This is a genomic window from Polyangium sp. y55x31 (assembly GCF_029946505.1).
GTDB lineage: Bacteria > Myxococcota_A > Polyangia > Polyangiales > Polyangiaceae > Polyangium.
Window position 1 is genome coordinate 172,638 of sequence record NZ_JARZHG010000007.1, and the last position, 57,218, is coordinate 229,855.

48 protein-coding genes and 2 tRNA genes (2 of these 50 cut by a window edge) are annotated in these 57,218 nt (G+C 69.1%); 20 read left to right on the top strand and 30 right to left on the bottom strand.

Annotated features, from left to right (window positions below):
* The 4 genes in view from QHF84_RS15875 to QHF84_RS15890 are tightly spaced (at most 15 nt apart) and all read left to right on the top strand, a layout consistent with a single transcriptional unit that may run on beyond the window.
* Positions 1-1,617, top strand: the 3' portion of a protein-coding gene (locus QHF84_RS15875) for a DUF2169 domain-containing protein (protein ID WP_281314145.1). Its footprint begins 1,038 nt before the window's first position; only the last 1,617 of its 2,655 coding nucleotides appear in the window; its start codon lies off the left edge, out of view; the stop codon is at positions 1,615-1,617.
* Positions 1,598-2,680 (top strand): pentapeptide repeat-containing protein, encoded by a 1,083-nt coding sequence (locus QHF84_RS15880; protein ID WP_281314146.1) that lies wholly within the window; start codon positions 1,598-1,600, stop codon positions 2,678-2,680. Before QHF84_RS15875 ends, QHF84_RS15880 begins: the two co-directional genes overlap by 20 nt.
* Positions 2,673-3,323 carry a DUF3540 domain-containing protein gene (locus QHF84_RS15885; protein ID WP_281314147.1) on the top strand — a complete coding sequence of 217 codons (651 nt, stop codon included), beginning with the start codon at positions 2,673-2,675 and terminating at the stop codon, positions 3,321-3,323. The genes QHF84_RS15880 and QHF84_RS15885 overlap by 8 nt, the downstream gene beginning before the upstream one ends.
* A 15-nt stretch (positions 3,324-3,338) precedes the next feature.
* The gene (locus QHF84_RS15890; protein WP_281314148.1) at positions 3,339-3,740 is read left to right on the top strand and encodes a DUF4150 domain-containing protein; all 402 of its coding nucleotides are present in this window, start codon (positions 3,339-3,341) and stop codon (positions 3,738-3,740) included.
* Between the two features lie 18 nt (positions 3,741-3,758).
* Here QHF84_RS15890 and QHF84_RS15895 read toward each other — a convergent pair whose 3' ends face one another.
* On the bottom strand, positions 3,759-4,229 hold the full coding sequence (locus tag QHF84_RS15895) for a hypothetical protein (RefSeq protein ID WP_281314149.1): 471 nt from the start codon (positions 4,227-4,229) through the stop codon (positions 3,759-3,761).
* 188 nt (positions 4,230-4,417) lie between these two features.
* Between QHF84_RS15895 and QHF84_RS15900 the strand changes: the two genes are divergently transcribed.
* Positions 4,418-5,293, top strand: a complete 876-nt coding sequence (locus tag QHF84_RS15900; protein WP_281314150.1) for an LD-carboxypeptidase — start codon at positions 4,418-4,420, stop codon at positions 5,291-5,293.
* Positions 5,294-5,375: 82 nt separating this feature from the next.
* On the opposite strand, the gene QHF84_RS15905 is transcribed toward QHF84_RS15900, so the two are convergent.
* The 4 genes from QHF84_RS15905 to QHF84_RS15920 all read right to left on the bottom strand — a co-directional run bounded on the left by QHF84_RS15905 (position 5,376) and on the right by QHF84_RS15920 (position 9,880).
* Positions 5,376-5,452 (bottom strand) — tRNA-Met (locus QHF84_RS15905).
* Between the two features lie 69 nt (positions 5,453-5,521).
* Positions 5,522-5,598 (bottom strand) — tRNA-Met (locus QHF84_RS15910).
* A gap of 121 nt (positions 5,599-5,719) precedes the next feature.
* The gene (locus tag QHF84_RS15915; protein ID WP_281314151.1) at positions 5,720-7,975 is read right to left on the bottom strand and encodes an ATP-binding domain-containing protein; all 2,256 of its coding nucleotides are present in this window, start codon (positions 7,973-7,975) and stop codon (positions 5,720-5,722) included.
* Between the two features lie 273 nt (positions 7,976-8,248).
* On the bottom strand, positions 8,249-9,880 hold the full coding sequence (locus QHF84_RS15920) for a SulP family inorganic anion transporter (protein ID WP_281314152.1): 1,632 nt from the start codon (positions 9,878-9,880) through the stop codon (positions 8,249-8,251).
* 245 nt (positions 9,881-10,125) lie between these two features.
* On the opposite strand from QHF84_RS15920, the gene QHF84_RS15925 reads away from it, so the two are divergent.
* Together QHF84_RS15925 and QHF84_RS15930 are read left to right on the top strand one after the other, a co-directional pair.
* Positions 10,126-10,527, top strand: coding sequence for a hypothetical protein (locus QHF84_RS15925; RefSeq protein ID WP_281314153.1), 402 nt, complete (start codon positions 10,126-10,128; stop codon positions 10,525-10,527).
* A 216-nt stretch (positions 10,528-10,743) separates the two neighbouring features.
* Positions 10,744-11,700, top strand: a complete 957-nt coding sequence (locus tag QHF84_RS15930) for a hypothetical protein (RefSeq protein WP_281314154.1) — start codon at positions 10,744-10,746, stop codon at positions 11,698-11,700.
* Here the strand turns inward: QHF84_RS15930 and QHF84_RS15935 are convergent.
* From QHF84_RS15935 to QHF84_RS15950, 4 genes are all read right to left on the bottom strand, one after another.
* Positions 11,697-12,731 (bottom strand): zinc-binding dehydrogenase, encoded by a 1,035-nt coding sequence (locus QHF84_RS15935; protein ID WP_281314155.1) that lies wholly within the window; start codon positions 12,729-12,731, stop codon positions 11,697-11,699. The genes QHF84_RS15930 and QHF84_RS15935 overlap by 4 nt on opposite strands.
* Before the next feature lie 2 nt (positions 12,732-12,733).
* Complete coding sequence (locus QHF84_RS15940) at positions 12,734-13,852, bottom strand: D-alanine--D-alanine ligase family protein (protein WP_281314156.1); 1,119 nt, start codon at positions 13,850-13,852, stop codon at positions 12,734-12,736.
* A gap of 101 nt (positions 13,853-13,953) precedes the next feature.
* On the bottom strand, positions 13,954-14,292 hold the full coding sequence (locus QHF84_RS15945; protein WP_281314157.1) for a hypothetical protein: 339 nt from the start codon (positions 14,290-14,292) through the stop codon (positions 13,954-13,956).
* A gap of 62 nt (positions 14,293-14,354) precedes the next feature.
* Positions 14,355-14,963 (bottom strand): 2-hydroxychromene-2-carboxylate isomerase, encoded by a 609-nt coding sequence (locus QHF84_RS15950; RefSeq protein WP_281314158.1) that lies wholly within the window; start codon positions 14,961-14,963, stop codon positions 14,355-14,357.
* A 125-nt stretch (positions 14,964-15,088) separates the two neighbouring features.
* Between QHF84_RS15950 and QHF84_RS15955 the strand changes: the two genes are divergently transcribed.
* The gene (locus QHF84_RS15955) at positions 15,089-15,340 is read left to right on the top strand and encodes a hypothetical protein (protein WP_281314159.1); all 252 of its coding nucleotides are present in this window, start codon (positions 15,089-15,091) and stop codon (positions 15,338-15,340) included.
* A gap of 117 nt (positions 15,341-15,457) precedes the next feature.
* Here the strand turns inward: QHF84_RS15955 and QHF84_RS15960 are convergent, their stop codons facing one another.
* From QHF84_RS15960 to QHF84_RS16030, 15 genes are all read right to left on the bottom strand, one after another.
* A complete protein-coding gene (locus QHF84_RS15960) occupies positions 15,458-18,739 on the bottom strand; it encodes a GAF domain-containing protein (RefSeq protein ID WP_281314160.1) in 3,282 nt (1,093 codons plus the stop codon).
* Positions 18,740-18,808: 69 nt separating this feature from the next.
* A complete protein-coding gene (locus QHF84_RS15965) occupies positions 18,809-19,624 on the bottom strand; it encodes a lysophospholipid acyltransferase family protein (RefSeq protein WP_281314161.1) in 816 nt (271 codons plus the stop codon).
* A complete protein-coding gene (gatB, locus tag QHF84_RS15970) occupies positions 19,621-21,069 on the bottom strand; it encodes an Asp-tRNA(Asn)/Glu-tRNA(Gln) amidotransferase subunit GatB (RefSeq protein WP_281314162.1) in 1,449 nt (482 codons plus the stop codon). Before gatB ends, QHF84_RS15965 begins: the two co-directional genes overlap by 4 nt.
* Before the next feature lie 109 nt (positions 21,070-21,178).
* Positions 21,179-21,853 carry an NADH-quinone oxidoreductase subunit I gene (locus QHF84_RS15975; RefSeq protein ID WP_281314163.1) on the bottom strand — a complete coding sequence of 225 codons (675 nt, stop codon included), beginning with the start codon at positions 21,851-21,853 and terminating at the stop codon, positions 21,179-21,181.
* A 12-nt stretch (positions 21,854-21,865) separates the two neighbouring features.
* Positions 21,866-23,635 (bottom strand): complex I subunit 1 family protein, encoded by a 1,770-nt coding sequence (locus QHF84_RS15980; protein WP_281314164.1) that lies wholly within the window; start codon positions 23,633-23,635, stop codon positions 21,866-21,868.
* On the bottom strand, positions 23,632-25,257 hold the full coding sequence (locus QHF84_RS15985) for a molybdopterin-dependent oxidoreductase (RefSeq protein WP_281314165.1): 1,626 nt from the start codon (positions 25,255-25,257) through the stop codon (positions 23,632-23,634). Before QHF84_RS15985 ends, QHF84_RS15980 begins: the two co-directional genes overlap by 4 nt.
* Before the next feature lies 1 nt (position 25,258).
* A complete protein-coding gene (locus tag QHF84_RS15990; RefSeq protein ID WP_281314166.1) occupies positions 25,259-26,473 on the bottom strand; it encodes an NADH-quinone oxidoreductase subunit D in 1,215 nt (404 codons plus the stop codon).
* Between the two features lie 3 nt (positions 26,474-26,476).
* Positions 26,477-27,058, bottom strand: coding sequence for an NADH-quinone oxidoreductase subunit C (locus QHF84_RS15995; RefSeq protein ID WP_281314167.1), 582 nt, complete (start codon positions 27,056-27,058; stop codon positions 26,477-26,479).
* Positions 27,055-27,639 carry an NADH-quinone oxidoreductase subunit NuoB gene (nuoB, locus tag QHF84_RS16000; protein ID WP_281314168.1) on the bottom strand — a complete coding sequence of 195 codons (585 nt, stop codon included), beginning with the start codon at positions 27,637-27,639 and terminating at the stop codon, positions 27,055-27,057. Before nuoB ends, QHF84_RS15995 begins: the two co-directional genes overlap by 4 nt.
* Entirely contained in the window at positions 27,627-27,983 is a 357-nt protein-coding gene (ndhC, locus tag QHF84_RS16005; protein WP_272417158.1) for an NADH-quinone oxidoreductase subunit A, read from the bottom strand. The genes nuoB and ndhC overlap by 13 nt, the downstream gene beginning before the upstream one ends.
* 233 nt (positions 27,984-28,216) lie before the next feature.
* Entirely contained in the window at positions 28,217-29,335 is a 1,119-nt protein-coding gene (locus QHF84_RS16010; RefSeq protein WP_281314169.1) for a hypothetical protein, read from the bottom strand.
* Between the two features lie 205 nt (positions 29,336-29,540).
* Positions 29,541-30,530, bottom strand: coding sequence for a hypothetical protein (locus QHF84_RS16015; protein WP_281314170.1), 990 nt, complete (start codon positions 30,528-30,530; stop codon positions 29,541-29,543).
* Between the two features lie 148 nt (positions 30,531-30,678).
* Positions 30,679-31,674, bottom strand: coding sequence for an FAD binding domain-containing protein (locus QHF84_RS16020; RefSeq protein ID WP_281314171.1), 996 nt, complete (start codon positions 31,672-31,674; stop codon positions 30,679-30,681).
* A gap of 7 nt (positions 31,675-31,681) precedes the next feature.
* Positions 31,682-34,066 (bottom strand): molybdopterin cofactor-binding domain-containing protein, encoded by a 2,385-nt coding sequence (locus QHF84_RS16025; RefSeq protein ID WP_281314172.1) that lies wholly within the window; start codon positions 34,064-34,066, stop codon positions 31,682-31,684.
* Positions 34,067-34,068: 2 nt separating this feature from the next.
* Positions 34,069-35,688, bottom strand: coding sequence for a 2Fe-2S iron-sulfur cluster-binding protein (locus QHF84_RS16030; RefSeq protein ID WP_281314173.1), 1,620 nt, complete (start codon positions 35,686-35,688; stop codon positions 34,069-34,071).
* 636 nt (positions 35,689-36,324) lie between these two features.
* Between QHF84_RS16030 and QHF84_RS16035 the strand changes: the two genes are divergently transcribed.
* Complete coding sequence (locus tag QHF84_RS16035; RefSeq protein ID WP_281314174.1) at positions 36,325-37,089, top strand: hypothetical protein; 765 nt, start codon at positions 36,325-36,327, stop codon at positions 37,087-37,089.
* Positions 37,090-37,170: 81 nt separating this feature from the next.
* Complete coding sequence (locus QHF84_RS16040; protein WP_281314175.1) at positions 37,171-37,722, top strand: hypothetical protein; 552 nt, start codon at positions 37,171-37,173, stop codon at positions 37,720-37,722.
* Here QHF84_RS16040 and QHF84_RS16045 read toward each other — a convergent pair.
* The 3 genes from QHF84_RS16045 to QHF84_RS16055 all read right to left on the bottom strand — a co-directional run bounded on the left by QHF84_RS16045 (position 37,719) and on the right by QHF84_RS16055 (position 40,954).
* Positions 37,719-38,846 carry a hypothetical protein gene (locus QHF84_RS16045; protein WP_281314176.1) on the bottom strand — a complete coding sequence of 376 codons (1,128 nt, stop codon included), beginning with the start codon at positions 38,844-38,846 and terminating at the stop codon, positions 37,719-37,721. The genes QHF84_RS16040 and QHF84_RS16045 overlap by 4 nt on opposite strands.
* Positions 38,847-38,918: 72 nt before the next feature.
* Complete coding sequence (locus QHF84_RS16050) at positions 38,919-39,956, bottom strand: hypothetical protein (RefSeq protein ID WP_281314177.1); 1,038 nt, start codon at positions 39,954-39,956, stop codon at positions 38,919-38,921.
* A complete protein-coding gene (locus tag QHF84_RS16055) occupies positions 39,953-40,954 on the bottom strand; it encodes a tetratricopeptide repeat protein (RefSeq protein WP_281314178.1) in 1,002 nt (333 codons plus the stop codon). Before QHF84_RS16055 ends, QHF84_RS16050 begins: the two co-directional genes overlap by 4 nt.
* Positions 40,955-41,120: 166 nt before the next feature.
* Here QHF84_RS16055 and QHF84_RS16060 point away from each other — a divergent pair, with 166 nt between their 5' ends.
* Together QHF84_RS16060 and QHF84_RS16065 are read left to right on the top strand one after the other, a co-directional pair.
* Positions 41,121-44,828, top strand: a complete 3,708-nt coding sequence (locus QHF84_RS16060) for a serine/threonine-protein kinase (protein WP_281314296.1) — start codon at positions 41,121-41,123, stop codon at positions 44,826-44,828.
* A 50-nt stretch (positions 44,829-44,878) separates the two neighbouring features.
* On the top strand, positions 44,879-45,928 hold the full coding sequence (locus QHF84_RS16065) for an NAD(P)-dependent alcohol dehydrogenase (protein ID WP_281314179.1): 1,050 nt from the start codon (positions 44,879-44,881) through the stop codon (positions 45,926-45,928).
* Positions 45,929-45,931: 3 nt separating this feature from the next.
* Here the strand turns inward: QHF84_RS16065 and QHF84_RS16070 are convergent, their stop codons facing one another.
* Positions 45,932-47,215, bottom strand: coding sequence for an adenylosuccinate synthase (locus tag QHF84_RS16070; protein WP_281314180.1), 1,284 nt, complete (start codon positions 47,213-47,215; stop codon positions 45,932-45,934).
* A gap of 72 nt (positions 47,216-47,287) precedes the next feature.
* On the opposite strand from QHF84_RS16070, the gene QHF84_RS16075 reads away from it, so the two are divergent.
* From QHF84_RS16075 to QHF84_RS16090, 4 genes are all read left to right on the top strand, one after another.
* A complete protein-coding gene (locus QHF84_RS16075) occupies positions 47,288-48,310 on the top strand; it encodes a hypothetical protein (protein ID WP_281314181.1) in 1,023 nt (340 codons plus the stop codon).
* A gap of 147 nt (positions 48,311-48,457) precedes the next feature.
* Complete coding sequence (tatA, locus tag QHF84_RS16080; protein WP_136930433.1) at positions 48,458-48,661, top strand: twin-arginine translocase TatA/TatE family subunit; 204 nt, start codon at positions 48,458-48,460, stop codon at positions 48,659-48,661.
* Positions 48,662-48,757: 96 nt separating this feature from the next.
* Entirely contained in the window at positions 48,758-51,907 is a 3,150-nt protein-coding gene (locus QHF84_RS16085) for an MXAN_5808 family serine peptidase (protein WP_281314182.1), read from the top strand.
* Between the two features lie 34 nt (positions 51,908-51,941).
* The gene (locus QHF84_RS16090; protein ID WP_281314183.1) at positions 51,942-52,430 is read left to right on the top strand and encodes a TerB family tellurite resistance protein; all 489 of its coding nucleotides are present in this window, start codon (positions 51,942-51,944) and stop codon (positions 52,428-52,430) included.
* A 56-nt stretch (positions 52,431-52,486) separates the two neighbouring features.
* On the opposite strand, the gene QHF84_RS16095 is transcribed toward QHF84_RS16090, so the two are convergent.
* Positions 52,487-52,768, bottom strand: a complete 282-nt coding sequence (locus QHF84_RS16095; RefSeq protein WP_281314184.1) for a hypothetical protein — start codon at positions 52,766-52,768, stop codon at positions 52,487-52,489.
* An 83-nt stretch (positions 52,769-52,851) separates the two neighbouring features.
* Here QHF84_RS16095 and QHF84_RS16100 point away from each other — a divergent pair, with 83 nt between their 5' ends.
* On the top strand, positions 52,852-53,709 hold the full coding sequence (locus tag QHF84_RS16100; protein ID WP_281314185.1) for a uroporphyrinogen-III synthase: 858 nt from the start codon (positions 52,852-52,854) through the stop codon (positions 53,707-53,709).
* A 21-nt stretch (positions 53,710-53,730) separates the two neighbouring features.
* On the opposite strand, the gene QHF84_RS16105 is transcribed toward QHF84_RS16100, so the two are convergent.
* Complete coding sequence (locus QHF84_RS16105) at positions 53,731-54,477, bottom strand: hypothetical protein (RefSeq protein WP_281314186.1); 747 nt, start codon at positions 54,475-54,477, stop codon at positions 53,731-53,733.
* 273 nt (positions 54,478-54,750) lie between these two features.
* Between QHF84_RS16105 and QHF84_RS16110 the strand changes: the two genes are divergently transcribed.
* The 3 genes in view from QHF84_RS16110 to QHF84_RS16120 are tightly spaced (at most 28 nt apart) and all read left to right on the top strand, a layout consistent with a single transcriptional unit that may run on beyond the window.
* On the top strand, positions 54,751-55,953 hold the full coding sequence (locus QHF84_RS16110) for a hypothetical protein (protein ID WP_281314187.1): 1,203 nt from the start codon (positions 54,751-54,753) through the stop codon (positions 55,951-55,953).
* A 23-nt stretch (positions 55,954-55,976) separates the two neighbouring features.
* Positions 55,977-57,188 (top strand): DUF1549 domain-containing protein, encoded by a 1,212-nt coding sequence (locus QHF84_RS16115; protein ID WP_281314188.1) that lies wholly within the window; start codon positions 55,977-55,979, stop codon positions 57,186-57,188.
* Positions 57,189-57,216: 28 nt separating this feature from the next.
* Positions 57,217-57,218, top strand: a 2-nt sliver of a protein-coding gene (locus QHF84_RS16120; protein ID WP_281314189.1) for a hypothetical protein. It continues 745 nt past the right edge of the window; a 2-nt sliver of its 747-nt coding sequence is all that appears in the window; the start codon is cut by the window's right edge — 2 of its three bases fall inside, at positions 57,217-57,218; the stop codon falls past the right edge of the window.

A 57,218-nucleotide genomic window follows, 5' to 3' on the forward strand; every position in this document is an offset into this window, starting at 1 on the left:
CTGCTGCCCGAGGGCGTCGGCGTGCTCAAGCCGAGCGGAAACGACGATACGAAGGTCCTGCTCGAACGCGAGGGCTCCTTCGAAGAAAACATGCGGCGGCGCGCGGAGCTCGAATTGCAGCGCGCCCGCGAGCAGATCCGCGCCGCAGGCCTCGATCCGGGGTCGAGGCTCCCCGAAAAGCTCCCGCCGCGGGAGGAAATGCCGAAAGGCGACGTCCTCGCCTTCATGGAGTCCGTCGACGAGAAGGTCGAGGTCGCCAAAAAAGAGGGCGAGGCGCTCAAGCAGCAGGCGATGGAGCAGTTTCGGCAATCGTGCAAGGACGCGAAGCTCGATCCGGACGAGGTCCTCGCGCGGCAGAAGCGGCGCTCGCTCGGTCCGCCCAAGTTCAGCGCGCAAAAGGAGCTCGAGACGCTCCGCGGGCTCGCGACGCTCAGCGAGGCGACGGGCGTGCCGATGCCGGACGAGGTGTATCAGAAGCTGAATGATCCCTCGATCGAGGAGAAGCTCGTCTTAGCCGAACAGAAGACGAAAGAAGCCTATCGCTTGTCGGTGCACCGGGCCGAAGCGATGCCGCCGCTCGACGAGGAGGACGGGCGGAAGGTCCGGGCCGAGGTGGAGCAAGCGCTGCGCAATGGCGAGAGCCTCGCGGGGCGCGATTTTTCGGGCGTGGACCTCTCGGGGATCGATTTCCGCAAGGCGGATCTGTCGGAATCGTTCTTCGAGTCGGCGAACGTGGAGGGGTGTCGTTTCGACGAGGCGAACCTCTACCGCGCCGTCCTCGCGCACGCGCGGGCGAAAGGCGCGGTCTTCCGTGGGGCGCGACTCGAAGAAGCGAACCTCGGATGCGCGGACCTCACGGAGGCCGATCTCGCGGGGAACACGAACATCAAGCGCGTGCAGTTTTTCCGGGCGAACCTCACGCGGGCGAACCTCGAAAACACGACGCTCGACGGGACCGATTTCACGGAGGCGAAGCTCGAAGGGACGAAGCTCAAAGGCTGCAAGGCCGAGGAGCTCATGTTCTCCAAGGTCTCGCTCGCAGGGGCGGACCTCTCCGGCTCGGTGCTGGAGAAATGCAATTTCCTGGACGTCGATTGTACGAAGGCGAACTTCACGGTCGCGAAGCTCGATCAATCGGTGTTCCTCGACGTGGAGGGCGACGGCGCGATCTTCCGGCGCGCGAGCCTCCAGAACCTGCGCGTCGTGCGGGTCGAGAAGGGCACGCGGTTCACGAATGCGGATTTCCGCGACGCCGACATGACCCGGGCGAACCTGCGCGGGGCGCGGCTCGCCGGGAGCACGTTCGTGGCCGCGACCCTGCACACGGCCGATTTCTCGGAGACGGACCTCACGGGCGCCAAGCTCATGGGCGTGCGCGCGGCGGAGTCGCGCTTCGAGCGAGCGAACCTCACGAATGCGGATCTGCGCGGGGCCGATCTCTTGTCGGCGATGCTGGCGCGGGCGATGGTGGCGGGCGCGAATTTCGAGGAGGCGAACCTGTTCCGGGCCGACGGGGCGCGGATGGTGGGGGATACGAAGACGAGCTTCAAGGGCGCGAATTTGAAGCATTTCCGATATCTGCAGAGCCGAGGGGACGATGGACAAGGCAACGCTTGAGAACCTCGTCCGGAGCGGCGAGCTTTTCGACGGCGCGGACCTCGGCGGCAAGGACCTCGCGGGCGCGGACCTGCGCGGCGCGGTCTTCGCGAATACGTCGTTCCGCGGCGCGAACCTCGCAGGCGCGAACCTGCGCGAGGCCACGTTCACGCAATGCGATTTCGCGAACGCGGTGCTCGAAGGGGCGAGCTTCAAGCACGCGACCGTGATGACCACGCGGTTCGTCATGGCGAAGCTCGGCGGCGCCGAACTCGTGAACGTGACCTCGAACGGGTGTGATTTCACGGCGGCCGAGCTCGCGTCGGCGTCGCTCTTGCTCGCGAATTTCTCGAAAGGCTGCTTCGACGAGGCGTCCCTCGCAGGGGCGAACCTCGAACGGGCGTCGCTGCTCGAATCGAGCTTCAAGGGCGCGAACCTCGCGGGGGCGAACCTGAAAAGGACGGCTCTTTTCCGCGCGGACCTCGTGGGCGTGAAGCTCGCCGGCGCGAAGCTCGAAATGACGGTGCTCACGGAGGCGAAGCTCGCGGGGCATTCGTTCGCGGGGGTGGACCTTCACCTGACGCAGCTCAACGACGCGAACCTCGAAGGGTGCAATTTCGAGAAGGCGAAGATCACGCAGGTCAATTTCAAGGGCGCGAACCTGACGGGCGCGAAGCTCACGCGGGCCGACGCGAAAAATGCGATCTTTTTCGAGGCGCGGCTCGAAGGGGTGGATGCGCGCGGCGCGAACCTGAAAGAGGCGCTCTTTCCGAAGGTGATCGCGCCGGCCGTGCCATTCGACGATGCGATCCTGGAGATGTCGATCTGGCACGAGGCGAAGGCCCCGGGCGCGAGCTTCAAGCATTGCGACCTCACGTATGCGGATTTTTCGCACGCGTCGATCGAGGGGGCCGATTTCTCGGGCGCGAAGATGTACCGGACGAAGCTCCACCGGGTGAAGGACGGGGGCGCCAGGTATCCGCTCGGCCGGGCCGGCGCGCTCGGCGACGAGGCGGACCTCGTGGAAGCAGAACTTTGGCGGGACAAGCACCAGCGGATCTGGAAAGGAGACGGCGATGCATAACGCGGCGCGGAAGCTCGCGGCGAAGACCGTGTGGCAGGAGTTCGGCGAGGTCGTGGAAGCACGTCCGGACGGGTTTTGCGTGCGGACGGCGCTCGCCGAGGTGAATGCGAAACGCGCCGCGAGTTGTCTCGTCGCGCCGGCCCTCGGAGACCGCGTCCTCGTGGCGACGGAGGAAGAAGGCGATTCGTTCGTGCTCGCCGTGCTGGAGCGAAAAGATTCGCAAAAGACGACGATCGCCGTGGAGGGTGATCTCGAGCTGCGCACGCCGAGCGGAAAGGTCGAAATCGCGGCGCAGGAGGGCGTCGACGTGACGGCCGCGGCGCCCGTGAACGTGACGGGCTCCGAGGTGACCGTGAAGGCGCTGCGGGCGCGTTTGTCGGCGGAGTGGATCGACGTGGTGGGCGCCGCGGTGAAGGCGGAGTTCGGAAAAGTGAAGATGCTGGCGTCGACGTTCGACGCGGCGCTCGATCGATTCAGCCAGCGGGTGAAACGCTCGTATCGCACGGTGGAGGAGATCGATCAGGTGCGCGCGCAGCACATCGACTGGGCGGCGCAGGGCAACGCGCATCTCCGGGGCGAAAACACGCTCGTGACGGCGACGGACCTCGTGAAGGTGAACGCCGATCAGGTGCACCTCGGCTGAAAGGAGCGACGGCCGATGTTCGTCAATACGCAGATGATGGGCATGAACATGGGCTTTCCGGACGTGTGCCTCACGCCCGTGCCGCCCGCGCCCGCCCCGGTGCCGATTCCGTATCCGAACATGGGATTCGGGCCGATGGGATGTCCGCCGGTGTGGAACGTGCTCACGATGTGCACACCGACGCACAACATGGCGACGCCGATCACGTTGAGCGTCGGCGATAACCCCGGCATCGCGACGGGCGTGGCATCCGGAATGGTGATGGGGCCGGTGCGTCACGTGACCGGTTCGTTCACCGTGCTCGTCGGCGGAATGCCCGTCACGAAGATGACCAGCATGTCGATCCAGAACAGCACGAATTGCCCCGGCATGCGTATCGTGCCGAGCCAGCCGACGGTGCTGAGCCTCGGGCCCTGAAAAAGGCGGCGCCCGCGCTCAGGCGGGCGCGACGTGCATCCGATCCTTCGGGCTCACCTTCACGTTCACGTATTTGCCCGGAATGAGGCGCAGGCCGTCGTACGGGCCCATCAGCCATTTGATGGAGACGTCGTACGGCGGCTGGCCGGGCAGGTGCACGCGCAGGCCCACTTTGCAGACGACCTGCTGGCGATCGACGACCTCGCCCGTGTGATCGACGCGGAGGACCTCGGCCTGGGCATCGAGGCCGTTCTTGGCGAGCCAGCGGGCGCCCATCTCGCGGATGAGGAAGCGCGCGCCGACGAGCGCGAGGATGAGCCCCATGGGCAGGACGATGGGCTCGATCGTGAGCCCGCGCGGCGTCCCGTTCCAGAAAAAGAGGAGCTGCGCGAGGCCGGCGAGCAAGAGGAGCGCGCCGAGGCCGGTGAAAACAGCGCCGAGGACGAGCTGCGTCGTCTTGCCAGGGTTCGGCGGAGTGGGAAGGTCCACGGGCGAGAGTGTATCAGGACCATGGGCGCCGCCGCTAGCCACGTGTATCGTCGCTCGCGCGATGAAGGAGCCCGCTTCCGGATCGAGCGCATGGCCGCACATTATGCGGCGCGGCAGAAAGAAATTCGCGTGTCGATCGATTTAGCATTTTTCTTGGCTGAAGAATCACGCCGTCGCATGATGCGCTCGTGCTGAAACCCCACGCGACCATCGCCGTCGTCGCCCCCGCAGGTATCCCGCAGCTCGCCGGCGTCGCCGCCGGCGTGAAGCTCGTCGAGAGCTGGGGCTACGAGGTCGTCCTCGCGCCGAATCTGGAAAAACGGCACCATTTCACCGCAGGCACGGCCGAGGTGCGGACGCAGGATCTGCGGTGGGCGCTGACCGCCGAAGGGATCGACGCGGTGTGGCTCGCGCGAGGCGGTTACGGGTGCATGCATTGCCTGCCGAACCTGCCGAGCGAGGGGCTCGACGGGAGGCCGGTGATCGGCTGCTCGGACGCGACGGCGCTCTTCGCGGCGCTCGTGAAGTCACGCGGGGGCAAACTCGTGCACGGGCCGATGCTGGAGACGATCGCGACGAAGGTGGACGACGCGACACGCGCGCGAATCCAGGCAATGCTGGCCGGCGAGGAGGTTGCGCCCATTGCCGCGGAGCATTTCGTGGGGCCGAAGGAAGAGGTGCGCGGGCGGGTCGTCGGGGGAAACCTGTGCGTGCTCGCGAGCCTTTCAGGCACGCCGTGGGCGCTCGATGCGCGGGGCGCGATCGTGGTGCTGGAAGAGGTGACCGAGGTGCCCTACCGGGTCGATCGGCTGATCACGCAGCTCCGCCTGAGCGGGGCGCTCGACGGGGCGGTGGGGATCGCGCTCGGCGATTTCGTGAAATGCGACCCGCCGGAGGGCGCAGGTTACGAGCTCACGGACGTGCTGCGCGAGGCGCTCGCGCCGCTCGGGCTGCCCGTATGGTCGCGGCTGACCCTCGGCCACGACAAACGCAATCTGGCGTTTTGCATCGGCGAAGAAGGGTCGCTCGGGGCCGGCGGGCTCGCGCAAGCGCGCGCGGCCTGAAGGCCTCCGGGACATCCGAGCGCGCAAAAGCAAAGGGGCCGACCCATTTCGAGTCGACCCCTTGCTTTCCGGTCTACGGACTTGGTTGCGCGGGCAGGATTTGAACCTACGACCTTCGGGTTATGAGCCCGACGAGCTACCAGGCTGCTCCACCGCGCGTCAGTGTGTTTCCCCTACAAAAACAACCGAGCGTGGAGGACAGCGCCTACGGCTGGCCCCACGCTCCGCTGGTTGCGCGGGTAGGATTTGAACCTACGACCTTCGGGTTATGAGCCCGACGAGCTACCAGGCTGCTCCACCGCGCGTCCTGTTCGCCAAACGAAGCGGCGACGACGGGTCGGAACCTACTCCTGTCCGTGCAGGAGTCAAGCCCCTCGTGATCGTTCGATCACGCTTCTCGCGGGGAGGCCGTTTTTCCGGGGTTTCTCAGGCATTCAGGAGCCACGCCGGCACGAGCGCGCTCGGCTTGGCCGTCGAGACCACCCAGAGCTGATGCGCGGCGCGCGTCGCCCCGATGTGCAGGAGGTGCCGCGACTCGTCGTCCGCCGCGTAGGTGGATTCGTTCACGTCGACGAGCACGACATAGTCGTACTCGAGGCCCTTCACCTGCCGGATCTCGGTGACGTCCACGCCCGGTCGGAAGAGGAAGTCGAACGAGCGCACGCGGCGGAGGCTCGGGATCTCCGCCATCTTGAGCGCCTCGTAATACGCGTCCGCCTGCTCGGGATGACGCGCGAGGATCGCCAGCGTGGCGCGCGGCTCACGCGTGAAGAGCGGGCGGATCGAGTCCGCGAGGAACGCGACCGCCGCGCCCTGGCTCGGGAAGTGATGATGCTCGACCGGCGCGCCCGTGCGCGGCGCGACGGGCGGCGTGGGATCGGCGAGCGGACCGAGGATGTCACGCGCGACCGCGAGGACTTCACGCGTCGAGCGATACGCGATGCGCAGCGGCTCGATGTTGACCGAGGAGAGGCCGAGGTCGTCGAGGACGCGGCTCCAGTCGCGGAAGCCCGAGTCCATGAAGAGGCGCTGCGCGGTGTCACCCGCGAGCGTCACGGACTTCTGCTTGGAGACGACGCCGAGCAGGACCGCGAGATCCACGGGCGCGAGGTCCTGCGCCTCGTCGACGAAGAGGTGCTCGACGACGTAGGGCTGTTTGCCCTTCTTGAGGTCGCCCTTGATGAGCTGGTAGGCGCGCAAGAGGAGCGCGTCGTCCTCGGGATCGAGCAGCGCGCGCTCGTCCTCTTCGATGGGTTTGTCGTCGGCGCCGAGGCGCTCCTCTTCGGGATCGTCGTCCACGGGTTCGTCGGCGAGCGCCGCTTTGCGCTCGGCGCGATCACCGGGATCACGATCGAGGACCGCGGGGCAACGCTCGGCGCACCAGCGCCACGCCTGGCGGGCCTTGTCGATGCCGAACTCGGGGTCGTTCGCGTCGAGGAACGCCTTCTCGATGCTGTCCTTGTCCGTGAGCAGGTCGGCCCAGAACCAGAGGATGCCGCGCGAATCCTTTCGGGTCGTAGGATCTTGCGCGTACGCCCTCGCGCGCTCCTCGAGCAGGCGCAGGAGCGCCGGGTGCGTCTTGTACCGCGTGACCGCGCTCGGGGTGTTCTCTTCGACCGGGACGTCGAGCCACGGGTAGGCGCGGATCCGCACGGCGCGGGCCCACTCGGCGAAGGTCTCGACCTGAACCTGGCCGATGCCGAGCGCAGGCAGGACCTCGCTGATGTACGCCCGGAGCGCGGGGCTTCCGACGATGACGAGCATCTTGTCGCCGGAGAAACGAACGCGGTTGTTGAACGCGAGGAAGGCCATGCGGTGGACGCCGATGGTCGTCTTGCCGCTGCCCGCGCCGCCCTGGATGACCACGATGCCCGCGTCGGGCCGCGAGATGAGCTCGAACTGGCGCGGGTCGAGGAGCGCGGCGATCTCGGGCAGGTGCCGATCCTCCTTCGCCGCGAAGCTCGCGCCGGTGCCGAGCGAGCCGCGCATGTCCTCGGGGCGAACGGCCTTGCCCTGCCCACCCGCGAGCACGACGGCGCGGCTGTCGAGCCGGCGATAGCCGCTCTCGACCCGCACGAAGACACCCTGCGGCGCGGCGATGCGATAGAGCTCGCCTTCCTCGATGGTGACGGTGCGCCGGACGAGGACCTTGCCCTCGACCTCGCGGTCGCCGAAGGTCTCTTCGTACTCCGCGCCTTCTTCGTAGCGGTAATAAAGCTGGCTCACGGGCGCGTGGCGCCAGTCGACGATGCGCACGCCGGCCTTGGCGTCGACGTGCGTCGTGCGGCCGATGAGGACGTCGCGGTCCTGCTTGCCGCGCTCGCGGAGGCGAAGGTGGCCGAAGTAGGGCGAGCGCGGATCGACGGGCTCGGTGACGACCTCGGCGCGGCGCGCGGCGACGCCCGCGATGCGCTCCATCTGCTGCACGAGCGCGGGGACGTCTTCGAGGCGGCTCACCGCGATCTGATCGCGCAGCGAGATCATCTGCGCCTCGTAGTCCTCCGTGGGCGGCGGGCGCGAAGGCTTCACCGTCGCGAGGTGCTCGCGGACGCGAGCGAGCAGCGCTTGCTCCTCGCGAACGATCGCGAGCTCGTCCGCGCCATTCGTCTGCGGCGTGCTTTGAGGGTTGCCCGAGCTCGACTCGGGACGAAGCGGCTGCGCGGTCGTCTGCTTGGCGGTCACGGTGGATTACGTAGCGCGCGGAGCGGGGTTGGGAGGGACCAGGCCCCTCGTTTTCCGTTTCCATCCGTCGCGGCCCGGAGGACCGGTGGACGGACGGCAGAGCTCGCGGATGTTCCGGAAAAAGGTCATCGGCCGCGAGGCGACCGCGCGTTTTGACCCATCCTCCCGGGGCGCGCAAGGGTTTGTCGGGGGAGAGTCGTGCCCTCGGGCGGACCGGTTCGGCCGCCCGGGCAGGAGGCGATGACGGGAAGAAAAAGGTGGTGGCGACGCGCGTCAGGTGCGCGCTTCGGCGGGCGCCCCGCTCGACTCGGAGACCGAAGCCATCGTCGGCCTTCGCGCGTTCTCTTTCGTGCGGACGTCACGCACCTCGACGTGGACGCCGCGCAGCGCCGCGGAGATCTGGAAGTCCTCGATCACCTCGAGGATGTCCTGATCGATGAACTCGGCGCGCGTGCCGTCGATGATGACCGACGAGCCGTCGGGGATGCGCTTGAGGACGCCGATGAACGTCGCCTTGTTGAGGAAGGAGACGTCCTTCTTGAACGTGATCACGCGCTTCTTGCCCTCCTTCGCGACCGTGAACGCCGCGCGCATGTGGCTGCGCAGGACGAAGCCGACGCCGACGACGATGCCCGCGAGGATGCCGCGGAGAAGGTCGGTGAGGAGGATGGCGGAGATGGTGAAGACGAACGGGATGAACTGATCCCAGCCGAGCTTGTACATCTTCTTGAAGAGCTCGGGCTTGGCCAGCTTGTAGCCGGTCATGAGCAGGATCGACGCGAGGCACGCGAGCGGGATCATGTTGAGGAGCCGGCCGATGAAGAGCACGGCGAGCAAGAGGAAGAGGCCGTGGAAGGCCGTCGCGGCCCGCGTCCGGCCGCCCGCGTTGATGTTCGCGCTCGAGCGGACGATCACGCTCGTCACGGGCAGACCGCCGAGCAGGCCGCTCGCCGCGTTGCCGATGCCCTGCGCGATGAGCTCACGGTCGAGCGGGGTGTTGCGCTTCCACGGATCGAGTTTGTCCACGGCCTCGATGCTGAGGAGCGTTTCGAGGCTCGCGACGATGCCGATCGTGAGAGCGACGACGTAGACCTGCGGGTTCGAGAGCGCGGAGAAGGTCGGCACGCGGAGCTGCCCGAGCGCGCCGCTCACGCCGTCGTACGAGGGGAGCGTGACGAGGTGCGTCTGTTCGAGCGCGATGGGCAAGTCGGCCTTGCGGAAGAGGAGGTTCAGGCCGGTGCCGACGAGGACGACGACGAGCGCGCCCGGGAGCCACGAGAGCTTGCGCAGCCGCTCGGTCTTCTCCCAGAGGACGAGGATGCCCATGGAGACCGCGCTGATCACGAGCGCGCCGCGTTCGAGACGGCCGAAGGCGTGGAGGATCATTGTGAACGTGTTCTCCTCGTCGGAGACCACGAACTGCTCGGAGCCCTCCTGATCGAGGTCGTACCCGACGGCATGCGGGAACTGCTTGAGGATCAGGATGAGCCCAATCGCGGCGAGCATCCCTTTGATGACGGACGAAGGGATGAGGTAGACGGCCGTGCCGAGGCGCGCGAGGCCGAGGATCACCTGCAAAACGCCGCCGAGGACCACGGCGACGAGGAAGTTCTCGAAGGTGCCGAGCTTGTCGATGCCCGCGAGGACGATCGCCGTGAGGCCCGCGGCCGGTCCGCACACGCTGAGCGGCGAGCGGCTGAGGAGCGGGATCAAGAGCCCGCCGATCACGCCCGCCGTGAGGCCCGCGAAGAGCGGGGCATTCGAGGCGAGCGCGACGCCGAGGCACAGCGGCAGCGCCACGAGGAACACGACGAGGCCCGCGGGCAGGTCGTACTTGAAGTTCGCGAGCGGGCTGAGGTTCGGCCGGGTCACACCCGCGCCGCCGCTCGTGTTGGCGTTGGCCATCGCTTCCTTGCTCCGTTGTTCGGCTTGTTTTCCCCACCGCCGAAGGGCTGGCAGGGGGCTAGCGCACGCGGCAAACCCCAGCAATCACCGAGGTGCGACGCGATCAAATTCATCCGAACTCGAAGGATCGCACAGAACACGGCCAGGGGCGAATCGCGGCGGTTCCGTGTTCCAAAGTACGCAGTCTGCCCGGGGTCCACGGCGGTCTTGAGACCGAGGCGCACTGGGCTTATGGGTTTTCATGCATGGAACGCTCCTTTCCGGATGACGCGCTTCCCCTCCACGACCTGATTCTGCGCTCCTTCCGGCAACGGGACGCGCTCTGGAACTTGGTGCTCGCAACGTATCGGGTGGAGCTCACGGGCGTGCTCAGTCGTGCCGCGAAGACCGGATTCGAATTCGGGGACGCGAACACGGTGATCGATCTGGCCGAGCTGATCGCCTCGGCTGCCCGCGCGGCGGATCTCACGACGATCCGCAAGGACGCGCTGTCGCTCCGGGCGTTCGCATCCGCTGCCCAGGACGGCGGCGAGCAGGAGGAGGGCAAGGTGCTGCTCGCAGGGCTCCGGCTGATCGATCGGATCCTCGACGAGGCCAAAGAGCGCGCGAAGGCGGCCGAGCCGTCCACACCGCCGGTCTTGAACTAGCGAGGCGCGAGGGCTCGCCGTGTCACCCCGGTGCGCACGCGTCCTCGAAGCCCCCTGGCGCGGTCCGTGCTGCACCGCGCGCCGCGGACGTCCGTGCCGGCGTGATACGCCGAGGGGCGGCACCTCCGCGCGCACCCCATGAGCACCTGCGCCGTCTCCATGCCCGAAGCACGCTCCGCACGTAGCCCGCAAAGGCGCGCCGTCGCGAGCGCACCGATGCGCGTGTCGTTCGCCGGAGGCGGCAGCGACCTGCCGCCCTTCGTCGAGGGCCTACCCGGGCGCGTCGTGGGCAGCGCGATCGGCCTGCGCGTGAGGGCGCTCGTGGAGCCGTTCGATCGAGGCTGGGTGCGGCTCGAAGTGCCCGTGGCAGACGAGACGACCACGCGGCGAAGCCACGAGCCGCCGTCGAACGAGCTCGCGTTCCGACTGCTCGAAGCAGCGCTCGCGTACACGGGCGTGACGGACGGCGTGAAGCTCCGGATCGACACCGACGTCGCGCCGGGCGCGGGGCTCGGCGGGAGCGCGTCGACCGCGGTGGCCACGTTGTCGGCGCTGCGGTGGAGCGTGGGTGAGGTGATGGCGGAAGAGGAGGTCGCGCGCGAGGCGACGACGATGGAGCGCGAAGGGCTCTCGATCGTGTGCGGCGCGCAGGACGCGATCTTCGCGGCGTGCGGGGGGATGCTCGACCTCGCGTTCGGCGAAGCGGGGTGCACGCGGATCGAGCGGATCACGCCGGAAAAAGGGCTCGCGGCGGAGCTCGAAGCAGGGCTCTTGCTGGTCGATACGCACGTGCGGCGCGTGTCGGGCGAGGTGCTCGGGCAGGTCGACGCGGCGGCGGCGCTCGCGAACGTGGCGGAGCTCGTGGAGTCCGCGACGGAGGTGGCCGCGGCGCTACGCGAGGGAGCCCTCGCGCGCGCGCTCGCGGGGATGCGCAGGAGCGCGATGGCCAAGGTGCGGCGCGCACCCGAGGCGAGCGCGCTGGCGACGGAGCTCGGCGAGAAGCTCGCGGGGTTCGGCGTGGAGGTGATCCGCGCGTGCGGCGCAGGCGGAGGCGGACACGTGCTCGTGTGGGCGCCCGAGGCGCGGCACGCGGAGATCTTTCGCGCGCTCGGTCCTGCCACCGTGCGAAGGCCCGCGCTCTCCGCCCCCGGCGTGCGGATCGAGCCGGCCTAAGGGATCAGCACGACGCGGCCGAAGACGGCGCGCGCTTCGAGCAGGGAGTGCGCCTCGGCCGCGTAGCGGAGCGGGAGTTTGCGATCGATCACGGCGCGCAGCGCGCCCGAGGCCGCGAGATCGAGCACGTGTTCGAGGTCCTGACGCGTGCAGGAGGCCGATCCGGAGATCGTATGACTCCAAAGGATCAAGGCGCCGAGCTTGATGGAGACTTTGGCCTGGTCGATGTTGCCGACGACGACCAGGCGTCCGCCGCGGCGAAGCGTCTTCATGGCGGAGGCGAAGGTGGCGCTTCCCGTCAGCTCGAGCGCGACGTCGGCGGGTCCGCCGAGGCGCGCTTTGACGTCGTCCTCGAACTTGCCGTCGGGGCTCACGACGACCTCGTGCGCGCCGAGATCGGCGAGGGCAGCGGCCTTCGCGGGGCTGCCGGTCACGGCGACGACACGGGCGCCGAGGTGCCGCGCGACCTGGATCGCCGCAGTGCCGACGCCGCCGCTCGCTCCCGTGATGACCACGGTCTCGCCCGCGGCGAGGCGCGCGCGGGCGGCGAGCGCCTGGTAGGCGACGCCCGCCGTGCACATGAGCGTCGAGGCGTCCTCGAACGGGACGGGCGCAGGGATTTTTACGAGGGCGCGATGGTGCGCGACGACGAGCTCGGCGTAACCGCCGTCGACGGTGTGTCCAAAGCTCTGATAGGCGCGCTCGCAGAGCAGCTCCTCGCCGCCCACGCAACGCGGGCATTCGCCGCAGCTCGGCCGGTGCAGGTTGACCACGCGATCGCCCGGGGCAAACCCGGCGCGCGCGGCCTCCTCGCCCACGGCTTCCACCTCGCCGGCGAACTCGTGGCCGAGGATGGTCGGCAGCTTCATCAGCGGAAAGCCGCCGCGCCGATCGATGAGATCACGGCCGCAGACGGCCACGGCGCGGACGCGGACGAGGACCTCGTCGGCCGCGGGGACGGGGTCGGGCGTGTTCGGGGACGGGACGAGTTTGTCAGGTCCGCCGGTCTCGCGAAGGACGACGGCGCGCATGCTCAGGTCGAGGTCCGGAGCTTGCGACGGCGCTCGGCCCGCGCGAGCGCGAGGTCGATGAGGCGCGCGACGAGCTCACGCGGCGGGATGCCGGTCGCCTCCCAGAGCTTCGGGTACATCGAGATCGAGGTGAAGCCGGGCAGCGTGTTGATCTCGTTCACGTACACCTCGCCGCTCTTCGACATGAAGAGGTCGATCCGCGCGAGGCCGGAGGCTTCGAGGACGCGGAAGGTGCGCAGCGCGAGGAGCTGCACCGCGCGCGTCTCGGCGTCGGTGAGGTCGGCCGGGACGCGCGTGGTCACGCCGCGCTCGTCGATGTACTTGGCGGCGTACGAGTAAAACCCGTCCGGGTGATCGACCACGATCTCGCCCGGGATGCTCACGATGGGCTCCTCGTCGCCGAGGACCGCGCACTCGATCTCGCGCGCGCCCTCGACGCCCTGCTCGACGACGATCTTCGTGTCGTACTCGAACGCGACGCTGATCGCCTCGGCGAGCGCCTCGTACGTCTTCACCTTCGTCACGCCGACCGACGAGCCGAGGTTCGCAGGTTTGACGAAGAGCGGGAGCGCGAGCCTCTCGCAACGCGCGAGGACCTCGCTCGGATCACGCTCCCACGCGAGGCGACGCACGGTCTCGTACGGGACGAGGGGAAGCTCGTCCTGCGCGAGCAGGCGCTTCATCACGTCCTTGTCCATGCCCACGGCCGAGCCGAGCACGCCCGAGCCGACATACGGCACGCCCGCGAGCTCGAGCAGGCCCTGCACGGAGCCGTCCTCGCCCATGGGCCCGTGCAGCACGGGAAAGACGACGTCGATCGCCTGGGAGGTGCCGCCGACGGTGAGCGCCGCCTCGCCGGCCGGGCTCGGGTGCGCGAGGAGCGCGACGTCCGGCGCCGATTGGTTGAGCCGCGCGAGGCGCGGATCACGCGAGGCGCCGAGGAGGAGCGCCTCTTCCTGCAAGAGCCACCGGCCCGCCTTGTCGATGCCGATGAGGACGGGCTCGAAGCGATCCCGATCGAGGGCCTCGACGACGTTGCGGGCCGAAAGGAGGGAGATCTCGTGCTCGGCAGAGCGACCGCCGAAGAGCACGGCGACACGGAGCTTGCGCGGGGCGCTCATGAAGCCCGCACCCTAGCAGGGTGCTCGTGCCCGGTGAAACATCCGGCCGAGGCGCCGTGATCCACGCAGGATCCAGCGTGCGTCCCGCAGCCCTCGCTCGGCTACTCCTTGGACTCGTCGGCGACGACGAACGCCTTGCGGATCGCGTCGACCGCGACGCGCTTCAAGACGTGCCCATCCGCGAGCTCCACGTCCACCGTGGCCACGCGGCCCTTCTGCAGGCCGACGCGCGTGACGTGGATACGCGCGCCTTTGCTGAGCGCGGCGTCGCGCAGGGTCACGTCTTCCATGGCGACGAGGTACATCCCCACGCCGAACTCGCGCGGCTCGCCGGCGGAAGGCGCATCGGGCGTGTCTGCGCGGGCGACGCTCGACGTGGCCACGAGGCCCGCGGAAGCGGCGACCAGGGTCAGGAGCGATGACAAAAGCCGCGCACGCATGGCCGCCATCCTACAAGATTCCCGCGATCCAGGCTCGGTTTTTCAGCGGACGGCCGCGGCTTTCAGGATTCCTTGGGACGCCAACCATCGAGCGCTTTCTCCACGAAGAGCAGGCGGTCCTGACCCCAGAACAAAAGGTCGCCGACGAGGAAGCTCGGCGCGCCGCAGACCCCGATCCGCTCGGCCTGCTCGGTAACGTCCTTGAGGCGTTTCTTCATCCGCTCGTCCGCTGTCGACGCGACGAGCGCCGCGCCGTCGAGCCCCACGGAGGCCGCGACGTCGGCGAGGACGTCGTCCGCGGAGATGTCCCGGTCGAGGGCCCAATAAGCGCGATAGACGGCGTTCACGAGCACGGCGACGTGGTCCTCCGGCGCCGCGAGCACCATCCGCAGCGGCTTGACCGTGTTCATGGGGAAGCGCGAGGCGAAGCGAAACGGGACGCCCCAGTGATCCGCCCAGCGATGAAGGTCGGCTCGCACGAGCCTTTGCTTTGGCTCGGGCATGGCGAAGAGCGGGACGTTGGGGGTGCCGATCGCCTTGAAGAGAGCGCCGAGCAGGAAGGGCCGATACACGAGCGAGGCGCCCTTGCGCGCCGCGAGGTCCTCGATCTGCGTGGATGCGAGGTACGCGAAGGGGCTCGAGAAATCGAAGAAGAACTCGACGCGCTTCATAGAGGCTCGAGCGCGAGATTCGACCGAGCTTCACGCGAGGCTCAACCGAAAAATCTTCCGTCCGCGATCGGGGCCCAAAGCCGTGCGAGGGGGCCGTGTCGGAAGGAGCGAACGGAGGAACGACGATGCGAAAGACGACGATGATCCTGCTCGCGACCCTCGGCACGACCCTCTTCACGAGCGCGGCGTACGCGGAGCCCAAGAAGGAAAAGACCGAGAACTACGGCTACACGTTCGATGACGACGACCTTCTCGGGGGCGACCTCGGCGTCCAGACCGGCATGATCAAGGTCCGTCAGAAGGGGACGCGCGACAGGCTGATCCGCCCGCGCGTGCAGTTCGTGAACGAGCTCCTGAAGTCCGTCGAAGCGCTCTGAGCCGCGACCTTCCGGCCGACGCCCCACCCCGCCTCTCCCCCCGCAAATCCCCTCGCATCGTCACGCAAGCGCCTCCGCGCAGGCCCACGTGCGCCCGCCCGCGCGGAGGCTCGTCCCTCACGTCGCCATGGACGGCGGCACGGACTCGCGTGACGTGGTGCGTGGAGACAAACTCGCCACCGTCGCCGCGAGCTCGGCCGCGTCCACGGGCTTCGGGACGTGCATCTGAAAGCCCGCCGCGAGCACACGCACGCGATCCTCGGCGCTCGCATACGCGGTGAGCGCGACCGCAGGCAAGGCGCCCCAGCGCGCAGGTTTCAACGCGCGAATCTGTCGGATGAGCGCGTAGCCATCCTCGCCGGGCATGCCGATGTCGGAGACGAGGACGTCGGGGCGGAACTCGTCGAGCGCGGACAAGGCCGCGGCCGCCGAGGAAACGCACCGTACGACGGCGCCACACTGCTGGAGCATCGCGGCCAGCATCTCGCGGCTGTCCTGTTCGTCGTCGACGAGCAAGAGGCGCAGGCCTTCGAGCGACGGGAGCTCTTCGAGGCCCGCCGGCTGCGGCGTGAGGCGGTCGAGGCTCGCGAGCAGATCCGGGTTCGGGCTGAGCGGCAAGAGCACCGAGAAGATCGCGCCCTTGCCCTCGCCCGCGCTGTCGGCGCGCACGACGCCGCCATGCAGCTCGACGAGGTGTCGGACGATCGCGAGCCCGAGACCAAGGCCGCCGTGCTTGCGCGTCGTGGTGCTGTCGCCCTGGCGGAACCGATCGAAGACGTACGGAAGGAACTCCGGTCGGATCCCCTCGCCCGTGTCGCGGACCGTGATGCGCGCGTGCTGGCCCGATCGGCCGAGCGTGAGCTCGACGCGGCCGCCGTGCGGGGTGAACTTGATCGCGTTCGTCAGGAGGTTCCAGACGATCTGCTGCACGCGGCTCGGGTCCCCTTCGACCAGGCAAGCGCCGCGCTCCAGGCTGCTGTCGAGGCGAACCGACTTCGCCGTGGCCGCAGGACGAACGGCCTCGATGGCCGCGTTGATCGGGCCGACGAGATCGAGCGTGCGCAGCTCGAGGCGCAGCTTGCCCATGACGATGCGCGAGGCGTCGAGCAGGTCCTCGACGAGCCGCGCTTGCAGCATGGCGTTGCGCTCGATCGTCGCGAGGGCGCGCTCCTGCGAGGTGCCGTTGAGCGACGCGGTGCGGAGCATGCGCGTCCAGCCGAGGACCGCGTTGAGCGGCGTGCGCAGCTCGTGCGAGACGGTGCCGAGGAACTCGTCGCGCATGCGCGTGGCCTCCTGCGCGTTCTGGTAGAGGCGCGCGTTCTCCAGGGCCATCGCGGCGCGATGCGCGAGCTCCTCGGCGAACGGAAGATCCTTCGTCGAGTACCGATCGCCGACGCGGAAGAGCGAGAGCGTGGCCGAGGCCGTGTCGCCCACGGTGAGCGGGACGATGATGGCCGAGCGCGCCCGGAGCTTCGCAAATCGCGAGGCCTGCTCGGACGAACCCATGATGCGTTCGAGCGACGAAGCGCTGAGGTCGCCGTAGATCTCCGAGGTGCGTGTGCGGAGCACGCGCGCGACGGGTCCTTCGCTCCAGCCGTCGGGCGTGCTTCCGTCGCGGAGATCCTGGACGTCGCGCTCCAGGGTCGGATCCTCGTGGGCCACGGCGACGGTGACCGTGGTGCCGTCCTCGGAGGCGACGTCGAGCATCGCGTACGTCGCCATCGTGGGCACGACGAGGCGCACGATCTTTTCGAGCGTGGCCTCGTAGTCGAGCGAGGCGGAGAGCAGCGCGCTCGCCTCGGCGAGGAACGAGGAGCGCCGGGCCGCTTCCTCGGCCTCGGCGCGCGCGATCTGCTCGCGGATGAGACGTGTCCTCTCCTCCTCGGCGCGCTTGCGCTCGCTGATGTCGCGACAAACGCCGACCAGGAAACGTGCGCGGCCCTCCTTGTCGAAGACGGGCTTGGCCGTGGTCTCGATCGGGACCGTCGTGCCATCCTTTCGAACACAAACGAGCTCGCCGAGGAACGCGCCCTGATCGCGGATGCCGCGCAGGATGCGAGGACCGAGGCGCTCGACCGTGTCGGGGTGCGCGAGGATCGTGACCGGGCGGCCGATGGCCTCGGTCTCGGTGAAGCCGAAGATCTGCGTGGCCTTGCCCATCCAGCGCAGGATCGTGCCCTGGAGGTCGGTCATGAGGATCGCCTCGGGCATCTGCTTCAAGATCTCGTGCGAGAGGTGGACCGCCTCCTCGGCGGCGCCGGCGGAGAGCGAGGCGCGATCGAGGGCGTCGGCGCAATGCTGGGCGAGCGAGAGGACGAGCCAGCGCTCGTTGTCGTCGAAGGCGCGCGGCTCCTGGAACGAGAGCGCGAGGCTTCCGACGACCTGGCCGTCGACGTAGAGCGGCACCGCCGCCCACGCATGGCTGCCCTGCACGAGATCGCTGAGCGGGAGGCCGGGATAACGTGCCGCGAGATCGGCGCGCGAGCGCAGCCAGATCGGCTGCTTGATGCGCACGGCCTCGGCGACGGGCGCCTCCGTGGCCATGGAGATGCGCGGGGTGTGCGCGGGGATCACCTCGGGAAACCCCGCGGCATGGACGATCTCGAGCTCGGCGCCGCAAGGCGACAGGCGCGCGATCACGCACGCACGAGCCCCGAGCACACGCGTGCCGTCCTCCACCACGCGTCGGGCAACCTCGTTCGGCGAGACCGCCCGCGAGAGCGCCGCCGTGACCTCGGAGAGGCGCTTCATCTGCGAGAGCCCACGCTCGGCCGCCTCGAAGGCACGATCGCGCGACGAACGCGCGAGCGCCGTGTCGATGGCCGAGGCGCTGAGACGCGCGAGCGTCTCGATCAGCGCGCGCTCCTCCCCCTGCATGATCTCGCGGAACGGGCCCACGCCGACCGAAAGGACGCCATGCGTGCGGTTCGCGACGCGCAAAGGATAAACCACTTCGTGGAGCACACGCGTCTCGTGCGACCGCGCGGGCGTCGCGCTGCCGTCGGGCGCGATCCGCGTGATGCACATGGATCCGCGCCGCGTCTGCGGCTCGCCGCGTTCGAGGGCCGCACGCGCGGCGCGCTCGTGAGCCTCGGCGTCGCCGTCGGGGCTACACACGTCCCAGAGGCGCTTCTCGTCGCGCATGTCCACGTGCGCGACCGCGACGCGCCGCAGCTCGCCGCGCTCGAGAAGATCGAGCGTGCAGTAATCCACGAGGTCCGGCACCGCGAGCCACACGACCCGCGCGAGCACCTCTTCGACCGTCGACGCGCGCAGAAGCTCGTCGGCCGCGCGCTCCATGAACGCGGTGCGGCGCCGCGTCCGAGCGTCGTTGATGTGCGTCACACCGGTCTGCGCCTGCTCGCGCACGCGCTCCGTCTTCGATGCATCCCCCGCCATCGTGCCCCGATCGCTCAGCCTAGCGATCGGTGAGCACGCTCGCCAGCGTGCGGGTCCCTTGCTCTCTTGTCAGGAAGAGCCTTCTCCGTCTGCGTCGAGCGCCCGGCGCGCCGTGTACACGAGTGACTGGACCTCGGCGCGTGCCCGCTCACGCAGCTCGCCCACGTCGACGCCGACGTCGACGATGGGCTCACCGACGACGATCGCCGCGCGCGTCCGCGGCGCGCCGCTCACGCGGACCATGTGATCGGCGAAGCTCTCGGAGCCGAACGACGCAGCCGCGCCCTCGTACGCGAGGCCCACCGGGACGATCTCCGCGCCCGTGCGTTGCGCGGCGAGGAAGGCGCCGGGCTTGAACGGTCGCACCTCGTCGCCCTCGTACGTCGTGCCCTCGGGGTAGACGAGCACGCCGCGGCCTCGCTCGATGGAGGCGGTCATGGCGTTGATGGCAGCGGCTCCGCTCTGCTTGTTCGTGCGATCCACGAAAAGCGTACCGACGCGCCGCGCGGCCACGCCGATGACGGGCCAGCCCGAGAGGTCGGCGCGGCTCAGGATCGTGGCCTCGACGTAGGCAAGGCAGATCGGGATGTCCAGGCCGGAGCGGTGGTTCATGACGAACACGCGCCCGCGCCCGCTGGCGCCGCGGCCCGGGTAGATGTCGCCGCGCTCGACGTGAGGGCCGCGGGCGATCATTTGGACCCCATACAATTTGAGGAGCGCCTCGCCGTACCGACGGATCCACGCGTGGAGCACGGACTCGCGCTCGGACGCGGGCGAGATCGCCGTGTCGAGCTCGAGCATCCCGTACATGCTGAACGTGAGGCCCACGAACGCGGCCGTGCGCCCGACGAATCGCCCCTTCTCCACGAAGGATTGACCGCTCATGCCCCGCTCCCTTCGCCGAGGAGACGCACGAGCACCGCGTTCACCATGGCCGGGTCCGCGCTGCCCTTCGTCTGCTTCATGATCTGTCCGACGAAAAACCCGAGGAGCGCCGTCTTGCCCGCGCGATACGAGGCGACCTGCTTCGGGTTCGCTTCCATCACGCTACGCGCGATGGTCTCGATCGCGGACGCGTCGCCGAGCACGGCCATGCCGCGCTCACGCACGACATCCGCCGGCGCGTGGTCCGTGCCCGCGACGGCCGCATAAAGCTCCTTCGCCTGCTTGCCGCTGATCGTGCCCGCGTCGACGAGCCGCAGGATCTCGGCCACCTGCGCGGGCGTCACAGGGAAGCTCGCCGTGAGGCCCGTCGTCGTGACGTCACGCAAGACCTCGCTCTGCACGAAGTTCGCGAGCTTCACCGCGTCCGGATAAAGCGCGCGCGCCTCGTCGAAGAAACGCGCGATCGCGGGATGCCCGCCGAGCACGCCCGTCGCGTACGTGGTGAGCCCGAGCTCGAGGGCCCAGCGCGCGCGTTTCGCGACGGGCAGCTCCGGCAGCGCGCTGCGAATGGACTCGACGTAGGCCTCCTCGAGCACGAGCGGAGGCAGATCCGGCTCGGGGAAGTAGCGATAGTCGGACTCGCTCTCCTTGTCGCGCAGGAGGTAGCTCTCGCGCTTCTCCGCGCTGTATCCGCGCGTCTGCTGGCGGACGCGATCGCCTCGCTCGACGAGGTTTACCTGCCGGCGGATCTCCACGTCGATCGCGTCGGCGACGAACTTGAACGAGTTGATGTTCTTGAGCTCGACGCGCGTGCCGAGCCGCGTCTCGCCGAGCTTCCGGATCGAGACGTTCGCATCGCAGCGAAAGCTGCCCTGTTCGAGGTTGCCGTCGTTCACGCCCGTGAACATCAGGACCTCGCGGAGCCGCCGCAGATACTCGGCCGCCTCTGCACCCGAGCGCAGATCGGGCTCGCTCACGATCTCGATGAGCGGCGTGCCCGCGCGGTTCAGATCGACGACGGACTCGTCACCGATGCCGTGCAGGTTCTTGCCCGCGTCCTCCTCCATGTGGATCCGGCGGATCCCCACGCGGCGTGGCGTTCCCTCCACCTCGACGTCGAGCACGCCCGAGAGCGCGAGCGGCAGGTCGTACTGGCTGATCTGGTAGCCCTTCGGCAGGTCCGGATAAAAATAGTTCTTCCGGGCAAACACGCTCCGCATCTGCAAGGAGCAGCCGAGGGCGAGCGCGGCGCGCACCGCGAGGGCCACGGCCTCGGCGTTCAGGACGGGGAGCGCGCCGGGCAGGCCGAGGCAGACAGGACAGGTGTGCGTGTTCGGCGGGTCGCCGAAGCTCGTGGCGCAGCCGCAGAACGCCTTCGTCCGCGTGAGGAGCTGCGCGTGCACCTCGAGCCCGATCACCGGCTCGTACGCACCGTAGGCAGTCATCGCGCGGATTATGGCAAGCCGAGGCGCGGATGCCCCTGTTTTCCCGCCGAAAGCAAAAACCCCCTCTCCCGCGAGGAAGAGGGGGCTTCTGTCCCGTCAGCAAATCGGATCAGTGATCCATCTGCTCACGCGAGAGGCCGGGATGCGTCGGATCGCCCGGCTCGTGGCGCGGGTTCGCCGACTTGCGCGAACCGTCCCGGCCGGTGAACTCCATGAGCAGGTCCTTCCTGTAGATGAACTGCTCGCGCGAGTCGTACGGCGTCGCGTGGATGCCCGTATCCATGCGGATCGCGTCGCAGGGACAAGCCTCGACGCAGAACCCGCAGAAGATGCAGCGCAGCTCGTCGATGACGAACGTCTTCGGGAAACGCTCGTAGCCGCGCCGCTTGTCGCCCTCGGCGTACTCGCCCGCCTCGATGTGGATGCACTGCGCGGGGCAAGCGGTCGAGCAGCACAGGCACGCCACGCAGCGCGGCGAGCCGTCGTCACGGAGCGTGAGGCGATGCAGCCCGCGGAAGCGCTCCGGATAGGGGCGCTTCTCTTCGGGGTAGCAGATCGTCGTGACGCCCTCGTTGAGGGCCTCGAGCACCGGGTCGGGCTTCTGGCCGAGCATCATCTCCTTCGTGTTCTTGAAGAAGTGACGCATGGTGATCGCCATGCCCCGGAAGAGCTCGGGCAGGTAGGACTGGACCTCGGCCGTGCGGCGCGGCCGCGGGATGGCCTTGCCCTGGATGGGCGCGCCGGCCGGCTTGGTCCACGGGTTCGAGGGAGTGCGCTTCGCCATCGTTCGATCCTCTCAGGCCTGCTGAGGCTCCGGCTTGACCCCACCCATCGCGGCCGCGAAGCGCGCCGCCGACGAGGCGAGGAACTTCTTGCGCTCGACCGGCTCGAGCAACCCGACCACGAGCGCCACGAAGCCGGCGAGCGTGGCGACCGCGACGAGGCCCTGCGTGATGTCCGCGAGGAGCTTGAGCCACGAATCCGCCGCCGGGCCCGCGTTGCGGAGCGCCAGCACGACCACGCCCGTCACCATCATGTTCGCGATGGCGAGCGGCAGGAGCTTGGTCCAGCCGAGCTTCATGAGCTGGTCGTAGCGGAAGCGCGGGAGCGTCCAGCGGAAGAAGATCTGCACCCACGTGACGAAGACCGTCTTGCCGAAGAACGCGAGCGCCGAGATGAGGCTCACCGCGAGGTGCGTCATCTTGTACTGGAACAGCACCGTGTTGCCGAACGCGACGGTGATGCCGTCCGGGTGCACGAAGGGCAACGAGTAGCCGCCGAAGAAGAGCGCGACGAGCAGCGCGCTCGAGAAGACGAGCTCGATGTACTCGCCCGTCATGAACATGCCCCACTTGAACCCCGAGTACTCGAGGAAGTAGCCGGCGACGATCTCGCTCTCGCCCTCGGGCTGATCGAAGGGCACGCGCTTCGTCTCCGCGCAGAGCGCCGTCAGGAACAGGACGAACCCGAGCGGCTGCACGAAGACGCCCCACGCGTTCTGGCCCTGCCACACGGCCATGTCGCTGAGCCGGACGCTGCCGTAGACGAGGAAGAGGCCGACGAGCGAGAGGCCCATCGCGACCTCGTACGAGACCATCTGGCTCGACGCGCGCAGGCCGCCGAGGAGCGCGAACTTGTTGTCGCTCGCCCAGCCCGCGATGGCCGCGCCGATGATGCCCGTGCCCGCGATGCCGAAGACGTAGAGGATGCCGACGTTGAGGTCGATGATCTGCAGCTTCACGCGGAGGCCGTTGCACGCGCCGCTCGCGGGGACCGTGGCCAAGAGGTGGCCGAGGTCCGAGAAGTCGAGCGCGCCGTTCTTGTTGGCGTCGGCGAAGCAGAGGTCGTTGCCGAAGGGAATGACGGCCATCACCGCGAGCGCAGAGAAGACCGCCAGGATCGGCGCGAGGCCGTGGAGGAGGCGATCCGCGTTCTTCGGGATGAAGTCCTCCTTCCAGATCATCTTGACCGAGTCGGCGAGCGCGTGGAGCGTGCCCGCGAGGCGCAGCGGGATCTTGCCGTCGGGCACGCGCGAGGTGGCGTAGAGGCCGACGAGCAGGAAGAGGCCGCCGAGCACGAAGCCCGAGACCTGCGCCGCGAGCGGCCACGCCGCCTGCGGCACGAGGCGCCCGGCCACGAGGCCGATCGCGTGCACGCCGAGGCCCGCGAAGAAGATCGATCGCGGGTCCACGTCCTCGAACACCTGCTCGGCGCGGTTGATGGCGCCGCCGCTCCGCACCTTCGCGCAGAGCACGAGCAGGCTGAACCAGGCCACGAGGATCGTGAGCTGCACGTTCACCGTGAACCGCTCGGCCGCCGCGCGTCCCGCGACCTGACCGAGCGAGGTGAAGATCGCGAGCACGCCGAAGAGCGCGGGCGGCAGGAGCACGATGGCCCGCGCCGCCATGTTCGGCAGGTACACGACCGCGCGGTTCGGCCCGACGCGGTCCTGCACCATCGCGCCCTGCCGGCGGTCCGCCCACGTGCTGAGCGCCGCCATGTTCAGGAAGAACAGGGCGAGGATGAGGATCTTGACGATTGCCAGGACGATCTCGACGAGGCTCATGCGCTCACCTCGGGCTTCGCGGCCCGATCCGCGTCACGGCTCGCGGCAGGCGCCTCGGGCGTCATGGCCCGACGCACGTCCGCGAGCGTCTTGTAAGTCATCGCGTAGCCGAGCTCTTTGCCGAGCTTCGCCACGAGCTCCCAGCCGGGCCGCGCGTCGCCGCGCGCCTTGAGCGCGCGCTCGCTCTTCTGCGCGAGCCCCTGGCGGTTGACGTACGTGCCGTCCTGCTCGGCCCACGCGGTCGCGGGGAGCGCGACGTGCGCGGCGCGCGCGAGCGGCCCGTCGTGCGCGGCGATCGTCACCACGCCCTTGAGCTTCGACAGCGCGCTCTCGGCGTCCTTCGCGTCGACCTCGATCTCGGCGCCGAGCGCGATCACGAACGAGTACTTGCCCGCCTTGATCGCGTCGAAGAGCGAGGCGATCGGCTTCGGCGCAGGCGCGCCCGCAAGCTGCATGACGCCGAGCGTGTTCGGGTTCTTGTCCTCGCTCATGAGGATCTTGTCGCCGCGACCGAGCGGACGACCCGACACGTAGAGGTCCTTCGCGCCGATGAACGTGCGCGCGAGCGTGAGGAGCGCGTGGTTGTCCTCGTTCGAGTGCTGCGCGCTGAGCACCACGGCGACCCGACCCGGATCGTCCTTGAGGCCCGCGAGCTGATCCTTCGCCGCCGCGAGCGCCTCTTCGAGGCTCGCGTCCTCGCCGCCGACGAGCGCCGTGCCGAGGCGACCCTCGACCGCGCGCTTGTACGAGAGCATGCCCTCGTCGCACATCCAGTACTTGTTGACCTCTTCGTTGTCGCGCGGGCGATGCCGATGCGGCACATTCGTCCGCGGATCGTAGTCGAGGTACGCGTTGCAGCCCGTCGCGCAGCCCTGGCAGACCGTGCGTGCGCTGCGGAGGAACCACACGCGCGCCTTGAAGCGGAAGTCCTTGGAGGTCAAAGCGCCGACGGGGCAGACGTGCTCCGTCATGAGCGTGTAGTCGTGGTCGAGCTCGCGGCCCGGCGAGACGACGATCTCGTTCAGGTTGCCGCGCTCGCGCACGCTGAGGACCGGATCCTTCGCGACCTCGGCCGTGAAGCGGACGCAACGCGTGCACACGATGCAGCGCTCGGCGTCGTAGACGATGGTCGGCCCGAAATCGACGGCCTTCGGCTTGTGCACGACCTCCTGCTGCATGCGCTTGCCCGTGCCCTGATGCTCGAGCCAGTAGTCCTGCAGCCGGCACTCGCCCGCCTGATCGCAGATCGGGCAGTCGACCGGGTGGTTCAGGAGCAAAAGCTCCTGCACCGCGCCGCGCGCCTCCTCGACGTGGTCGCTGCCCTCGGAGAGAACCTCCATGCCGGGCGCGCAGGCCTGCTGGCAGGCGGGCACGAGCTTCGGCTTGCGGGCCGGGACGTAGTCCTTCTTCTCCGGATCCCAGCGCAGGATGTCGAGCTGCATCGCGGGGCGGCCGGGAGGCGGCGCGACCTCGACGAGGCACATGCGGCAGTTCGCCGCGACGGAGAGGCCCGGGTGCCAGCAGTAGTGCGGGATGTCGATGCCGGCGCGGTGCGCCGCTTTGATGATGGTGTCCCCTTGCTCGAAGGGGATCTCGCGCCCGTCGATCTTGATCGTAGCCATCTCAGTGATCGCACTCCCCGCCGATCATGTTGAGGGAACCGAACGTCGGGACGACGTCCGGGATCATCAGGCCCGTGATGAGCTGCTCGAGGCCCTGCGTCGTGGCGAAGCAGGGGGGCCGGATCCGCACGCGGTAGGGCGTGCCGCTGCCGTCGGAGACCAGGTAGAAGCCGAGCTCGCCATTGCCCGCCTCGGTGTACGAGTAACATTCGCCCGCCGGGACCTTGATGCCCTCCATCACGATCTTGAAGTGCTGGATGGTGGCCTCGATGGTCGTGTAGACGTCCTGCTTCGGCGGCAGGACGATCCGCGGATCGTCGATGTTGATCGGCCCCTCGTCCGGCATCTGATCGAGCGCCTGCTCGATGATGCGCGCCGTCTGCCGGATCTCCTCCTGGCGGCACATGAACCGGTCGTAGTTGTCGCCCGTCGTGCCCACAGGCACGTCGAACTCCATCCGGTCGTAGACCATGTACGGGTGCGCGCGGCGCACGTCGTACGGCACGCCCGAGGCGCGCAGCACGACGCCCGTCCACCCGAGCGCGAGCGCGTCCTCCTTCGACATCACGCCGACGCCTTCGAGGCGGTCGAGGAAGATGCGGTTCTTCAGCAGGAGCTTCTCGCCCTCGCTGATGAGCTGCAGCACGCGCGGGACACCGGCGCGGACCATGTCCTTGAAGTACTTCGTCGGCGGGTTCGCCATGCCGCCCACGCGGCCGAAGCTGTGCGTGACGCGCGCGCCCGTCTCCTCCTCGAAGATGTCCCAGATGATCTCGCGGGCGCGGGCGAAGTAGAGGAACGGCGTGAACGCGCCGAGCTCCATGCACATCGCGCCCGAGCAGATCATGTGGTCGCAGATGCGCGCGAGCTCGCCGAGCGCCACGCGGTAGTACTGGCAGCGCTCGGGCACCGTCACGCCGAGCATCTTCTCCACCGCGAGCGCGAAGCCCACGTTGTTCAGCATCGGCGAGACGTAGTTGCAGCGGTCGACGTACGGGAAGATCTGCGACCAGGTACCCCGCTCGCACATCTTCTCGAAGCCGCGATGCAGGTAGCCGATCTGCACGTCGGCCTTCTGGATCATCTCACCCGAAAGCTCGAGCACGATGCGCACCGTCCCGTGCATGGCCGGGTGGGACGGGCCCATGTTGAGCATCATCGGCTCGCTGGGCAGCTCGAGGAGGCCCTCCTCGAGGTCACGATCCAAGGGTTCCATGACTCAGTTCGTCTCCTCGCCCCGCGGGTAGTCGTGGGTCTGACGCCCGAACGGCATGCCCTCGTCGGTGCTGAAGGGGGGCAGTTTGTCGGGGACATTTCGCAGCTCGACGAGCGGCTGGGTCTTGTCCGCCGGATAGTCCTTGCGAAGCGGGTACCCGACAAACTCGGGGTACATCAGGATCCGCCGCAGATCGGGGTGGCCCTTGAAGTTCACGCCGAACATGTCGAAGCACTCGCGCTCGAACCAGTTCGCGCCTTTCCACACGGACACGACCGAGTCGATCTCCACGCCGTTCGCGTCGTCGTCGCCGATGCGCGCCTTCAGCCGGATGCGGTGGCTGCGCTCCAGCGAGTGCACGTGCAGCACCACCTCGAAGCGCGGCGTCTGCCGGCCGAGGTAGTCGACGGCGGTGAGGTCGACGAACATGTTCATCGCGCACTGCGGATCGTCCCGGAGAAACCGCGCGATCTCGCGCCACCTCTGCGGGTTCACCACGGCCGTATCGTCGCCGAACTGCGAGTGGGTCTCGTAGATGTCGTCGCCGAACTTGCTCTTCAGGATTTCGAGGACGCGCTTGCTCATGTTGCGGTGCTCTTCTTGCCGAGCCTGACGAGGTTGCCCGCTTGCACGGTGGGGTCGCGGCGCGGCTTGACGATCGCGGGCGTGCGATCACCCCGCGCGATCTTGTCCTGCAAGAGCAGGAGGCCGTCGATCACCGCCTCCGGGCGCGGAGGGCAGCCGGGGACGTAGACGTCGACGGGGACGACTTTGTCGATGCCCGCGAGCGTCGTGTAGTTGTCGTAGAAGCCGCCGCACGAGGCGCACGTGCCGAAGGCGAAGACGTACTTCGGGTCCGCCATCTGCTCGTAGATGCGCTTCAGCGCGGGGGCCTGGCGCTGGCTGATCGTGCCCACGACCCAGAGCAGATCCGACTGGCGCGGCGAGAAGCGCGGCGCCTCGGCGCCGAAGCGCGCCATGTCGAAGCGCGGGCTCGCCATGGCCATGAACTCCATCGCGCAGCACGCCGTGATGAACGGGTACTGGAACAGCGAGTACTTCCTCGCCCAGTTCAAGAGCGCATCGAACTTCGTCGTGGCGAAGCCGGTCTCCGATCCCTCGAGAACCTGGATCGTCGTGCCGCCGCCAGTGGTCATTTCTCCCATTCGAGGGCTCCTTTCTTCCAGACGTAGAGCAGCGCCACCACGAGCATGAGGATGAACGACCCCATGGTCGCGAGGCCGATCCAGCCGAGGTTCTTGAACTCCACCGTCCACGGGTAGATGAGCACCGCTTCGATGTCGAAGACCACGAAGAGGATCGCCGTGAGGTAGAACTTGACGCTCGGCTTGACGAAGCGGCCGCCCGTCGTTTCGCTCCCGCACTCGTACGGGATCATCTTCTCGGGCGTCGGGTTCTTCGGCCCGAGCACGGTGCTGATCGTGAACAGAGCGCCCGCGAGGACCGCCGCCACGATGAAGAGCAGGAAGAGGGGGACGTAGGTGGACATCGTTTGCTCCGGGTGCTCCGGCTGCTCCGGGTACGCGGTGTACTCCGGTTGTCGTGCCGACCGAGAAGCTCGGTCCTCTCTCGCGATCGCTCGTGATCACGAGCGGGCGCAGGCAGGCTCCGAGATGCGCGCGAAAACCGTGCGATCTCGGCACAATCGCGGCGGCTATGTAGCTTTGGGGTTCTGGGGTGTCAATTGGGCGGCCAGGGTCTATGGGGGCCTCAGCGCGCCCGTCAACTCCTGGAGCTCAGCACGAGCCCACGGAACGCCGTCAGCGCCGTGCCGAGCCGCGTCTCGATCTCGCGGATTTCCTCGATGAGCTCGGCGTCGGGCACGCCCGCGGCGCGAGCCTCCCGCACACACGCGAAGGCGGCCACGTAGCGCTGCCGCTTCACGTACGCCTTCGCCAGGAGCGGCCAGATGAGCTTGGGCGACGCGCCGAGGCTCGCCGCGCGCCGGAGCCCGCCGATCGCCTCCCCTGCACGGCCGTTCTCGAGCTGCGCCTCTCCGAGCCGGCGGAAGATGTCCGCCGCCGCCGCGCCATCCTGCGCGTACTGCACCGCGAGGCGCATGACCTCCTCGCCCTGGTGCTCCTCGCCGAGCTTGACGCACGCCGTGCCGAGCAGGCCGAGCCCCTTGGCGATGAGCGCGCGCGCATCCGTGGTGAGCATCTGTCCCTCGGGCGTGCGAAGGAAGATCGCGAGCGGGGCCGGCCACGCGCCGAGGAGCTGCACCACGCGCGACCAATCGCCGCGCTGGCTCGCCGCCTCGGCCTCCGCCACGCGCGTCAGATCGATCGCCGAGCGCGAGCCCGCCGAGGCGCGCTCGAGCTCTTCGCGCACGTGCGCGCGGATGCGCGCCCGGAACTCTCCGAGCTCGTAGGTTTGTTCGAGGCCGTCACGCAAGACGAGCAGCCTCGACGTGCGACCGTCGACGTAGAGCTTGCGCAGGCTGTAGCCGAAGAGCGGCGCGAGCAGGAGGTAGCGCACGCCGATGTGGAGCTGCAGCGCCTCGATGTCCGTGTCGCGCTCGGGGGGCCCCGGCGTCGCGTCCTCCGTGAGGAGCGCGCCGACGAGCCGATGCCGGAAATCGGCCAGCGTGAGCCTCTGGACCTCGCTCTCTTCTTCCTCGTCGCCCGGAGGCGCGATGACGAAGTCCACGAGGGTGTTGTCGGGGTTGCGACGGTCGACCGTGAGCGCGGTGATGCGCGCTCCCGTGATCATCGAAAAGGCGAAGAACGTCTCGCCGACGATGTCGCAGAGAGCCTGAAAGCTGCCGATCCCATCGCCGATGCGCTCGAACCAGCCGTCGGTGCGGACCGCATCGAGAGAGAAAACTCGTTCCTTCGCCATGAGCGGGAGATTGGGGAGAGTCGCACGAGCCGCGCGGGATGTCACCGCCCGTGGTCGTCGCCGCGAGCAGTCTTGCCCGTCCACCGGGTCGTCGAAAAGCCCCCTTCTGCGAAGATTTTTGTGGCTCGTGCCACAAAATCCTCAAAAACCTGGGGGCAGGCCCACCAATCGACGCCGCGGCCGCGGATTTTGTGCGGGTGCGTGATCAGGTCGCCGGGCGCGCGCTGACCGAGGCGCGCACGTGGCGCTTGGGCCGCGCGCCGATGTTCGCCACGTCGAAGCTCACGCTGCCGCCGAGGCTGTCGCTCGAACCGCCCTTGCCGATGTTCGTGCCGCCCGTGCTTCCGTCGGGCATCTGAAGCTGCGAGACGACCTCGACCATCACGATCGCGCCCTGCGCGTACGACTCCGGCAGCGTGAACTGACGGCTCGCGAGCCGGCCACTCACGGCGCCCGCGACCGCGCTCCAGTCGCCCGCGTTGCCCGCCGACGAACGCACGACACGCACGCTCGCCACGCGACCGCCGGGCGCGATGCGCACTTCGAGCGTCGCGCGCGCGACGTCGGGCGTGCCCGAGCCGCGCACGACATCGGAGACGACGGTCGCGATCGTGCCCGCGCCCGGCAGATCCAGGCCGAGCTGTCGATCTTTTTCGCGCATCACGTCGGTGATGACGCGGCCCGCGATCTTGCGATCGACCTCCGGCGGAGGCCCGACCGTGGTGGGCGCGGGCTTGGGCTTACCGGCCTCCGGGATGACGCCGGGAATCGCCCACGCGGGGCCGCCGATCCCGGGGATCCCAGGGCCTCCGCCGGGCACCGGCGGCGGCGGCGCGCCGTACTCGTCGGGCGGGCCCGCGGAAGGCGCGGCCGTCGGCAGAGGCTCCACCTGCTCGGGCTCGGTGTTGTTGTTCGGCTGCGTGTTCCTCGGATCCACGACGTTCGGGTCGACGGACTCCGTCGTGCGTGGACGCGTGTCGTTCATCGCGACGGCCGGATCCGGCTCCCGCTCGGGACGGGGTTCGTCCGGGCGCGTGGGCTCGATCGGGACGTCCTCGATGTCGATCTCCATGCGCCGCGCCATGCCGGTCGAGATCGCGAGAAGCGGCCCTTGAGGCCGCGGCGCGATTCGAGCGACGACCGGGATGAAGAAGTGCACCCCGGTGGCGACGAGGACGAACGGGAGAAAGCGCACCTCCGAGGACCTTGGTCCGCGCGCGTCGGCGCTGCAAGGGAGGAATTTGGAGGCGCGCGGAGATCCGCGCCCCTGCCGCGACGTCAGGGAACGTCGTGGGCCCGAGGCGCCGGCGATGGGGAGCGCATTTTGCCTTGGATCTTCGCCTTCAACCTTCGAGGCGGGTTACGGCACGCTCGACGAGGGCGGGGACCATCTCGCGACGCCACTCGGTGTCGTCGTCGACGTTCGGGAGGGGCTTGCACTCGGCGTAGGCGCCCTCGGCGAGCTCGCGTGCGGCGACGTCGAAGGGCGTCCCGGGACGGATCTTCGAGGCGGCGCGAACGCGGCGCGGGCGAGCGCCGAGCGCCGAGACGACGACGTCCGCGCCGTCGACCCGCGTGGTCTCCACGCCCGAGACGTCGAGCCGCACGGCGATCGAGAGCAGCGGGAAGTCGATCGCGTTCCTGCGGCGAAGTTTTTCGAAGCTCGAACGGCGCGCTGGGCGGCGCGTGATGGAGACGCGCACGACGAGCTCGCCCGGTTCGAGCACGGTGTTCTTCACGCCGTCGGCCACGTAGAAATCGTGAGCCGTTACGATACGTGCGCCGCGCGGGCCGAGGAGATGGATGTCGGCTTCGAGCGCGATGAGCGCGGGCGCCGTGTCGTTCGAGGCGGCGGCGACGCAGCGCGATCCGCCGCGCACGACGTGGCAGACCGTGCCGTCCTTCTTGAGGCAGAAGCCGAGCGATTTGCGCCAGAAGTAGGTCTGGTTGTAGTAGCGGCAGCGCGTGTCGAGGCAGATGTTGCCGCCGAGCGTGCCCATGGCGCGGTGGTGAGGACCGCCCACCTGGCCCGCGGCTTCGGCGAGCGCGGGCGCGATGCGACGCACGAGGATCGAGCTCTCGATCTCGGCGAGGCGCGCGCCGGCGCCGAGGACGAGCTTGTCGTCGTCGCCCTCGCGCACGAGCGAGATGCCGCGCAGCTCCTCGATGCCCGCGATGGAGACGACGTGCTCGGGCGTGGCGAGCCCTTGCTTCATGTTGGGCAGGACGTCGGTGCCGCCCGCGATGACGACGGCCTTGTCGCCGAGACGCGCGAGCAAGTCGATCGCCTCGGGGAGCGTGCGCGGCTTGTGATGATCGAAGACGGGCAGCGGTAACATGAGGACCTCACTCCGCAGCGGGGGGGTTCGGGGGCGCAGCTCCGCGCCGCGGAGCGAAGCCCCCGAGCGAAGACTCGACCGCGGCGGCTTGCTCGTCGGCCTGCTTCTTCCGCAGGGCCGCGAGCACACGCGCGGGCGAGAAGGGGAGCCTGTCGATACGTACGGAGGCGGCGTCGAAGATGGCGTTCGCGATGGCCGGGATCGACGGGTGCAGCGGGCCCTCGCCCGACTCCTTGGCGCCGAGCGGGCCCTCTTGATCTTCGGACTCGACGATGAGCGCGTGGAGGTCGGGGACGTCGAGGCTCGTCGGGATGCGGTAGTCGAGCAGGTTCGGTCCCTTGTGCAGGCCGTCGGGACCGATCACGTGCTCTTCGAGCAGCGCCTCGGCCGCGCCCATGTACGCCGATCCTTCCATCTGCCCCTCGACGATCACGGGGCAGAGGGCCTTGCCGCAGTCGTGCGCGACCCAGATTTTTTCGACACGCACGATGCCCGAGCGCGCGTCGACCGAGACCTCGGCGACGTGCGCGGTGAACGAGTACGCCGGTGACGCGCCGATGGTGCCGCCGCGGTAGTCGCCGCCGAGCTTCGGCGTGTTGTAGTGGCCGACGGCGCCGAGCGTGCCGAACTTCGCCTCGGCGAGCTGGATGGCCTCGGTGACGGGGACGCCGCGCGAAGGGTCGTGCACGACGACGAGCGCGCCGCGCGTGACGAGCACGCTCCGCGGATCGACGTCGAGCTTCTCGGCGACGGCGGCGACGAGCTTGCTCTTGATCTCGCGCGCGGCCATGAGGCACGCGTTGCCGTTCATGAAGGTCCCGCGCGACGAGTAAGCGCCGAGGTCGACGGGCGTGAGGTCCGTGTCGCCGGAGACGACACGCACCGACCCGAGATCCAGGCCGAGCTCGTCGGCGACGAGGACGGCGAGCATGAGGTCGCAGCCCTGGCCGATTTCGCTTTGACCTGAAAAGACCGTCACGACGCCCGAGCGATCGACCTTGAGCTGCACGGCGCTCTGCGGCATCGCGTTCGGATAGATCGCGTAGTTCGTCCCGCTGATGTACGCGCTCGTGGCCACGCCGAGCCCGCGCCCCTTGGGCAGCTTGCCAAAGCGCTCCTTCCATCCGCTCGCCTTCTCGACCGCGTCGAGGCACTGCTCGATGCCGTTCGAGGTGACGCGTAGTCCGTTCAGCGTCGTCGTGTTCGGCGGGACGAGGTTTTTCCTTCGCAGCTCGATCGGATCGATCCCGAGCGCGCGGGAGATCTTGTCGAGCGAGACCTCGAACGCGAAGCGCGGCTGCACGCTGCCGTGGCCGCGCTTCGGTCCGCAAGGAGGCTTGTTCGTGAAGAGCCGCGTCGAGCGGAAGCGGTAGGTGTCGGCGAACGCGGGCAGCGTGAGGAGCTGGCCCGAGTAGTACGTCGTGACGAGGCCGAACGAGGAGTACGCGCCGCCGTCGATGAAGGTGCGCGCGTCGACGCTCGTGAGCTTGCCGTCGCGCTTCGCCCCGACCTTCATGTGAATCTGCATCGGGTGACGACCGCGGTGCGCGTAAAACTCCTCTTCGCGCGTGTAGAGGAACTTGACGGGGCGGCCCGTGATCATCGCGAGCTTGGCCGCGCAGAACTCGAGCGAGAAGGGCTCGCTCTTGCCGCCGAACGCGCCGCCGACGGGCGGCTGGATGACGCGGATGCGCGTGGGCGAGACGCGCAGGACACGCGAGAGCTCGCGGTGCAGGTAGTGCGGCACCTGCGTCGTCGACCAGACCGTGAGCAGGCCGTTCTTGTCGAGGTTCGCGATGGCGCAGTGGGTCTCGATCGGGACGTGCGCGCTGCCCTCGTAGTAGTAGTCGCCCGTGATGACGACGTCGCTCTCGGCGAGCGCAGCGTCGACGTCCCCGAACGCGAGGTCGACCTCCTTCGAGACGTTGTCCTTGCCGCCCTTGCCGAGCCCGACCTCGGGTTTGTCGATCGCGGTCTGCAGATCGGTCGCGGCCGGCAGCACCTCGTACTCGACGTCCACGAGCTCGGCGGCCTCGTGCGCGATGCGCTCGTCGGTCGCGGCGACGGCGGCGACGGCATCACCGATGAAGCGCGCGCGTTCGAGGGCGAGCGGGTACTCGTCCGGCGTCCACGGGATGATGCCGAAGCGCTCGGGCATGTCCTTGCCCGTGATGACGGCGATGACGCCGGGCTTTGCGAGCGCGCGTGTCGCATCGATGCGCACGATGCGCGCATGCGGGTGCGGCGAGCGGACGATGCGCCCCCAGAGCATGCGCGGCAGGTGGATGTCGTCGGTGTAGCGGACCTGCCCGGTCACGCGCGGCGCGAGCAGCGTGCGCGTGCGGCTGCCGACGAGACCTCGAAGCTCACTCGGCTTTCGCGTGTCCGTCATGGCTAGCCCTGCCTCCCCTCGCGCGAGCTCTTGTTCGAAGGCAACGGTGGAGGCGTGTTCTCGATCCCCGGCAAGCCCACGCCCGCCTCCGCCTCGCCGCGACGGATCTTCGCCGCGAGCTCGATCGCGTCGACGATCTTCCCGTAGCCGGTACAGCGGCAGAGGTTGCCCGCGATCGCGCACTTGATGTCGTCACGCGTGGGCCTCGGGTTCCGATCGAGCAGCGCGGTCGCGGTCATGAGCATGCCGGGCGTGCAGAACCCGCACTGCCCGCCGCCGAGCCTGTCGAAGCCGTCGAGGAGCGCGTCGATGTGCGGCGCGCCTTCGAGCGTCTCGACGGTGCAGACCTCCTTGCCGTCCGTGTCGAGGGCGAGCGTGAGGCAAGAGAGGATCGCGACGCCGTCCACGACGACCGTACACGCGCCGCAATCTCCCTTGTCACAGCCCTGCTTGGTGCCGACGAGGTCGAGGTCGTACCGCAGCGCTTCGAGGAGCGTTCTCCGCGCCGGGACCGCGAGCGACACGGCGCTGCCGCCGATCTTCATGCACATCGGTACGAGTTTTTCCATGGGCTCCGCAGGCTCGGATGCAGGCGACTCCTCGTGCGTTTCGCGGTAGGGGCGCACCTCGAAGCGCGCGCCGCGTGTCTCGGCGCCGGCGATCGGATGCCCCGCGGGAATGGGATACCGGAGCGCGCGCGAAGCGAGCTCGCAATACTCGACGAGGCGCGCCTCGGGCACGCGAGGACGCGCGCCGAGGAGGCCGAGGTTCTCGACGAGCAATTCGAGGCTCGTGTTGCCGACGCGCTCGCCGACGCCGAGCCCTGTTCCGTGCACGCGATCGACGCCCGAGGCGGCCGCCCAGAGCGCGTTCGGCAGGCCGATGCCGCGGTCGTTGTGCCCGTGCCAGTCGAGCTCGACGTGCCGCGCGCCGAGCTCGTCGAGGGTGCGTCGCGCAAACCCGACGAGCGCCTCGATGCCGTACGGCGTGACGTGGCCGGTGGTGTCGCAGAGGCAGATGCGGCCCGCGCCGGCTTCGATGGCGGCGCTGTAGAGGGTGCGGAGGACGTCGGGGTTCGAGCGCGTGGTGTCCTCGGTGACGAGGCAGAAGGGCAAGCCCGCGGCCTTGGCCTCACGCGCGGCGGCGGTGATGGCGCCGACGAGGAAGTCGGTGTCCCAACCTTCGACGGCGAGGCGAATCGGGGAGCTGCCGATGAAGGCGTAGACCTCGATGGGGATGCCGGCGCGATCGGCGGCGCGGGCGATGCCGTGGACGTCGGCGACGACGGTGCGCGCGGCGGCGGTGGGGACGACGCGGAGCTTGGAACGGACGATCTCGCGGCAGAGGAGGAAACAATCCTCGGCATTGGCGAGGCCGGCTGCGGGGAGGCCGACGCTGACGACGTCGACGCCGATCGCGGCCATGGCGTAGAGGAGATCGATCTTCTGCGCGACGTCCGGCTGATAACCGGCGGCGCTCTGCAATCCATCACGGAGGGTCTCGTCGACGACCTTGACGGGCCGCACCCTGCGCGCGAAGTCGCGCCGCACAGGCCCACCGGAGAAGGAAATCACGCGGCCCGATCCATCGACGGACGGAGCGCTGTCGTTCCAGTCGTACATGGGAACCCCCGGGGTGATCCGGGAGCTTTCGTACCACGGAACGAGGTTCGGCCGGGACGCTGGATCGCGGCGACGGACGGGGAAAAGGGGATGATGCGGTGCGGCGGAGGACGATTCCAGTCAGGGGCTACGTGCGCACGGGGTTGCAGCCATTGGCTCCCCCGGGTCCATTACCTCGGCGTTCGGCCCGGTCGAATGGGCCCGCGACTCGAAAAACACCAATCGTATCGCCCTGCAAATGGGATTCCTGGCGGAAAGCAGAGCACGAACACCGCTTCCCTTCCCTGCAGCCCAGCGACTGCGCGGCCTCGAACGACTGACGGCGCGCGCGACGCACATCCCCCGCTCCGAACATCCGATCCCCGTATCCGCCCTCACACTCCCCTGCTCCCGCAGGTCGATCCCCTGCTCCCGCAAGTCGATCCCCTGCTCCGAACACCTGATCCCCGTATCCGCCCCTACAATCCCCCGCTCCCGCACGCGGATCCCCACCTCCGCCGACCGATTCCCCGCGGGGACCCACTTTCCGGAGCAGGGGACTCGGGGACGCGAGCAGGATTGCGTCGCTATGATGACCGTCACAGACGTCTCGGTCGGGAACCACCCATCGCCCAGACCCCCCAGGGAGGTTCCATCATGGCAAGGCTCACCATTGGTCAGAAGGCCGAACGCGTCCTCAAGCTCCTCATCGCCCTCCGCAATCCGCGCATCGCCGCCCCCCTCGCCCGGCACGGCTTCACGAACGTCGACCTCGACGAGGGGTGGACGCTGCTCAAAAACGTGACGCGCACGAAGCTCGATTTCGTCGAACCGCCGCCGAACACGGACCCCGATGCCCTTCGCACCCTCGACGTCTGGGAAAACCAATGGTTCGTGATCGCGGATGCCACCTTGAAGCGGCACGCGCCGCCGATTTACGAGCACGTCTTCCGGAACCTCTCCCAGACCGACGGCATGGCCGTCATCGTCTCCGTCGGCACCTTCATCGAACGACTCGAGACCATCGACCGCCCCGAATGGGACGGCGGATTCGGCCAGGCGGGGAAAGAGGCTCGGAATCTCCTCGCCCAGCGCGGGCTGACGGAAATGGTGATCGACGAAGCCAAGGAGCTGCTCGGAAAACTCCGCAATGTCGACGGGCCGCTGCCTGATCTGGAGAAGATCGCCGCCGAGGACGAGAGCTTCGAGAAGGCCGAGGCCGCCCTCTGGGCCTGGTACCTCGAATGGAGCGCCATCGCCCGACGGGCCATCACCCAGCGCGGTTTGCTCCGGCAGCTCGGGTTCCTGCGCACGACGCCCAGCGGGAAGGACGTCGAGGTGACGGACGACGAGGTCCTCGACGACACGCCCGCCGCGCGCACCGCGCCGCTTCGAAGTGACGCCGCCGCGATTCCGGCGTAATCCATCTTTATCGTCCTCCCCCTGCTCCTCGGAATCCTCGGCGCCCTGCTCTTCGCGCTGCTGCTCGCCACGGCGGGCGGGATGATCCCGCGCCCGGGCGCGGAAGGTCGCGCGCGGGAACGAAGCGCCCAGCGCGCGAACGCCGTCGCGGATGCCCTCGACCTCTTCCCCGAGCAGGACGCCGAGATCCCCACCACGTTCCGACTGCATTCGCCGAGCGCGGCGGACGACTTCACCTTGTGGATGGGCTCGCCCGCGCTCGTCGCGGGGTTGTTCCAGAAGGCGAAGACCATCGACTGGATGAAGCTCGAAGCGAAAAGCCCAAGAGGCCTGCCCGCAGGCGTGAACGTGCGGCCGCCCGCGCGTACGGTCTTCGAGTGGCGCGACGGCCTGCCCGGAGAGTCGCCGACGCTGATCACGCCCGGCGGCGTCGAGCTCGTGATCGAAAACGATGAGGGCGCGGCCATCGATGTCGCAGCCCTCACCGGATGGATCGATTCGTTCCCCCAAGGTACGTGGCTCGTCCTGATGAACGCCGACACGCTGGAACTGCGCGCCCATGCGCCCGCGACCGACGACGTGGTCACCTGCGCGCGGACGCTGCTCGAAAAGGCGCGCGAGCCCCGCTTTTAAGCCACCGACGGGATCGCCGGCTCGCTCGGCGCGCGCAGGATGATCCGGCGCACGGCCTCCGGATCGTTGATGCGGCGGAGCACGGGCTGCAGGCCGTCGGCGTCACGCTCGCCGAACGCGCCGCTCGACGCGAACGCACGCGCGCGCGGGCCGTCGAGCACCAGGAAAAGATCGTTGAGCCCGCCCGCGGCAGGGCTGTCGATGACGTCGACGATCCGCGAGCGTTCGAGGTGCAGCTCCTCGTCGCCGCGCTGGATGAGGACACGCCGGTTCGTCACCCAGTAACGCGTCCGCGTTTCGAGCCGCGCAGGCCGGACGATCGAGGCATACACGACGAACACGCCCGCCGAGGTGAGCAGGAGAATCGTGAGCGCGAGCGAGGTGACGAGCGCGAAGAAGGAGAGCGACTCGGGCGAGAGGCCCCCACGCACGACGGTGCGCGCCGCGTGCACGGCGTGGCTCGACGAGACGATCGCCGAGACGAAGAGGCCGATGCCGAGCACGAGGCCGAGCGCCGCGCGTCCGCTCGACGGGAGCCATTTGCGAAAACCGTCAGGCGGATGGCCCGACCAGAGGACACGCTCGCCGTCGTCGAGGCGCTGCGCGAGGAGGCGCTGGCCGTCGCCCGCCGGGGTGGAGGGCGTGACGCCGCGGACGATGGCCCAGACGCGGTCAGGCGCGACGAGGCCGTGAAAGACGATCGCGAGGCGGCGGCGCAAGGCGCCCGTGGGCACGGCGCGCACGAGCTCGAGGTCGCCGATGCCAGGGCGCTTGGGGTCCCAATGAATGCGGGCGAAGCTGATCGCCGAGCGATCCATCATGCGTCGCAGCCGGCCGCGCTGGAGGATGACGTGGCGCTCGGTGACGACGAACTCGAGCTCGCTGCGCCACCACTTGGGTCCGAGCGCGAAGGCGACGGCGAGGGTGGCCGTCCACGCGGCGAACATGAGGAGCGCGCCGGGGCTCGATCCGAGCGCCGTGGCGACGACGACGGCCGACGCGGTCGTGATCGCCGAGACGACGCCCGCGATCGCAGCCGCGATCTGGTAGAGGACCGGGCACGTGACGGCCTTGGGGCGCCCCGACCAGACTACCGACTCTTCGAAGAGCGAATCCCGCTTCAACGAACGCCCTCCGCCGTGGTGACAGTGGAGCGTGGAGCGTCCTTGGGTCACCGTAAAGAGGTCTGTGCGATCTCAGCGCCGGCGCGCCGCCTGAAGGACACGTTCCCGCTCCTTCTTGCACGCTTCGAGGCGCACGCGGCCGAGCGGGATCCAGCGATCGTCGTCCGGCGCACGTTCGAGGTACGCCTCCCAGGCCTCGATGGCCCGCGTGTACGCCTCGGCACGCACGGCGCCGAGGTCCGTGGAGCGCGCCGTGCTCCACGCCCCGAGCGCCTCGTACCAGGCCTCGTCGTGCGGCGGTGAGAAGAACCAGCTCGGCTCGTGGATCTTGTGATCGTCGCGGTCGTACGCGCGGGCGAGCGCGATCGAAGCGAGCGCGCCGTCGAGGTCGCCGTCGCGATCCGTGGCGACGGCGAGGCCCCAGAGGGCCGTGACCCCGAACTGGAACATCTCGATCGGCAGGAGCGAGCGGAGCGCCTCGCGGTAGCCCTGGATGGCGTCGTCGAGGCGGCCCATGCCCATGTACGACTCGGCGCGGTTGGCGAAGAGGACGGCGCGGTGATGGCCGAGCGGCTCGTGCGCGAGCGCCTCGCCGTACGCGTGGACCTCTTGCTCACGCTTGCCGAGGACGGCGTAGGCGATCGCGAGCTCGTTCCACGCGGAGCTCGTGAGCGCGGGCGGCGCGCTGCCACGCGTGACGGTGAGGAGCACGCGGATCGCCTCCTCGATGCGTCCCGGGTTCGGCGGTTTGCCGTCCTGACCGAGCCTGCGCAGTACGTGGCCCATGCGCACGCGCACGCGCGGATCGGGGCTCTCCGCGCCGCCCGCTTGGTCGAGGCGCTTGAGCGCTTCGAGCAGGTAGACGTCCCGCATGCGGCGCAGAATGTCGACGGCGGAGCTCGAATCGAACCCGGCTTCGTTCTGTGCGAGGTCGTGCTTGAGGAGGAACTGATCGGCCTCTTCGAGGAGCGTGAGGCGCGAAGCGGCCACGGGATCACGCGCCTTCAGCCACACGGAGGGCGCGGCGAGCGCGTCGCGAGAGGCAGACGCAACGAAGGCGACGGCGAGCGCGGTCGCGACGAGCGCCGAACGGAAAGACCTTTGGCTCACGGGCCCCCCTTCGCGCCGGCGGGACGCGGCGCCTTCTTCGCGGCTTCGAGCCGCGCCCGCGCGGAGGCCGCCCACGGGGTCTTGCCGCCGGGGCCGCCGAGGTACGTCTCCCAGAGTTTGACCGCGGACGCGCCGTCGGCCGCGAGCGCTTCGAGGCAAGCCTTGTCCTCGACCGCCGCGAGGTAACTCGGCCCGCCCGCGCGAAGGCGCACGCCCGAGGCGCGCGCGTCGGCGAGGGCCGCGTCGGCCTGCACGCGATCGCCGTTGCGATCGAGGACGAGCACGAGCGAGAGGAGGACGTCCCCCGAGAGCGCGCTCGGCGGGCGCTGCCGCGCTTCACGCAGGTACGCCGCGGCCTCGTCGAGCGGCGCGCGCTTCGGCTCGGCGGAAGGCGCTTCGGCAGGCGCGGCGCCGCTCGCCGCGCGCAAGGCCGCGACGGCCATGGAGACGTGCGCGGCTTCGAGCAGGACGGCGACGCGGCGATCGGCCGAGCCGAGCAAGTCGATGCGCGGCACGAGCGCGCGGTAGACGGCGAGCGCGTCTTCGAGTTTGCCCGTGCGGCGAAGGACCTCGGCGAGGTCGTGCATCGTGGGCGGGTCCTCGACGCTGCGCGGATCCTTGCCACGCGCAGCCTCGAACTCGCGCGCGGCGTCATCGACCTTGCCGAGCGCGAGGGCCGCACGGGCGAGCAACACGCGCGGCGCGGCGTACCCGGGCAGCACCTTCTCGGCGTTCTCGGCGGCGGTCTTCGCGGCCGCCGGGTCCGAGACGAGCAGCGCCTTTGCACGCGCGACGAGGTCGCAATACTTCCCGAGCTCCGGGGCGCGCGCGAGCTCCCAGACCGTGGGACGTCGGGACAATCCACGCCGGACGGTCGACGCACACTCCCGTGGGCGCCCTGACGCGGCCGCGGCAGCGACGAGGCTCGCGCCTTGTCCGCTCGATGGAGGCGTCGGGGACGCGAGGACGATCGAGGCGAGAAAGACGCTCGGGATCACGGCCGCAGTATACCGATCCCACGCGTGACGCGCATCACGAGGTCCACGCGAGAGCGAACACGGACGGAGAGAGCGCACGCATTCGGCGCGTCTTGGCCGTATCCTTCGGGCGTCTCCTCCGGCAGTCTGTAAAGCCGGAAAGAACGAGCTCGAAGGGTTCGATGTGATGGAGGGCGACCGCTGGCTCGAAAGGGGGGCGCGGGTCGGGGACTACACCATCGAGGATCTCCTCGGCGAAGGTGGGTTCGGCGCGGTGTTCCGCGCGCGAAGCGACGCCGGGGTCCGCGCCGCGCTGAAGGTCTTCAAGACGACGGCGGCCGAGCTCACGGCCGAGCGCCTGATCAGCCAGCAGAACGAGATCGAGGCGCTGCTCAAGCTCGATCATCCCTCGCTGATCCAGCTCTACGGCTACGGGTTCGTCGAGGGCGTGGGGTTTTACCTGGCGATGGAGATCGCGGCGGGTGAGACGCTCGACGCCTACCTCGAGCGTGTCGGCGCGCTCGACACGCTGGAGGCGGTGCGGCTCATGCGCAAGGTGGCCGAGGCGCTCGCGCACTGCCACGCGCGCGGCGTGCTGCACCTCGACCTCAAGCCGAGCAACATCGTCATCGTCGATCCGCACGAGCCGCGGGTCAAAGTGCTGGATTTCGGGCTCGCCACGCTCACGTCGAGCTGGCAGCCGGACGATACACGCGTGACGGCGGGGACCGTGGGCTACATGGCGCCCGAGTGCCTGCGCAGCGGTCGCGCGCGGCCCGATCCGCGCATGGATCTCTACGCGCTCGGGACGATCCTCTACGAGCTCGTCTCGGGGAAGCTGCCCTTCGAAGGCCGCGGGCAGCGGACGATCATGATGAACCGGACCGTCGGCGAGATGGTGCCGCTGCGCGAGGTGGCCCCGAGCGTGCCGCCGGCGATCGCGGCGCTCATCGACGAGCTGCTCGCGCAGGATCCGTCGCAGCGGCCGGGGAGCGCGGCGCAGCTCTGCGCGCGGCTGAAGGAGATCTACTACGACACGCTGCGCGGCGAGGAGCCGGACGGAGAGCGCGGGCCGCAGAGCACGCGGGCGCCGCAAAGCGCGCGCATGACGTCGCTGCCGCCGCGACACAACACGGAGGAGGCGCCGTTCGTGGGGCGCGAGAGCGAGCTGTCGCTGCTCGCCTCGCGCGTGCTCGGCACGACGTCGCGCGCGGCGACGCCCGTGGTGGTCGTGGCCGACGCGGGGCTCGGCAAGAGCCGGCTCGTCTCCGAGCTTTTGAACGTCGTCGAGCAGGACGGCGCGGCGGTGGTGATCTACGCGCGCTGCCGCGAGCTCAGCGCGCTCGTGCCGTACTCGCCGCTGCGCGAGGCGCTGAGCCGCGTCGCCACGGCCACGCGGCGCAAGAGCTTGACGGGCGCGCTCGTGCAAGCCGCGATCGACGCGGCGAACGACGAGGACGCGGAGCTGCTCACGGCGCTCGTGCCCGAGCTCGGCCGCGGGCTCGGCGACGCCGACGTGCGGCGAACGTTGCTCCGGCCTTCGTCGGCGCGAAGGGTGGCCGAGCTCGTGCGCAGGCTCGTCACGCGCATCGCCTCCGACCTGCCCGTGCTCGTCGCCATCGAGGACATGCACTGGGGCGACGAGGCGACGCTCGCGGTGCTGGAGATCCTCTCGGGGAGCCTCGGAGCCGCGAAGGTGTTCTTGCTGGGCACGACGCGGCCACCGCTGCGCGTGGCCTGGCGCGGCGCGGCGCTCATGGATCTCGGTCCCCTCGATCGCGAGGAGAACGGGCGGCTGCTCGCCGAGCTCTCGCGCGGCGGAGACGAGGCGATCCTGCGCGAGCTCGAACGGCACGTGCCGCTGCTCGCCGCGGGCAATCCGCTCTTCGGGATCCAGGTGATCCGGAACCTCGAAGTCGAAGGGTTCGTCAGCCGAACCGCGTTCGGCACGTTGTGCCTCGGCTCGCGCAACCTCGCCGATTACCGCGCCCCAGACTCGATCACCGAAGCGCTCCGCCGCGGCGTCGACAGCCTCTCGCCCGAGTCGCGCGAGGTGCTCGGCGTGGCCGCGCTCCTCGGCCGACGCTTTTTGCGCTCGGACCTGCACGCGCTCGGCCTCTTCACGATCGATCGCATCGGCCGCGCCTTCGAAGAGGGCGGGCAGCGGTGCCTCCTGCTCGACGAGCCGACGTCCACCACGTTCGTTCACGACGTCGTGCTCGAACAGCTCGAACGACGCGCGGTGCGCGCCGATCTCCGCGAGCACCACCTGCGCATCGCCCGCCAGCTCGAACGACGCGGCGCCGATCCCGGCACGCTCGCGCGCCACCTCGAGCGCGCCGGCGAGACGCTACGGGCCGCAGACGCATACCTCACGGCGGCCCTCGAAACCCCCGCGAACGATCCCGGCGCCGGACAGAAGCTCCACCGCGCGCTCGATCTCGTCGCGACGCTCCCCGCCTCGCCGGAGCAGCGCCGCATCCAGCTCGTCGCCACCGCCGAGCTCGTGCGCCTTCGCTGGCTGCTCGGCGGCACCGAGGAGCTGCACAAGCTCGTCGAGCGGTGCACCGCCGACACGCCCGCGGCCTCGGCCATGCTCGGCGCCGCGCTCGCCCGCGTGCACGAGGCGCGCGGCGAGCTCGCGGAGGCGCGCAAGCACGCCGAGCAATCGATCGCCGCGGCAGGAAAGGATCCCGCTCTCGAACGGCACAGGTGCGCCGCGACGAACGTGCTCGGCCGTGTCGATCTCGCCCGCGGCTTCGTCGAGGAGGCCGCGCGCTCCCTCGCCGCGGGCTCTTCGCTCGCCGAGCGCGAAGGCGACCTCGTCGAGCTCTGCCACGCGCGGAGCCTCTACGGCATGGCGCTCGGCTGGACCGGTGATCTCGACGGCGCCGAGCGCGAGATCCAGGCCGCCGCCCACCTCGCCGAAGAGCTCGCCGATCCGGCGCGTCTGCTCGGCGCGTGGCACGCGTGCGCGCTGCTCGCGGAGGCGCGGTACGACTGGGACCTCGGCGTGAGCTCGACGGCGCAGCTCCTCGCGTACGCCGAGGAGCACAAGCTCGGTGGCCACTACCTCTACATGGGCACGCTCTACGCGGGCCGTCACCAGTTCCACGTCGGCCACCTGCACCGCGCACGCATGCTCGTCACGAACGCGCTGAACCTCGCGCGTATCGTGGGCACGAGCCTCGGCCGCGCCCTCGGGCAGGCGTTCCTCGGCGACGTGCACCTCGTCGAGGGCCACCTCGCCGACGCGCTCCTCTCGTACGAGCGCGCCATCGAGCAGGGCTCGGGCTCGAACGGCGACGAACGGGCCGTTTGCCTCGGCCTGCTCGGCCGCATGCACGTCACCGCGCTCCGGCGCGGCGATCCGCGGGAGGTTCGTCGGCTCGGGGAGGAGGCGACGTCGCGCATCATCATCTCGGGGCAGCGCGCGCTTTTGCTCGGCGCGCTCGAACGATTCGCGGAGTCGCTCGCGGAGGTGCGGCTCGGCGAGGACGCGGCGAACGTGCGGGCGCGGTACGAGGCGCTCGCGCATTCGCTCGGCACGGCGGGCGGCGGCTTCTGGCCGCGGATCCCGGACCTCGACGCGCGCGCGGCGGGAATGCGCCCGCGCGATTACTGGCGGAGCAAACAGGCGCGTAGCCGGACCTCGGGGGAGTGGAGCTTGCCGGCGCAGCAAGTCTCGCCGTCACGGCTCCTGACGACGCGCGGGGGGCAAAACCCAACGGTCCGGGCCGTATCCTCGACGGCGCAGGTCATGCCGAGCCGAACCGTGCTCGCGCCGCCGTCAGTTGGATTGCAAAGCACGGTGCCGCGGACGGGGTTACTCGAAGCGCTCGCGACGGTGGAGGGATTCGTCCCCGCGCTTTTCGAGGAGGAAGCGGGCACGTGACATCTTGCCCCGCGGTTGCCGCGTCTTTGCTTTCCGTGTAGGCAGGTCGGATGATCAAAGCCCAAGGCTACGCCGCGCAAAATGCACAGTCTGGCCTCGCGCCGTTCACCTTCGACCGGCGTGATCCCAGCGACCACGACGTCGTCATCCAGATCCTCTACTGCGGGGTCTGCCATTCCGACATTCATCAGGTCCGAGGCGAGTGGGGCAATTCGACGTTTCCCATGGTGCCGGGCCACGAGATCGTCGGCCGCGTGACCGGGACCGGCAAGGGCGTCACCAAGTTCCGCGAGGGCGATCTGGTCGGCGTCGGCTGCTTCGTCGATTCGTGCCGCGAATGTGGGAGCTGCAAGGAAGGCGTCGAGCAGTTCTGCCAGGGCGGGATGGTCCTCACGTACAACGGCTTCGAGCGCGACGGCAAAACGCCGACGTTCGGCGGGTACTCGAGCGTCATCGTGACGGACGAGAACTACGTGCTCCGCGTCCCGGAGGGCCTCGACGCCGCGGCCGCCGCGCCCCTGCTCTGCGCCGGCATCACGACCTATTCGCCGTTGCGCCACTGGAAGGTGAGCCCGGGGCAGCGGGTCGGCGTCGTCGGGCTCGGCGGACTCGGGCACATGGGCGTGAAGTTCGCCGCGTCGTTCGGCGCCGAGGTCACGGTGATCAGCACGTCGGCGCGGAAGGAAGCCGACGCGCGCCGGCTCGGCGCGAACCATTTCCTCGTGAGCAGCGATCCGAGCGCGCTCGCGAAGCAGGCGGGGTCGTTCGACTTCATCCTCGACACCGTCTCGGCGACGCACGACATCAATGCGCTGCTCGGCCTGCTCCGGCGCGACGGCACGATCGTGCTCGTGGGCGCGCCGGAGAAGCCGCTCCCCATCGGGGCGTTTGGCCTCGTCATGGGGCGCAAGACGCTCGCGGGCTCCTTGATCGGCGGCATCGCCGAGACGCAGGAGATGCTTGATTATTGCGGCGAGAAGGGGATCACCTCCGACGTCGAGGTGATCCCGGTGCAGCAGATCAACGAGGCATACGACCGGACCGTCAAAGGCGACGTTCGTTATCGCTTCGTGATCGACATGAAGAGCCTGTCCGTTTGACCTTCAACCAAACGCGTCCTTGAGGACGATCGTCTCGTCCCGCCGCGGCCCCACCGACACCAGGAACACCGGCACGCCGATCTCGGCTTCGAGGTAGCGCACGTAGTCCTGCGCAGCCTTCGGCAGCTCGGCCATCGTCCGCGCGTGGGAGAGCGACTCGCGCCACCCCGGCCGCTTCTCGTACACGGGCACGACGTTGCCGACGTGCCGGATCGGCAGCTCCTTCGTGCGTCCCTCCGGCGTGTCGTACGCGACGCACACCTCGATCGTGTCGAGCCCCGAGAGCACGTCGAGCTTCGTCACAGCGAGCCCGTCGAGCCCGTTCACCCGCGCCGCATACCGGAGCGCCGGCAGATCGAGCCAGCCCGTTCGTCGCGGCCGTCCCGTCACCGAGCCGAACTCGCCTCCCGCGACCCGCAGCCGCTCACCGAGCTCGCCCGAGAGCTCCGTCGGGAAAGGCCCCTCGCCCACGCGCGTCGCGTAGCCCTTCGTGATCCCGAGGACCCGCTTGATCCGCGTCGGCCCCACGCCCGCGCCGACGCACGCGCCGCCCGCCACCGCCGACGACGACGTGACGAACGGGTACGTCCCGTGATCCAGGTCGAGCAGCGTGCCCTGCGCGCCCTCGAACATCACGCGTTCGCCCTTCTGGATCGCGTCGTTCGCGAGCACCGCCGTGTCCGCGATGAGCGGCACGATCCGCGGCGCGAGCGCGCGAAGCTCCGTCATCATCGCCGCCACGTCCGGCATCTCGCCGCCGAGCTCGCGCACCACCGGGCCCCACGCGCTCGCGGCGCGCGCGAGCTTTTGCTCGAGGCCGTCGAGATCCGCGAGGTCCCCGACGCGGATCCCGCGCCGCGCGGCTTTGTCCTCGTAACACGGCCCGATCCCGCGCTTCGTCGTCCCGATCTTCTGCCCGTCCGTCGCGGTCGCTTCGCGCAGGCCGTCGACGAGCCGGTGGTACGGCAGGATCAGATGCGCGAGGTCCGAGACGAACAGCCGCCCGCGCGTCGTGTGCCCTCTGGCTTCGAGCACATCGATCTCCGACACGAGCACGGCCGGATCGACGACCATGCCTTGCGCCATGATGCACCGCGCCTGCGCCCGGAGAATTCCGCTCGGCACGAGCCTGACGACGATCTTGTCGTCGCCCACGACGAGCGTGTGCCCGGCGTTCGGCCCTCCGGCGAAGCGCACGACCACGTCCGCGCTCTCCGTGTACAGGTCGACGATCTTGCCTTTTCCTTCGTCCCCCCACTGGGCGCCGACGATCACGACCGCGGACATCCGGCCTCCTTGCGTGCTGCTCGGTCCGTCACGAGGCGGAACGTTAGTACACTCCCCGCAGCCGTCCCACCCATGAGCCGCTCGATCGTCCCGATCCCGCCCGGGCTCCGCCTCCTCGCGCTCCCCACCTGCCGGGACGTTTCGCTCGTGGCCGCGCTCGTCACCTCGGTCTCGCTCCTCGCGGGCCTCGTCCGTTCGATGCCGCTCCTCCTCGCGCCGAGTGTGCCCGTGCGTCTCGGCTTGCCGTTTGCCCGGGCTGCCCTTGCCGTCTCGCTCGAAGTCGCGCTCGTGCTCGCCCCTCCCCTCGGCGCGGCCCTCGCGGCGGCTCGGCTCGTCGATCGTGGCGAGGCGCGCGCCGTCTTCGCCCTGGGCGCTTCGCCGCGATCGCTCGTCGCGTCCGCCCTTCCCGTTTGGCTCCTCGTGTTCGTCCTTTCCGCGCTGGCCTCGCTCGCATGGGGACGCGAAGCCGAAGCGCCGGGACGACTCGCGTCTCGCCTCCTCGCGGACGGCCGCGCGGCTTGCGTCGACGGTGCTGCGCGCGATCCAAAGACCCCGTATGCCGCGACGGTCCCGATCGCCGAGGCCACCTGGCTCTGCTTGCCCGGCGAGCCCCCGCGCCTCGTCATGACCCCTTCCCTCCTCGGCGGATCCGCGCTCGCGGCGCGCTCGGTCGAGCTCTCCGCCGATACTGCTTCCCTCGTGGCCGACGACCTCGTCCTTGCTTTGCCCTCGAACGAAACGACCGGCCCCATGACCGTCCGTGTCGCCCGCGCCTCGGTGCGAGGCCTTTTGCCCCTCGGCCGCCCCTCGAACCTCCGCGCCTCCGTGCGTGCCCTGCTCCTCGGCGCGACGTCTTCGGCGACCGCCCTCCTCGCGAGCCTCGCCGTGCTCGCCTCCTCGATCGGCGGCCGTGCGCTCGCTCTTTTCGTCGGCCTCTCCGGCCCGGCGCTCGCGCTCCTCGTCCTTTCGGCGCTCGAACGCGAGAAGAGCCCGCTCTCCGCTTATGGCCTCGTCCTTGCGCTCGGCTTGCTCGGTCCGCTCCTGGCGGCCCGCTTCGCGCGATTTCTGTCGTCACGCCGCGCCCCGGGCGCATGACCAAAGAAGACGGCGGATCTCGCGCCCCTCATCCCCATCACCCGCGATCCTGAGGCCTTGGCGTCCATTGCCGGAGACGCCCGAGGGTGGTACGGGTGGTGATGTGAACGCGGGAGGCTTGGAGCTTCCCCGGGCAGGAGCACGACCATGGGCCGACTGAGCATCACCGAACTCCTTCTCATCCTGGGCGTCGCTCTGCTCTTGTTCGGCGCCGGGCGCATCTCCGACATCGGCAAGGGCCTCGGCGAAGGCATCCGGAACTTCAAGAAGGGCCTCAAGGACGAGGACCAACCGCCGCCGAAGCAGCTGCCGAAGAAGGACGAAGAGGGCGGCGAGAAGTCGACGTCCTGACGCGCGTCGGCCCGCGATCTTTCTTCCCTGGCGGGGGTTCGGGGGCGCAGCGCGTGGTCGACGCGGACGCCCTGAGGCCTATACTCGAGGAATCGTATGAAGATCCTCGAGCGTCTCGGGAAGATCGGCATCGCGTTTGCCTCGTTTGCCATCGCCGCGTTTTTCGCGGTGCAGTTCGGGGCGGGCGGTCTTTGGCGCGGATTCGAACCCGCGCTCGCCGTGACGGGCAGCGGCCCGACGGCAAAAGCGCCCTACGACCTGACGCGCCTCGAAGCCGTCAACGAGACGCTCAAGCTCATCCGCGACAAGTACGTCGAGCCCGGACGGGTCAAGCCGAAGGAGATGCTCCTGTCGGCGTTGAACTACGTCCAGCGTGACGTCGCCCAGGTGATCGTCGTGAACGACGATCCGAACGAGGTGACCGTCCGCGTCGAGACGGCGGAGAAGAAATTCCGCATCGACAACGTGCAGGGCCCCTGGGACGTATCGGCGCGCCTGCGCGAGGTCTTCGCGTTCCTCCAGAAAAACCTGCGCGGCACCGAGGTCGATCTGCGCGAGGTCGAGTACGCGGCGTGCAACGGCATGCTGCACACGCTCGACCCGCACTCGGTCTTTTTGAGCCCCGAGGCCTACAAGGAGATGAACCTCTCCACGTCGGGCCATTTCGGCGGCCTCGGCATCGTGATCTCGATCCGCGATCAGGTCCTCACCGTGATCAACCCCATGCCGGACACGCCGGCGGGCCGCGCGGGCATCAAGCGTCACGATCGGATCGTCAAGATCAACAACGAGTCGACGCTCAACATGCCGCTCGACGACGCCGTACGGCGCCTGCGCGGCGACCCCGGGACGAAGGTCACGGTGTGGGTCACGCGCGACGGCGAGCAAGGCTGGCAGACGCCGAAGCCCTACGAGCTCGTGCGTGAGGTCATCAAGGTCCGCTCGGTCGAGTCGCGCCCGCTCGAGACCTCGGGCATCGGCTACGTGCGCATCAAGAACTTCCAGGCGACGACGTCGACGGAGCTCGACCTCGCGCTCGACGATCTTCGCAACAAGGGCTCGCTGAAGGGCCTCGTGCTCGACCTGCGCGGCAACCCCGGGGGCCTGCTCGATCAAGCCACGCGTGTCGCCGACAAGTTCCTCGCCGACGGCGTCATCGTCTCCACGGTCGGCGCCTCCGAAGGCCGCGACGAGAAGAAGGCCAAGGGCCCCGGCACCGAGCCGACGTACCCCATCGCGGTCCTCGTGAACGGCAACTCCGCGAGCGCGAGCGAGATCGTCGCGGGCGCGCTGAAGAACCACGATCGCGCCGTCATCGTCGGCTCGACGACGTTCGGCAAGGGCAGCGTGCAGCTCGTCTTCCCCGACGTCACGCCGGAGAAGGCCGCGCTCAAGCTCACGATCGCGCAGTACCTCACGCCCGGCGATGTCTCGATCCAGGGCGTCGGCGTGACGCCCGACATCGAGCTCGATCCGATGACGGTCGACGAGCTCGAGATGGATCTCACGATCCAGAAGGACGGCCTGCGCGAGCGTGATCTCTCGGCGCATCTGACGAACGGCAAGGCCCAGGCCGGGTCGAAGCCGCGCGAGGTCGTGCGCTACCAGCTCACGAGCGCCGAGCGCGAGGAGATGCGCGAGCGCGGCGGCGAGACCGACGACGACTTCCGCGTCGACTTCCCGATCCGCTTCGCGCGTGATCTCGCGCAGCGCATGCCCCCGGGCGCCACGCGCAACGCGCAGATCGACGCCGCGCGCGACTACATCGAGAAGGCGCGCAAGGACGAGCTCGACAAGGTCGCCGCGGAGCTCTCGAAGCTCGGCTACGACTGGTCCGACGCACCCGAAGGCGCGCAGGGCCCGGCGAAGAGCGACCTCGAAGTGAAGGTCGAGACCGACCGCGCGAACAACGAGGTCACGGCGGGCGAGCCGATGAACCTCTCGGTCACGGTGAAGAACAACGGCAAGCAGCCGATCTACCGCCTGCGCGCCTCCACCGAGAGCGACAGCGGCTACCTCGATGGCAAGGAGCTCGTCTTCGGCAAGATCGCCCCCGGCCAGAGCAAGACCTCGAAGGCGCCGCTCGGCTGGTGCGAGGTCGAGGGCCGCAAGGTCGGCACGACGAAGCCGCGCCTCGCGAACCAGAAGCGCATCTGCAAGATCCCGATGGACGCGCTGAGCCGCGCCGACGGCGTGAAGGTGAAGTTCGAGGCCGCGGGCGGCTTCGAGCCGGGGGCGGCCGAGATTCGCCCGACGATCCGCGCCCTCGAGCGCCCGCTCTTCCAGTACGCCTACCAGATCGTCGACGACCGCAGCGGCAACGGCGACGGCCGCATCCAGCGCGGCGAGGGCGTGTCGATGTACCTGACCGTGAAGAACGTCGGCAAGGGCCGCTCGTTCGAGACGCAGGCGAACATCGCGAACCTCTCGGGCGAGGGCCTGCTCCTGCGCGCCGGCCGGTTCGACATCTCGAACATGAACCCCGGCGACGTGCGCAAGGTGGTCTTCACCTTCGACGTGCAGCCCGAGCTGCAAGACACCGAGGCCGCGCTGAGCCTGTCCGTCGGCGATCGCGACCTGCGCGAGATCGCGACCGAAAAGGTGAAGATCCCCGTCGGCAACGCGATGACGATCCCGAAGGCCTCGGGCACGGCGAAGGCCGGCCTGCAGGGCGCGACGCTGTTCGCGACGGCGGACGCGAACGGGCTCGTCTTCGGCAAGCTGCGGGCCGGCGAGACCGTGGCAATCACGGGCAAAGCGGGCGACTTTTACAAGGTGGACCTCGGGTCGAGTCGCTTCGCCTTCGTGCTCGCCGCGGAGACCACGCAGGGCAGCGGCGCGCCGTCGGTCACGCCGTCCTTCGAGGACGTCTACTCGAAGGCGCCGCCCACGCTCGACGTGAACGCGGCGGCCATGGCCACGCGCGACGACAAGGTGAAGATCACGGGCGCGGCCTCCGACGCCGAGCGCTTGCTCGACCTCTACGTCTTCGTCGGCTCGCGCAAGCTCTACTACAAGTCGAACCGCGACGGCGCCGACCCCAAGAAGTCGACGTTCGAGTTCGATGCGCCGCTCCGGCCGGGCGTGAACGTCATCACGGTCGTGGCGCGCGAGAACCCGGACACGACGACGCGCCGCACGCTCGTCGTTCGCAAGGACGGGCCGGATGGCACGATCCTGAAGACGCCGAAGACGGACGATCCGGTCGCCGAGTGGCTCGGCGAGGCGGCGCTCCCCGAGGATTGACCCCCGAGAATCACCCCGAGTACGTTGGTCTGTCGTGGGACTTCTAGCCTGGCTCGGCCTCAAGCGAGGGGACACGTATCCGAACGTGGATGCGCTGCTCGCGGAGCTGCGCCGCGCCCTGCCTGACGACGAGGCCGTCGTCCTTCGTTACATCGCTGCGGTGGTCGTCCTGCTCGGCAAGGTCGCGGGCGTGGACGGCCGCCTCACCGAGGGGGAAGAGCAGCAGCTCCGCAGCATGCTCGCGCACATCGAGGGCCTGTCCCCCGAGGCGATCGAGGCCGTCACGCACGCCTTGAAGGGCAAGCTGCCGGAGCTCCGCGAGGAGGAGCTCACGCTCTGCGTGCGCGAGCTCAAGAGCCTCTGCGACGGCCGTGAGCGCGTCGAGGTCATCCGTCTGCTCGCCAAGGTCGCGGTGGCGGATGGAAGGCTCTCGGACGCGGAGCGCGCCGAGCTGCACCACGTCGCGGCCGACCTCGGCGTGCCCGAGAGCGAGCTCGCTGCGGTCGAGGAAGAGGTCGCTTAGCGCTCATCTCCCCTCTCCCGCGAGGGAGAGGGGTCGGGGGTGAGGGAGTCGTTCGCCTAGCCCTGCTTCGCGCTGCGCTGCGCGGCTCGTTGCTTCATCGCCGTAAGAGCGACGAACAGGACGAACGTCACGGCCCCGCCGACCGCGATGAACATCCCTGCGTTGAACACGTAGTGCAGGTCGCGCGCTCCGCCGAGGCCCATCACGAAGATGCCGAACAGCGCGAGGCCGGCGCCGATCACCGGATCGGGCCCCTCCGCTTTCCTCGTGTCGAGCGCGTCCCCGGCCCCTTCCTCGTCGCCGCCGGCTCCGTGCAGCCCGTCTGCGCTCTCGTCCATGCGCACCTTCCTTGCTCGATCCGAGTCTAGCGCAGACTCGGCGTTCGACGAAGCGCTGGCGGCGCGGGACGCGTAGGCGCACGATGGCCCACGTGTCTCCCGGTCCTGCCTCCTTCGGCGGCCGCCTGGTCGTGTCGTTCGAAAGCCGGCGCGCGGCCGAGATGGCCTCGCTCGTCGAGCGTCATGGCGGCGTGCCCGTCCGCGCGCCTGCGCTCCGGGAGGTCGGTCTCGACGCGCCCGAGGGCGCCCTCGCGTTCGCCGAGGCTCTCGCCGCGGGCACGATCGACGTCGTCGTCCTCATGACCGGCGTCGGCACCCGCGGCCTCGTCGATGCCGTGGCGCCCGTGCTCGATCGCGCTGCGTTCGCCGCTGCGCTCGCCCATGCGACCGTCGTCGCGCGTGGACCAAAGCCGGCCGTCGCGCTCCGTGAGCTCGGCGTGACCGGCATCGTCACGGTTGCCGCGCCGAACAGCCACCGCGAGGTCCTTTCCGCGCTCGACACACGAGGCCCGCTCGTGGGCAAGCGCGTCGCCGTGCAGGAGTACGGCGTTCCGAACGCCGCGCTTCATGAGGGCCTCGCCGCACGCGGAGCCGAGGTCCTGCCCGTCTCCGTTTATCGTTACGCCTTGCCCGAGGACACGGCGCCGCTCCGCAGCGCGCTCCACAGGCTCGCGGCCGGCGAGATCCCGATCGCCCTCTTCACGAGCCGCGCGCAGGTCGAGCATGCGCTGCTCGTCGCGGCCGAGGAGGGGATCGACGGCCCTGTCCGGGAAGCGCTCGGCTGCGGCCTCCTTGGATCGATCGGCCCTGTCTGCTCGGAGGCGCTCCGGCAGGAAGGCCTTTGCCCCGACGTCGAGCCGGAGCATTCCAAGATGGGCCACCTCGTCAAAGAGGCGGCAAACCGTGCAGCCGAGATCCTCGCGCGAAAGGGCCGCCCGTGACGCCGGGCGCGGCCTTTTGGATCACTCGTAATCTTCGTAATCGCTGCGGGCGACCTGGGGCTCCTTGCCCGTCTTCGTCTCGACCACGTGGCCGACGTTCACGACCTCGGCGCGATAAATGACCGAGCCGTCCTCGGCCGTGATCTCGCCCGAGAGATCACCCCAGGAGAATTTGTCGCTGACGACCGTGGTGAGCGTGGCCTTCTTTTCGCCGATCTTCACGCGGAAGCTCGTGCGCTTCGCGGGCAGCAGGTCGTTGCCCATCACGGCGACCACGTGCTCCGAGCCGAGGGCCGCCTCGTTTTCGTCCGCGACGACCATCGTCTTCGCCATCAGCGCCTCGTATTCGTCGGCGCTGGCCGGGACGAGTTTTCCTTTTTCGATGCGCTGCACAGAGAGCACCTCGCCGCGCGTCTCGGCCGCCTCGCTCAGGCGCACGCGGAGCTCGGTCGTGGCCTTGCCTTCCTCGAGGATGAAGTCGATCACGAGCGCATTCTTCTCGCGGGCGACGACGCGCTCCGTGAGCGTCACGGGCGCCTTCTGGAAGCTGCCCGAGAATCGATACACCACGTAATCGCCGACCTCGCGACGACCCTCGACGGGCGCCTGCTCCTCGGCGACCTCGGGCTCGGCCTTCGCGACCGTCTCTTCCGGCGCAGTGACGGCCGGCGCGGGCTTTTCCGGGGCGAGCGCTTGCGTGCGGACCGCGGCTTTGCCGCAGCCCATGGCGAGGAGCGATACGAGGGCGGGGAGCAGGATCCGATTCATGCGCATCGGGTACATCCGGCGGGCGGATCGGGACCAGTTTTGTGCAATCGAAAGATCGGCGCGGGTTGGTCCCCTCGACCTGGTTCAACACAGATCCACCCTGGGGCATCGCTCATCCACCCCCTCGCAGCGGGGACGTCCACGGGGCCTCGTTCGTACGGCTCGGATGCAAACACACAGCCAGAGCGGATGGCGCAGGGCGTGCAAGAGCATTTGGGGCTTCTCGCCGCTCGGCGACTCGGCCATTCTCGATCCATGGGCATGCTTGCGACGATGAAACCGAAACAGCAATACTTTCGAGCCATTGCCATCGGCCTCGGGGCGCTCGCGGTCGCGGCTTCCGCTGTGGCGGCGGGCTGTGTCGAGGCGCCGTCGGGCCTCGCGCCCGGTCCGACGGGCGGCGGCGGTACGGAGGACGGCGGCGCCGGGGGTGGAGGGCCCGTCGTCTTCAGCGGGCGTGATCTTTTCGAGTCCATGCAGGCGGACCTGATGAGCGCTTGTGGCCTTTGCCACGACGTCGCCGGGCTCGCAGATACGCCTTTCCTCGCGGGCCCGGATCGTTATCAATCGTTCGCGAGCTGGCCGGGGATCGTCGCCACGGACCCCGAGCACAGCCTCCTCCTCACGTATGCAATGACGGGCAAGGGTCACAGCGGGACGAACCTCGATTCGCCGGCGCTGAAGGACACGCTCTTGCCGAAGGTCAAGGCGTGGCTCGCGCAGGAGGCGAAAAACTTCACCGAGCCGCCGCCGGCGGCGGGCCCGCACATCGATCCGTTCGTGCCCATCATGGGCTTCAATGCGATCTACCTCGGCGCGCTCGGTCCCGATTTCGAGGGAATGGCCGTCACGTTCCAGGCCGACCTGCTCGCCGAGACCACGCTCGAGCTGTCGAACATCGAGCTGCACCCGACCTCGAAGACGGGCGTGAAGATCGTTCACCCGCTCTGGGTCGTGCATCCGCTCGGCAAGCAGCCGAATCCGGATCCGGTCGACAGCTTCTCGAACGTGGACACGATTTACCAGGCCGGCGAATCCGGCGCGCTCGGCCCCGGCACGCTCATCCTCGTGAACTGGTCGAAGGACGCGAAGCTCTCGCTCGCGTTCGAGCTCATCGAGAAATACGAGCCGGCGTCGCCGGACGCGGGCGACGGCGGGCCCACGGGCGGATGCAAGGACGTCGCCTCGTTCGACGCCAATGCGAAGCAAGAGCTCACGGTTTGCCTGAACTGCCACGGCGGCGCCAATGGTCAGGCCGTCGCGGCGGTCGACATGTCGTCGCTCATGAGCGACTCGGCGAAGGCTTGCGGGCAGATCAAGAACCGCGTCAATACGAACGATCCCCCCTCGAGCCAGCTCTTCATCACCACGAATCCCGGCGGAAATGCCGCGCATCCGTTCAAGTTCGGCGGGCAGGGCGGCGCATTCAACAACTTCCGCGACCGCGTATCCATCTGGATCGCAGCGGAGAAATGAAGAGGACGAAAGGTAGGCGGCCCATGAAGCGGACCAGAATGCTCACCTTGCTCGCCGCGCTCGCGGCGGGCGCGTGCTCGAGCTCGGGGCCCAGTAGCCTCGAGCCGCCGACGGGAGGCAATACGACCACCGGCGGGAACAACAACACGAGCGGCGGCGACGAGACGACCGGCGGTGATCCCGAGGCGCCCCCGATCCCGGACAAGACCGTGCTCGACGACCGGGTCACGAGTTATACGGAGGCCCTGCGCACGGCGTCGCTGAAGCTCGTGCGAAACCTCCCGACGCTCCAGCAGATCAAGAACGTCGAGACGGCGACCGACCAGCGCGCCGCGTACGAGGCCGAAATCGACGCGATGCTCGCCGATCAGCGCTTCACCACGCGCATGATCAAATGGTGGCGCGATACGATGCGTCAGGGCGGCGGCGCGCAGGACAACAAGCCGAGCCGCGACACCGCGCCCGTCTTCGCGACGCGCGTGATGATCGAGGAGAAGCCCTACACCGACCTCTTCACGGCCACCACGAACACCTGCCCGACGTACGACGGCGCGACGAACACGTTCGCCGACGGCAATTGCGACAACGGCGTCCCCACGCACGCCGGCGTGCTCACGAACCCGGGCGTCATGATGCAGTTCTACGGCAACATGGCGTTCCGGCGCGTGCGCTGGGTGCAGGAGATCTTCGTCTGCACGAAGTTCCCCGCCGAATACTCGGCCGAGCCGAGGCAGGTGAACGGCGCCGATTACACCGGCCCCTGGCCCTTCGAATCGATCGGGACGAACCCGATCAATTTCCAGGACACCTCGTCGGTCGTCTGCGCGAACTGCCACGTGACGCTGAACCGCATCGCGCCGCTCTTCGCGAACTTCAACATGAACGGGCAATGGATGAACGACAGCCAGGTCGAGACCCCGACCGTGCCCGATCCGCAAAAGACCGTGCTCTCCCATTGGCTCAAGGACGGCGAGACCACGGCCTGGCGCTTCGGCGAGCCCGTCGCGGACCTGCCGGCGCTCGGCCAGGCCATGGCGAAGGATCCGGACGTCCACGATTGCGCCGTCGCGCGCATGTACAACTTCGCGATGTCGAAGGAAGACATCGTCTCGGACCTCGCGACGGTGCCGCCCGAGGTCCTCAAGCCCTACGTCGAGGATTTCCTCGCGAATGGCATGAACCTGAAGAAGACGCTGCGCACGATCCTGCTCAGCGACGATTTCACCAAGTTCTAGGCGCATGCGGAAAGAAAGGAGAGAGACCAT

Bases quoted from the DNA above. Each gene is read 5' to 3' on its own strand.
- QHF84_RS15880 (WP_281314146.1), top strand. From the start codon at position 1,598: ATGGACAAGGCAACGCTTGAGAACCTCGTCCGGAGCGGCGAGCTTTTC.
- QHF84_RS15885 (WP_281314147.1), top strand. From the start codon at position 2,673: ATGCATAACGCGGCGCGGAAGCTCGCGGCGAAGACCGTGTGGCAGGAG.
- QHF84_RS15890 (WP_281314148.1), top strand. From the start codon at position 3,339: ATGTTCGTCAATACGCAGATGATGGGCATGAACATGGGCTTTCCGGAC.
- QHF84_RS15920 (WP_281314152.1), bottom strand. From the start codon at position 9,880: ATGGCCAACGCCAACACGAGCGGCGGCGCGGGTGTGACCCGGCCGAAC.
- QHF84_RS15925 (WP_281314153.1), top strand. From the start codon at position 10,126: ATGGAACGCTCCTTTCCGGATGACGCGCTTCCCCTCCACGACCTGATT.
- QHF84_RS15930 (WP_281314154.1), top strand. From the start codon at position 10,744: ATGCGCGTGTCGTTCGCCGGAGGCGGCAGCGACCTGCCGCCCTTCGTC.
- QHF84_RS15935 (WP_281314155.1), bottom strand. From the start codon at position 12,731: ATGCGCGCCGTCGTCCTTCGCGAGACCGGCGGACCTGACAAACTCGTC.
- QHF84_RS15940 (WP_281314156.1), bottom strand. From the start codon at position 13,852: ATGAGCGCCCCGCGCAAGCTCCGTGTCGCCGTGCTCTTCGGCGGTCGC.
- QHF84_RS15945 (WP_281314157.1), bottom strand. From the start codon at position 14,292: ATGCGTGCGCGGCTTTTGTCATCGCTCCTGACCCTGGTCGCCGCTTCC.
- QHF84_RS15950 (WP_281314158.1), bottom strand. From the start codon at position 14,963: ATGAAGCGCGTCGAGTTCTTCTTCGATTTCTCGAGCCCCTTCGCGTAC.
- QHF84_RS15955 (WP_281314159.1), top strand. From the start codon at position 15,089: ATGCGAAAGACGACGATGATCCTGCTCGCGACCCTCGGCACGACCCTC.
- QHF84_RS15960 (WP_281314160.1), bottom strand. From the start codon at position 18,739: ATGGCGGGGGATGCATCGAAGACGGAGCGCGTGCGCGAGCAGGCGCAG.
- QHF84_RS15965 (WP_281314161.1), bottom strand. From the start codon at position 19,624: ATGAGCGGTCAATCCTTCGTGGAGAAGGGGCGATTCGTCGGGCGCACG.
- gatB (WP_281314162.1), bottom strand. From the start codon at position 21,069: ATGACTGCCTACGGTGCGTACGAGCCGGTGATCGGGCTCGAGGTGCAC.
- QHF84_RS15975 (WP_281314163.1), bottom strand. From the start codon at position 21,853: ATGGCGAAGCGCACTCCCTCGAACCCGTGGACCAAGCCGGCCGGCGCG.
- QHF84_RS15980 (WP_281314164.1), bottom strand. From the start codon at position 23,635: ATGAGCCTCGTCGAGATCGTCCTGGCAATCGTCAAGATCCTCATCCTC.
- QHF84_RS15985 (WP_281314165.1), bottom strand. From the start codon at position 25,257: ATGGCTACGATCAAGATCGACGGGCGCGAGATCCCCTTCGAGCAAGGG.
- QHF84_RS15990 (WP_281314166.1), bottom strand. From the start codon at position 26,473: ATGGAACCCTTGGATCGTGACCTCGAGGAGGGCCTCCTCGAGCTGCCC.
- QHF84_RS15995 (WP_281314167.1), bottom strand. From the start codon at position 27,058: ATGAGCAAGCGCGTCCTCGAAATCCTGAAGAGCAAGTTCGGCGACGAC.
- nuoB (WP_281314168.1), bottom strand. From the start codon at position 27,639: ATGGGAGAAATGACCACTGGCGGCGGCACGACGATCCAGGTTCTCGAG.
- ndhC (WP_272417158.1), bottom strand. From the start codon at position 27,983: ATGTCCACCTACGTCCCCCTCTTCCTGCTCTTCATCGTGGCGGCGGTC.
- QHF84_RS16010 (WP_281314169.1), bottom strand. From the start codon at position 29,335: ATGGCGAAGGAACGAGTTTTCTCTCTCGATGCGGTCCGCACCGACGGC.
- QHF84_RS16020 (WP_281314171.1), bottom strand. From the start codon at position 31,674: ATGTTACCGCTGCCCGTCTTCGATCATCACAAGCCGCGCACGCTCCCC.
- QHF84_RS16025 (WP_281314172.1), bottom strand. From the start codon at position 34,066: ATGACGGACACGCGAAAGCCGAGTGAGCTTCGAGGTCTCGTCGGCAGC.
- QHF84_RS16030 (WP_281314173.1), bottom strand. From the start codon at position 35,688: ATGTACGACTGGAACGACAGCGCTCCGTCCGTCGATGGATCGGGCCGC.
- QHF84_RS16035 (WP_281314174.1), top strand. From the start codon at position 36,325: ATGGCAAGGCTCACCATTGGTCAGAAGGCCGAACGCGTCCTCAAGCTC.
- QHF84_RS16040 (WP_281314175.1), top strand. From the start codon at position 37,171: ATGATCCCGCGCCCGGGCGCGGAAGGTCGCGCGCGGGAACGAAGCGCC.
- QHF84_RS16060 (WP_281314296.1), top strand. From the start codon at position 41,121: ATGGAGGGCGACCGCTGGCTCGAAAGGGGGGCGCGGGTCGGGGACTAC.
- QHF84_RS16065 (WP_281314179.1), top strand. From the start codon at position 44,879: ATGATCAAAGCCCAAGGCTACGCCGCGCAAAATGCACAGTCTGGCCTC.
- QHF84_RS16070 (WP_281314180.1), bottom strand. From the start codon at position 47,215: ATGTCCGCGGTCGTGATCGTCGGCGCCCAGTGGGGGGACGAAGGAAAA.
- QHF84_RS16075 (WP_281314181.1), top strand. From the start codon at position 47,288: ATGAGCCGCTCGATCGTCCCGATCCCGCCCGGGCTCCGCCTCCTCGCG.
- tatA (WP_136930433.1), top strand. From the start codon at position 48,458: ATGGGCCGACTGAGCATCACCGAACTCCTTCTCATCCTGGGCGTCGCT.
- QHF84_RS16085 (WP_281314182.1), top strand. From the start codon at position 48,758: ATGAAGATCCTCGAGCGTCTCGGGAAGATCGGCATCGCGTTTGCCTCG.
- QHF84_RS16095 (WP_281314184.1), bottom strand. From the start codon at position 52,768: ATGGACGAGAGCGCAGACGGGCTGCACGGAGCCGGCGGCGACGAGGAA.
- QHF84_RS16100 (WP_281314185.1), top strand. From the start codon at position 52,852: ATGGCCCACGTGTCTCCCGGTCCTGCCTCCTTCGGCGGCCGCCTGGTC.
- QHF84_RS16105 (WP_281314186.1), bottom strand. From the start codon at position 54,477: ATGAATCGGATCCTGCTCCCCGCCCTCGTATCGCTCCTCGCCATGGGC.
- QHF84_RS16110 (WP_281314187.1), top strand. From the start codon at position 54,751: ATGAAACCGAAACAGCAATACTTTCGAGCCATTGCCATCGGCCTCGGG.
- QHF84_RS16115 (WP_281314188.1), top strand. From the start codon at position 55,977: ATGAAGCGGACCAGAATGCTCACCTTGCTCGCCGCGCTCGCGGCGGGC.